This is a genomic window from Streptomyces silaceus, from assembly GCF_001419745.1.
GTDB lineage: Bacteria > Actinomycetota > Actinomycetes > Streptomycetales > Streptomycetaceae > Streptomyces > Streptomyces silaceus.
The window spans coordinates 1-57671 of the sequence record NZ_LIRJ01000184.1 but is presented as its reverse complement, the minus strand read 5'-3'; the positions used below and the strand labels follow the sequence as shown (position 1 = coordinate 57671).

Annotated in this window: 48 protein-coding genes, 1 tRNA gene and 6 pseudogenes (1 of these 55 running past the window's edge); 33 read left to right on the top strand and 22 right to left on the bottom strand. The window is 67.8% G+C overall.

Annotated features, from left to right (window positions below; all coding sequences use genetic code 11):
- Together bagA and bagB are read left to right on the top strand one after the other, a co-directional pair.
- Nucleotides 1-971: the 3' portion of an ATPase BagA gene (gene bagA / locus AOK22_RS18485; protein ID WP_055699772.1), read on the top strand. 10 nt of this gene lie to the left of the window's left edge; the window shows 971 of its 981 coding nt (coding positions 11-981); its start codon lies beyond the left edge, outside the window; its stop codon occupies nt 969-971.
- The gene (bagB, locus tag AOK22_RS18480; RefSeq protein WP_055699771.1) at nt 968-2359 is read left to right on the top strand and encodes an ATPase BagB; all 1392 of its coding nucleotides are present in this window, start codon (nt 968-970) and stop codon (nt 2357-2359) included. Before bagA ends, bagB begins: the two co-directional genes overlap by 4 nt.
- 27 nt (nt 2360-2386) lie before the next feature.
- Here the strand turns inward: bagB and AOK22_RS18475 are convergent, their stop codons facing one another.
- Entirely contained in the window at nt 2387-2731 is a 345-nt protein-coding gene (locus tag AOK22_RS18475) for a WhiB family transcriptional regulator (protein WP_030782081.1), read from the bottom strand.
- Between the two features lie 384 nt (nt 2732-3115).
- Here AOK22_RS18475 and AOK22_RS18470 point away from each other — a divergent pair, with 384 nt between their 5' ends.
- Nucleotides 3116-5401 carry a transglycosylase domain-containing protein gene (locus tag AOK22_RS18470; protein WP_055699770.1) on the top strand — a complete coding sequence of 762 codons (2286 nt, stop codon included), beginning with the start codon at nt 3116-3118 and terminating at the stop codon, nt 5399-5401.
- Between the two features lie 130 nt (nt 5402-5531).
- Here the strand turns inward: AOK22_RS18470 and AOK22_RS18465 are convergent, their stop codons facing one another.
- On the bottom strand, nt 5532-5996 hold the full coding sequence (locus AOK22_RS18465) for a GatB/YqeY domain-containing protein (protein WP_055699769.1): 465 nt from the start codon (nt 5994-5996) through the stop codon (nt 5532-5534).
- 117 nt (nt 5997-6113) lie between these two features.
- Between AOK22_RS18465 and AOK22_RS18460 the strand changes: the two genes are divergently transcribed.
- The 4 genes from AOK22_RS18460 to AOK22_RS18445 all read left to right on the top strand — a co-directional run bounded on the left by AOK22_RS18460 (nt 6114) and on the right by AOK22_RS18445 (nt 9836).
- Nucleotides 6114-7040 (top strand): metallophosphoesterase, encoded by a 927-nt coding sequence (locus AOK22_RS18460; protein ID WP_055699768.1) that lies wholly within the window; start codon nt 6114-6116, stop codon nt 7038-7040.
- A 68-nt stretch (nt 7041-7108) separates the two neighbouring features.
- Nucleotides 7109-7837 (top strand): Pr6Pr family membrane protein, encoded by a 729-nt coding sequence (locus AOK22_RS18455; protein WP_055699767.1) that lies wholly within the window; start codon nt 7109-7111, stop codon nt 7835-7837.
- A gap of 54 nt (nt 7838-7891) precedes the next feature.
- Nucleotides 7892-7965, top strand: a tRNA-Pro gene (locus tag AOK22_RS18450).
- A gap of 377 nt (nt 7966-8342) precedes the next feature.
- Entirely contained in the window at nt 8343-9836 is a 1494-nt protein-coding gene (locus AOK22_RS18445) for a PE-PGRS family protein (RefSeq protein WP_244164870.1), read from the top strand.
- On the opposite strand, the gene AOK22_RS18440 is transcribed toward AOK22_RS18445, so the two are convergent.
- The 4 genes from AOK22_RS18440 to AOK22_RS18430 form a co-directional block, all read right to left on the bottom strand.
- Nucleotides 9766-10608 carry a hypothetical protein gene (locus AOK22_RS18440; protein WP_055699765.1) on the bottom strand — a complete coding sequence of 281 codons (843 nt, stop codon included), beginning with the start codon at nt 10606-10608 and terminating at the stop codon, nt 9766-9768. The two genes, AOK22_RS18445 and AOK22_RS18440, sit on opposite strands and share 71 nt — an antisense overlap.
- A gap of 158 nt (nt 10609-10766) precedes the next feature.
- Nucleotides 10767-12296: a LacI family DNA-binding transcriptional regulator gene (locus tag AOK22_RS18435; protein WP_055699764.1), complete on the bottom strand. Its 1530-nt coding sequence runs from the start codon at nt 12294-12296 to the stop codon at nt 10767-10769.
- A gap of 48 nt (nt 12297-12344) precedes the next feature.
- On the bottom strand, nt 12345-12725 hold the full coding sequence (locus AOK22_RS42825) for a helix-turn-helix domain-containing protein (RefSeq protein WP_079036659.1): 381 nt from the start codon (nt 12723-12725) through the stop codon (nt 12345-12347).
- A gap of 74 nt (nt 12726-12799) precedes the next feature.
- The gene (locus tag AOK22_RS18430; protein WP_425264044.1) at nt 12800-13015 is read right to left on the bottom strand and encodes a helix-turn-helix domain-containing protein; all 216 of its coding nucleotides are present in this window, start codon (nt 13013-13015) and stop codon (nt 12800-12802) included.
- Between the two features lie 529 nt (nt 13016-13544).
- On the opposite strand from AOK22_RS18430, the pseudogene AOK22_RS42820 reads away from it, so the two are divergent.
- A pseudogene (locus tag AOK22_RS42820) lies at nt 13545-13889 on the top strand (hypothetical protein); the annotation flags it as partial.
- On the opposite strand, the pseudogene AOK22_RS18425 reads toward AOK22_RS42820, so the two are convergent.
- The 3 genes and pseudogenes from AOK22_RS18425 to AOK22_RS18415 form a co-directional block, all read right to left on the bottom strand.
- Nucleotides 13866-14414: pseudogene (locus tag AOK22_RS18425) on the bottom strand (methionine adenosyltransferase); the annotation flags it as partial. The pseudogenes AOK22_RS42820 and AOK22_RS18425 overlap by 24 nt on opposite strands.
- Before the next feature lie 130 nt (nt 14415-14544).
- Complete coding sequence (locus tag AOK22_RS18420; protein WP_055699762.1) at nt 14545-15438, bottom strand: aminoglycoside phosphotransferase family protein; 894 nt, start codon at nt 15436-15438, stop codon at nt 14545-14547.
- 62 nt (nt 15439-15500) lie between these two features.
- On the bottom strand, nt 15501-15698 hold the full coding sequence (locus AOK22_RS18415; RefSeq protein ID WP_055699761.1) for a hypothetical protein: 198 nt from the start codon (nt 15696-15698) through the stop codon (nt 15501-15503).
- A gap of 211 nt (nt 15699-15909) precedes the next feature.
- Here AOK22_RS18415 and AOK22_RS18410 point away from each other — a divergent pair, with 211 nt between their 5' ends.
- Both AOK22_RS18410 and AOK22_RS18405 read left to right on the top strand, forming a co-directional pair.
- Nucleotides 15910-16950, top strand: a complete 1041-nt coding sequence (locus tag AOK22_RS18410) for an AAA family ATPase (RefSeq protein WP_055699760.1) — start codon at nt 15910-15912, stop codon at nt 16948-16950.
- The gene (locus tag AOK22_RS18405; protein ID WP_055699759.1) at nt 16947-17507 is read left to right on the top strand and encodes a phosphotransferase-like protein; all 561 of its coding nucleotides are present in this window, start codon (nt 16947-16949) and stop codon (nt 17505-17507) included. Before AOK22_RS18410 ends, AOK22_RS18405 begins: the two co-directional genes overlap by 4 nt.
- Nucleotides 17508-17543: 36 nt before the next feature.
- Here the strand turns inward: AOK22_RS18405 and AOK22_RS18400 are convergent, their stop codons facing one another.
- Together AOK22_RS18400 and AOK22_RS18395 are read right to left on the bottom strand one after the other, a co-directional pair.
- Complete coding sequence (locus AOK22_RS18400) at nt 17544-18401, bottom strand: NAD(P)-dependent oxidoreductase (RefSeq protein ID WP_055699758.1); 858 nt, start codon at nt 18399-18401, stop codon at nt 17544-17546.
- Complete coding sequence (locus tag AOK22_RS18395; protein WP_055699778.1) at nt 18398-19072, bottom strand: HAD family hydrolase; 675 nt, start codon at nt 19070-19072, stop codon at nt 18398-18400. The genes AOK22_RS18400 and AOK22_RS18395 overlap by 4 nt, the downstream gene beginning before the upstream one ends.
- A gap of 207 nt (nt 19073-19279) precedes the next feature.
- Here AOK22_RS18395 and AOK22_RS18390 point away from each other — a divergent pair, with 207 nt between their 5' ends.
- Nucleotides 19280-20713 carry a DNA phosphorothioation-associated putative methyltransferase gene (locus tag AOK22_RS18390; protein WP_055699757.1) on the top strand — a complete coding sequence of 478 codons (1434 nt, stop codon included), beginning with the start codon at nt 19280-19282 and terminating at the stop codon, nt 20711-20713.
- Between the two features lie 6 nt (nt 20714-20719).
- Here AOK22_RS18390 and dndA read toward each other — a convergent pair whose 3' ends face one another.
- Nucleotides 20720-21865, bottom strand: coding sequence for a cysteine desulfurase DndA (gene dndA / locus AOK22_RS18385; protein WP_055699777.1), 1146 nt, complete (start codon nt 21863-21865; stop codon nt 20720-20722).
- A gap of 75 nt (nt 21866-21940) precedes the next feature.
- Between dndA and dndB the strand changes: the two genes are divergently transcribed.
- From dndB to AOK22_RS18345, 8 genes are all read left to right on the top strand, one after another.
- Nucleotides 21941-23071, top strand: a complete 1131-nt coding sequence (dndB, locus tag AOK22_RS18380) for a DNA sulfur modification protein DndB (RefSeq protein ID WP_055699756.1) — start codon at nt 21941-21943, stop codon at nt 23069-23071.
- Nucleotides 23068-24576, top strand: a complete 1509-nt coding sequence (dndC, locus tag AOK22_RS18375; protein WP_055699755.1) for a DNA phosphorothioation system sulfurtransferase DndC — start codon at nt 23068-23070, stop codon at nt 24574-24576. Before dndB ends, dndC begins: the two co-directional genes overlap by 4 nt.
- Complete coding sequence (gene dndD, locus AOK22_RS18370) at nt 24563-26554, top strand: DNA sulfur modification protein DndD (protein ID WP_055699754.1); 1992 nt, start codon at nt 24563-24565, stop codon at nt 26552-26554. Before dndC ends, dndD begins: the two co-directional genes overlap by 14 nt.
- The gene (gene dndE / locus AOK22_RS18365; protein ID WP_055699753.1) at nt 26544-26924 is read left to right on the top strand and encodes a DNA sulfur modification protein DndE; all 381 of its coding nucleotides are present in this window, start codon (nt 26544-26546) and stop codon (nt 26922-26924) included. Before dndD ends, dndE begins: the two co-directional genes overlap by 11 nt.
- A gap of 297 nt (nt 26925-27221) precedes the next feature.
- Nucleotides 27222-27692: a hypothetical protein gene (locus tag AOK22_RS18360; RefSeq protein ID WP_055699752.1), complete on the top strand. Its 471-nt coding sequence runs from the start codon at nt 27222-27224 to the stop codon at nt 27690-27692.
- Nucleotides 27665-28087 (top strand): GIY-YIG nuclease family protein, encoded by a 423-nt coding sequence (locus AOK22_RS43870; protein ID WP_341845583.1) that lies wholly within the window; start codon nt 27665-27667, stop codon nt 28085-28087. Before AOK22_RS18360 ends, AOK22_RS43870 begins: the two co-directional genes overlap by 28 nt.
- Complete coding sequence (locus tag AOK22_RS18350; protein ID WP_244164865.1) at nt 28087-29817, top strand: ATP-binding protein; 1731 nt, start codon at nt 28087-28089, stop codon at nt 29815-29817. Before AOK22_RS43870 ends, AOK22_RS18350 begins: the two co-directional genes overlap by 1 nt.
- 169 nt (nt 29818-29986) lie before the next feature.
- Nucleotides 29987-32167, top strand: a complete 2181-nt coding sequence (locus AOK22_RS18345) for a ParB N-terminal domain-containing protein (RefSeq protein ID WP_055699749.1) — start codon at nt 29987-29989, stop codon at nt 32165-32167.
- Between the two features lie 1318 nt (nt 32168-33485).
- Here the strand turns inward: AOK22_RS18345 and AOK22_RS18340 are convergent.
- A pseudogene (locus tag AOK22_RS18340) lies at nt 33486-33875 on the bottom strand (transposase family protein); the annotation flags it as partial.
- Between the two features lie 219 nt (nt 33876-34094).
- On the opposite strand from AOK22_RS18340, the gene AOK22_RS18335 reads away from it, so the two are divergent.
- Both AOK22_RS18335 and AOK22_RS18330 read left to right on the top strand, forming a co-directional pair.
- Nucleotides 34095-34436: an MGMT family protein gene (locus AOK22_RS18335; protein WP_055699748.1), complete on the top strand. Its 342-nt coding sequence runs from the start codon at nt 34095-34097 to the stop codon at nt 34434-34436.
- Between the two features lie 248 nt (nt 34437-34684).
- Complete coding sequence (locus AOK22_RS18330) at nt 34685-36946, top strand: nSTAND3 domain-containing NTPase (protein ID WP_055699747.1); 2262 nt, start codon at nt 34685-34687, stop codon at nt 36944-36946.
- Nucleotides 36947-37540: 594 nt separating this feature from the next.
- On the opposite strand, the pseudogene AOK22_RS44005 reads toward AOK22_RS18330, so the two are convergent.
- A pseudogene (locus AOK22_RS44005) lies at nt 37541-37657 on the bottom strand (DUF7701 domain-containing protein); the annotation flags it as partial.
- Between the two features lie 412 nt (nt 37658-38069).
- On the opposite strand from AOK22_RS44005, the gene AOK22_RS18325 reads away from it, so the two are divergent.
- Complete coding sequence (locus AOK22_RS18325) at nt 38070-38375, top strand: hypothetical protein (RefSeq protein ID WP_055699746.1); 306 nt, start codon at nt 38070-38072, stop codon at nt 38373-38375.
- A gap of 206 nt (nt 38376-38581) precedes the next feature.
- Here the strand turns inward: AOK22_RS18325 and AOK22_RS18320 are convergent, their stop codons facing one another.
- From AOK22_RS18320 to AOK22_RS18305, 4 genes are all read right to left on the bottom strand, one after another.
- Nucleotides 38582-41272 (bottom strand): hypothetical protein, encoded by a 2691-nt coding sequence (locus AOK22_RS18320; protein WP_055699745.1) that lies wholly within the window; start codon nt 41270-41272, stop codon nt 38582-38584.
- A 176-nt stretch (nt 41273-41448) separates the two neighbouring features.
- The gene (locus tag AOK22_RS18315; protein ID WP_079036656.1) at nt 41449-42570 is read right to left on the bottom strand and encodes a fatty acid desaturase family protein; all 1122 of its coding nucleotides are present in this window, start codon (nt 42568-42570) and stop codon (nt 41449-41451) included.
- 81 nt (nt 42571-42651) lie between these two features.
- Entirely contained in the window at nt 42652-43779 is a 1128-nt protein-coding gene (locus AOK22_RS18310; protein WP_079036655.1) for a ferredoxin reductase, read from the bottom strand.
- Nucleotides 43780-44073: 294 nt separating this feature from the next.
- Nucleotides 44074-44517, bottom strand: a complete 444-nt coding sequence (locus AOK22_RS18305) for a DUF5994 family protein (protein ID WP_063795291.1) — start codon at nt 44515-44517, stop codon at nt 44074-44076.
- A gap of 571 nt (nt 44518-45088) precedes the next feature.
- On the opposite strand from AOK22_RS18305, the gene AOK22_RS18300 reads away from it, so the two are divergent.
- Both AOK22_RS18300 and AOK22_RS39840 read left to right on the top strand, forming a co-directional pair.
- Nucleotides 45089-45532, top strand: coding sequence for a DUF5994 family protein (locus AOK22_RS18300; protein ID WP_141753754.1), 444 nt, complete (start codon nt 45089-45091; stop codon nt 45530-45532).
- 43 nt (nt 45533-45575) lie between these two features.
- A pseudogene (locus AOK22_RS39840) lies at nt 45576-46115 on the top strand (DUF5994 family protein); the annotation flags it as partial.
- Here AOK22_RS39840 and AOK22_RS39835 read toward each other — a convergent pair.
- Nucleotides 46076-46402, bottom strand: a pseudogene (locus tag AOK22_RS39835) (pyridoxamine 5'-phosphate oxidase family protein); the annotation flags it as partial. The pseudogenes AOK22_RS39840 and AOK22_RS39835 overlap by 40 nt on opposite strands.
- 165 nt (nt 46403-46567) lie before the next feature.
- On the opposite strand from AOK22_RS39835, the gene AOK22_RS18290 reads away from it, so the two are divergent.
- Nucleotides 46568-47212 carry an isochorismatase family protein gene (locus AOK22_RS18290; protein WP_055699742.1) on the top strand — a complete coding sequence of 215 codons (645 nt, stop codon included), beginning with the start codon at nt 46568-46570 and terminating at the stop codon, nt 47210-47212.
- A gap of 38 nt (nt 47213-47250) precedes the next feature.
- On the opposite strand, the gene AOK22_RS18285 is transcribed toward AOK22_RS18290, so the two are convergent.
- Both AOK22_RS18285 and AOK22_RS18280 read right to left on the bottom strand, forming a co-directional pair.
- Entirely contained in the window at nt 47251-47706 is a 456-nt protein-coding gene (locus AOK22_RS18285; RefSeq protein ID WP_055699741.1) for a Rieske (2Fe-2S) protein, read from the bottom strand.
- A 40-nt stretch (nt 47707-47746) separates the two neighbouring features.
- Nucleotides 47747-49900 carry a S9 family peptidase gene (locus AOK22_RS18280; RefSeq protein WP_055699740.1) on the bottom strand — a complete coding sequence of 718 codons (2154 nt, stop codon included), beginning with the start codon at nt 49898-49900 and terminating at the stop codon, nt 47747-47749.
- Nucleotides 49901-49964: 64 nt separating this feature from the next.
- On the opposite strand from AOK22_RS18280, the gene AOK22_RS18275 reads away from it, so the two are divergent.
- The 6 genes from AOK22_RS18275 to ung all read left to right on the top strand — a co-directional run bounded on the left by AOK22_RS18275 (nt 49965) and on the right by ung (nt 55389).
- The gene (locus tag AOK22_RS18275) at nt 49965-50753 is read left to right on the top strand and encodes a HipA family kinase (protein ID WP_055699739.1); all 789 of its coding nucleotides are present in this window, start codon (nt 49965-49967) and stop codon (nt 50751-50753) included.
- Nucleotides 50750-51148: a DUF3037 domain-containing protein gene (locus tag AOK22_RS18270; protein WP_055699738.1), complete on the top strand. Its 399-nt coding sequence runs from the start codon at nt 50750-50752 to the stop codon at nt 51146-51148. The genes AOK22_RS18275 and AOK22_RS18270 overlap by 4 nt, the downstream gene beginning before the upstream one ends.
- 171 nt (nt 51149-51319) lie before the next feature.
- Nucleotides 51320-52081, top strand: coding sequence for a 3-oxoacyl-ACP reductase FabG (gene fabG / locus AOK22_RS18265; protein ID WP_055699737.1), 762 nt, complete (start codon nt 51320-51322; stop codon nt 52079-52081).
- A 17-nt stretch (nt 52082-52098) separates the two neighbouring features.
- Nucleotides 52099-52854 (top strand): SDR family oxidoreductase, encoded by a 756-nt coding sequence (locus AOK22_RS18260; RefSeq protein WP_055699736.1) that lies wholly within the window; start codon nt 52099-52101, stop codon nt 52852-52854.
- A 185-nt stretch (nt 52855-53039) separates the two neighbouring features.
- On the top strand, nt 53040-54614 hold the full coding sequence (locus AOK22_RS18255; protein ID WP_055699735.1) for an ABC transporter substrate-binding protein: 1575 nt from the start codon (nt 53040-53042) through the stop codon (nt 54612-54614).
- Between the two features lie 91 nt (nt 54615-54705).
- The gene (ung, locus tag AOK22_RS18250; protein WP_055699734.1) at nt 54706-55389 is read left to right on the top strand and encodes a uracil-DNA glycosylase; all 684 of its coding nucleotides are present in this window, start codon (nt 54706-54708) and stop codon (nt 55387-55389) included.
- A gap of 30 nt (nt 55390-55419) precedes the next feature.
- Here the strand turns inward: ung and AOK22_RS18245 are convergent, their stop codons facing one another.
- The gene (locus tag AOK22_RS18245) at nt 55420-55863 is read right to left on the bottom strand and encodes a DUF3224 domain-containing protein (protein ID WP_055699733.1); all 444 of its coding nucleotides are present in this window, start codon (nt 55861-55863) and stop codon (nt 55420-55422) included.
- Nucleotides 55864-56052: 189 nt separating this feature from the next.
- On the opposite strand from AOK22_RS18245, the gene AOK22_RS18240 reads away from it, so the two are divergent.
- A complete protein-coding gene (locus tag AOK22_RS18240; protein WP_055699732.1) occupies nt 56053-57087 on the top strand; it encodes a helix-turn-helix transcriptional regulator in 1035 nt (344 codons plus the stop codon).
- A 96-nt stretch (nt 57088-57183) separates the two neighbouring features.
- Nucleotides 57184-57671, top strand: a 488-nt coding sequence (locus tag AOK22_RS18235) for a tetratricopeptide repeat protein (RefSeq protein ID WP_055699731.1), incomplete at its 3' end; no start/stop codon positions are given.

Sequence of the window (57671 nt, the reverse complement as noted above, 5' to 3'; positions counted from 1 at the left end):
TCCAGGTCGTCAGTGGCAAGGGCGGTACCGGCAAGACCACGGTGGCCGCGGCCCTCGCGCTCGCCCTCGCGACGGAGGGCAAGCGGACCCTCCTCGTCGAGGTCGAGGGCAGGCAGGGCATCGCGCAGCTCTTCGAGACCGAAGCGCTGCCCTATGAGGAGCGGAAGATCGCCGTCGCTCCCGGGGGCGGGGAGGTGTACGCCCTCGCGATCGACCCCGAGCTGGCCCTTCTCGACTACCTCCAGATGTTCTACAAGCTGGGAGGCGCCGGCCGGGCCCTGAAGAAGCTCGGCGCGATCGACTTCGCCACCACCATCGCGCCCGGTCTGCGGGACGTCCTGCTGACCGGCAAGGCGTGCGAGGCCGTGCGCCGCAAGGACAAGAGCGGGCGGTACGCGTACGACTGCGTGGTGATGGACGCGCCACCGACCGGCCGCATCACCCGCTTCCTGAACGTGAACGACGAAGTGGCCGGGCTCGCCAAGATCGGCCCGATACACAATCAGGCCCAGGCGGTGATGCGGGTCCTCAAGTCCCCCGAGACGGAGGTGCACCTGGTGACCCTGCTGGAGGAGATGCCCGTCCAGGAGACGGCGGACGGGATCGCCGAGCTGCGGGACGCGCGGCTGCCCGTGGGCCGGGTCATCGTGAACATGGTGCGCCCGGTCGTCCTCGACGAGGCCGAGCTGGAGCTGGGCCTGGACCGGACGCCGCGTACGGCCATCGCCAAGTCCCTGTCCGGCGCGGGCCTCGGCGGGGCACGCCGGGGCGGGGGCGCCGAGCGCCTCATCGACCCGCTCCTGGAGCAGGCCGCCGAGTACGCCGAGCGGTACGCCCTGGAGCGCGACCAGCGCGCCCTGCTCACGGAGTTCGGCCAGCCCCTGCACGAACTCCCGCTGCTGGCGGGCGGGATGGACCTCGCGGGCCTCTACGAGCTCGCCACGGCACTGCGGAAGCAAGGGATCGCATGACCCCGGAACCGGCAAGGACCCTGGACTCCGCCCCCGCGCTGGACGTCGACGCGCTGATCGACGACCCGAAGACCCGCATCGTGGTGTGCTGCGGCTCCGGAGGCGTCGGCAAGACGACCACGGCGGCCGCCATCGGGCTGCGCGCGGCCGAGCGGGGCCGCAAGGTCGTCGTCCTCACGATCGACCCGGCGCGCAGGCTCGCGCAGTCCATGGGCATCGACTCGCTCGACAACGTCCCGCGGCGCGTCAAGGACGTCGAGGGCGACGGCGAGCTGCACGCGATGATGCTCGACATGAAGCGCACCTTCGACGAGATCGTCGAGGCGCACGCCGACGCGGAGCGGGCCAGGGCCATCCTCGACAACCCCTTCTACCAGTCGCTCTCCGCGGGCTTCGCCGGCACGCAGGAGTACATGGCGATGGAGAAGCTGGGGCAGCTGCGGTCCCGGGACGAGTGGGACCTGATCGTCGTCGACACGCCGCCCTCGCGGTCCGCGCTCGACTTCCTCGACGCGCCCAAGCGCCTCGGCTCGTTCCTCGACGGCAAGTTGATCCGGCTGCTCATGGCACCGGCGAAGGTCGGCGGCCGGGCCGGGATGAAGTTCCTGAACGTGGGCATGTCGATGATGACGGGCGCCCTCGGCAAGCTGCTCGGCGGGCAGCTGCTGCGCGACGTACAGACGTTCGTGGCCGCGATGGACAGCATGTTCGGCGGCTTCCGTACGCGGGCCGACGCGACGTACCGGCTGCTCCAGGCGCCCGGCACGGCGTTCCTCGTCGTGGCCTCGCCCGAGCGGGACGCGCTGCGGGAGGCCGCGTACTTCGTGGAGCGGCTGGCCGCGGACGACATGCCGCTCGCGGGTCTCGTCCTCAACCGCGTGCACGGCAGCGGCGCCGCTCAGCTGTCGGCCGAGCGGGCGCTTGCCGCGGCGGAAAATCTTGAGGAGAGCCGCATTGTGGATCAGGAGGGCGGGAAGGTTGGAGTTCGTAACTCCCCCGAGAATCCCTCTTCTTCAGAGACTCCCAGGCTTCCCGAGATTTCCCCCGAGACTTCCGGTGGCACCGGCGGTGCCACGCGTACTCCCGACGGTGCTGACCGTGAGTCGGACAGCGCCTCCGACACGTCGGACGGCGCCGCTCACACCCCGGACACCGCCGAGCTTCCCGACCCCCACGAGCCGGCTGCCGACCCGTCCGTCGAGCAGCTGACCGCGGGGCTGCTGCGTCTGCATGCGGAGCGCATGCAGCTCCTCGCGCGCGAACAGCGCACGCGCGATCGCTTCACCGCGCTCCACCCTGAGGTGGCCGTGGCCGAAGTGGCCGCGCTGCCGGGCGATGTGCACGACCTCGCGGGACTCCGGGCCATCGGGGACCGGCTGACGGGGTGACGGCTCGGGTCTGACGACCCCGGCCGGCTACCCGACCGCCGCGTAGCTCTCGTACGTCTCCTCGTCCTCCAAGTCCACGGGCAGCAGGCCCGCGCCACGCTCGTACTCGGAGCGCGCTGTCTCCAGGAGCCTGCGCCATGAGGTGACGGTGGGACGCCTGCGCAGCAGTGCGCGGCGCTCTCGCTCCGTCATGCCACCCCACACGCCGAACTCGACGCGATTGTCCAGCGCGTCGGCCAGGCACTCGGTCCGCACCGGACATCCGGTGCACACCGCCTTGGCCCTGTTCTGCGCTGCTCCTTGAACGAACAGTTCATCCGGATCGGTAGTGCGGCAGGCCGCCTGCGCACTCCAGTCGGTTACCCAGCCCATACCGGCGCCGTCCTCTCCCGAATCGAGGCTCCCCCACGGCGGCAGCGGCATATTCACCGCCGCCAGTTGAGGACGTTACGGAAGGTGGGCACAGCGCAACACCCCCTTCGGGCCCAATCTTGAATGGCCCGAACGGACTATGCGTAAGCGGCAGATCACCCGACGGAGTGAGCTGGCGACATGCGTGAGGATCCCGGCATATCGGGATAGTTCAGTTGAGTCACAACGGGCGCCAGGCGCCACATGAGGCGAATTCGGACATAAATCCGCCGGATTCGGGAACGACAGAGGGCTTGTTGCTCAACCGCACTGCTGTGACAGTTGGGAGCAGCTTAGGCCAAGGCATTAAGGCCTGTCCGGCGAATCAGAACGTAGGCTGCCCTCATGGGAAAGAAGCGCTCGGGCGGTGGTCTGTCACCAACTCAGCAGGCCGCGAAGTTCCTCGGAGTCAGCGTTCTGGCGGGTGCGGTGCTGGCAGGCATCGCCCTGCCCGCGGCCGGCGCGCTGGGCCTCGCGGCCAAGGGCTCGGTCGAGGGGTTCGACGAGATCCCCTCCAATCTGAAGCAGCCGCCGCTCAGTCAGCGCACCTCGATCCTGGACGCCGAGGGCGGTCAGATCGCCACGGTCTACTCGCGTGACCGCACGGTCGTCCCGCTCAAGGACATCTCGCCGTATATGCAGAAGGCGATCGTCGCGATCGAGGACGCCCGCTTCTACGAGCACGGCGCGGTCGACCTCAAGGGCATCCTGCGCGCCCTCAACCAGAACGCGCAGAGCGGCGGCGTCTCGCAGGGCGCCTCGACGCTCACGCAGCAGTACGTGAAGAACGTCTTCGTCGAGGAGGCCGGCGACGACCCGACGAAGGTCGCCGAGGCCACCCAGCAGACGCTCGGCCGCAAGATCCGCGAGCTGAAGTACGCGATCCAGGTCGAGGACAAGCTGGGCAAGAAGCGGATCCTCAAGAACTACCTGAACATCACGTACTTCGGTCAGCAGGCCTACGGCATCGAGGCGGCCTCCCAGCGCTACTTCTCCAAGCACGCCAAGGACCTGAAGGTCCAGGAGGCCGCGCTCCTCGCCGGCATCGTGCAGTCGCCCAGCCGGTACGACCCGGTCAACGACGCGGCCGAGGCCACCAAGCGGCGCAACGTGGTGCTCCAGCGCATGGCCGACACGCACGACATCTCGCAGCGGGAGGCCGACAAGGCCAAGAAGACCGACCTCGGCCTGAACGTGAGCCGCCCCAAGAACGGCTGCATCACCTCGGTCAACGGCGCCGGCTTCTTCTGCGACTACGTCCGCGAGGTGTTCCTCAACGACCCGGTCTTCGGCAAGACCAAGGAGGAGCGGGCCAAGGTCTGGAACCGCGGCGGCCTGAGGATCCGTACGACGCTCGACCCGCAGACGCAGGAGTCGGTGCAGGCGTCGATAAAGGATCACGTGAACAAGACCGACGACGTGGCGACCGCCGCCTCGATCGTCGAGCCGGGCACGGGCAAGATCCTCGGCATGGGCCAGTCGCGGCCCTACGGCTTCAAGAAGGACGAGACCACGATCAACCTCTCCGTGGACGACTCCATGGGCGGCGGCGCGGGCTACCAGCCCGGTTCGACGTTCAAGCCGATCGTCGCGGCGGCGGCCCTGGAGGGCGGCAAGTCGGCGGGGCAGAGCTACTCGTCCCCGTACGAGATGCCCTATCCCTCGCGGGTGTCCGCCTGCGACGGCAAGGAGTGGGTGAACTCGGGCGGTGACAAGCTCACCAACGAGAACGAGACCGAGGTCGGCCCCTACGGCATGCGCGAGGCGACCGCGAAGTCGGTCAACACCTACTACGTGCAGCTCATCGGCGACATCGGCATCTGCCCGGTGACGAAGCTCGCCGAGAAGATGGGCGTCCAGCGCGCCGACGGCAAGGAGATGATCCAGGCGCCGTCGATCGCCCTGGGCACCCAGGAGATGTCGCCGCTGACGATGGCGGGCGCGTACGCGACCTTCGCCTCGCGCGGCACGTACTGCACGCCGATCGCCATCGAGTCGATCACCACGCTCGGCGGCAAGTCGCTGCCGGTGCCGAAGTCGACGTGCTCGCGGGCGATGTCCCAGAAGACCGCCGACACCATCAACGCCCTGCTCAAGGGCGTGGTCGAGGACGGTACGGGCAAGCAGGCCGGGCTCGGCTCCCGCGCCAGCGCGGGCAAGACCGGTACGACCGACTACCGCTACGCCGCCTGGTTCGTGGGCTACACCCCGAACATGTCGGGCGCGGTCTGGGTCGGCGACCCGCAGCACAAGCGGCAGATGGTCGACATCACCATCGGCGGCGTCCCGTACGGCAAGGTCTTCGGTGGTGAGGTGCCGGGTCCGATCTGGCGCGACGCGATGAGCGGCGCGCTGGCGGGCAAGCCGGCGCCGGGCTTCAACACGGTCCGCCTCCCCGGCGACGACAAGGACAAGGACAAGGGCAGGGACCGCGGCCACGACGACGGCAAGCCGGGCGGCGGCAACGGCGGCGGGAACGGCGGCAGTGGTGACGGTGGCGTCATCGGCGGCGGCGACGGCGGCAGCCCCTGGCCGGACATCACGATCCCGCCGGACATGCTGGGCGGGAACGGCAACGGGCACGGCGGCGGCCACGGGAACGGCGGGATCGGCGGCGGCTGGCCGCGCTAGCGGAGGCCTTCCGGCCGCTGGGACATGAGTGAGGGCGCCCCCTGAGGCAGGGGGCGCCCTCATCTGCGTATGGCTTCCGCGGGCGGCTTCAGCGTGTGGCTTCCGCGTACGCGTACGACCGGGAAGGGGCTCAGCCCGCGAGGAGCTTCTTGACCGTGGCGGCGACGCGGCCGCCCTCGGCCTGGCCCGCGACCTTCGGGTTCACGATCTTCATGACCTGGCCCATGGCGCGCGGGCCCTCGGCGCCGGCGGCCCTGGCCTCCTCGACGGCCTGCGCGACGATCGTGTGGAGCTCGTCGTCGGAGAGCTGCTTGGGCAGGTACTCGGCGAGGACCTCGCCCTCCGCCTTCTCGCGCTCGGCCTGCTCGGGGCGGCCGCCCTGGGCGAACGCGTCGGCGGCCTCACGGCGCTTCTTGGCCTCACGCGTGATCACCTTCTGCACCTCGTCGTCGGAGAGCTCGCGCTTCTCCTTGCCCGCGACCTCCTCCTTCGTGATCGCGGCGAGGGTCATCCGGAGCGTCGAGGAGCGCAGCTCGTCGCGCCCCTTGATCGCGGCGTTGAGGTGTTCCTGCAGCTTCGACTTGAGCGTGGTCATGGGTTGATTGTGGCAGGTGCGGACGGGTTCCTGCCCGCCGATTTCCCTGGGGGTGCGCGCCCGTTGCCGTACTGCCCTGCGGATTTCGGGACTCCTGGGGTCTGACACGATGGAGAGATGCGCGCGCGATACGCAGTACCCCTGGGCATCACGGCGACGGCCGCGGCCGGCCTCGCCTACTCGGTGGGCTTCGAAGCCCGTTTCTTCCGGCTGAGGCGGGTCACGGTGCCCGTACTGCCGTCGGGGATGCGGCCGTTGCGGGTCCTCCAGGTCTCCGACATCCACATGGTGTCCGGGCAGCGCAAGAAGCAGCGATGGCTGCGCTCGCTCGCGGGCCTGCGCCCCGACTTCGTGATCAATACGGGTGACAACCTCTCCGACCCGGAGGGCGTGCCGGAGACGCTGGACGCGCTCGGGCCCCTGATGCAGTTCCCCGGGGCGTACGTCTTCGGCTCGAACGACTACTACGGCCCCAAGCCGCGCAACCCCGCCCGCTACCTGGTCGAGAAGGTCCAGGGCAGGCACGGCCTGAACGGCAACGCGCCCGCGGTCGGCGTCATCCACAACCCCTGGGAGGACCTGCGCGACGGGTTCGACGGGGCGGGCTGGGTGAACCTCACGAACACGCGCGGCTCGCTGAAGATCGAGGGCTACGAGATCGGGCTCACCGGCGTCGACGACCCGCACATCAAGCGCGACCGGTACGCGCACGTGGCGGGCGGCCCTGACGCCGCGGCCGACTTCTCCATGGGCATCGTGCACGCGCCGTACCTGCGCTCGCTGGACGCCTTCACGGCGGACGGCTATCCGCTGATCCTCGCCGGGCACACCCACGGCGGGCAGGTCTGCATCCCCTTCTACGGCGCCCTCGTCACCAACTGCGACCTGGACACGGACCGCGTGAAGGGCCTCTCCACGCACGAGGCCGAGGGCCGGACGTCCTTCATGCACGTGTCGGCGGGCTGCGGGGCCAACCGCTATACGCCGATGCGGTTCGCTTGCCCTCCGGAGGCGACCCTGCTGACGCTGACGGAACGGGTCTGACGGCGTCCCCGTAGGGCCCCGGTGACGCCCGGCGGGCGTCGGACAGGAACGGTGCCTACGGTGGGGGCATGATCGCGCCGATTCCCACCGGTATCCCCGCGGAAGCGGTCGTACCGCCCGTGCGCCGCCCCCTCGCGGCCGCCTTCCGCGCGCTGATCGCGCTCGCCGCCGTGACCGGGATCGTCATCGACCTGGTCATCGGCAGCCCGCTGCGCGTCCTCAGCTACTTCACGATCCAGAGCAATGTGCTGGTGGCGGTGGTGCTCGGGGTGTCCGCGTGGCGGGCCTGGCGGGGGCGGCCGCCGCTGCCGCCCTGGGTGACGGCCGGCACGCTGCTCTTCATCTCGATCACCGGGCTCGTCTACCACCTGGTCCTCGCGAACGACGCGAGCGGCTTCGCCATGACGGAGGACGCGGGGGCCACCTCGGGCTGGCACACCGTGTCCAACCAGCTCCTGCACACCGTGACGCCGGTCGCCGTGGCGCTCGACTGGCTGCTGCTCACCAGGCCGGGCGGTCTGCGCCCGCGCCACGCGGGGCTCTGGCTGCTCTATCCGCTGGCCTACCTGGCCTTCGCGCTGGCCCGCGGCGCCCTGATGTCCCCGGGCTCCACGGCCCGCTATCCGTACCCGTTCCTGGACGTCGACGCCCACGGCTACGCGGGGGTCCTCGGCAACGCGGTGATCTTCGGCCTGGCCTTCTACGCGCTGGCTCTCCTGGTCGTCGGCCTGGACCGCGTCCGCCCCTCCCCCGGGGCCGCGAAAACCGGATTTCGTCTCCGGCCGCCGGTCCGCTAAAGTAATCGATGTCGCCGCGACCCGCAGCAATGCAGGCCAGCGGACCAACGACATCGGGGTGTAGCGCAGCTTGGCAGCGCGCTTCGTTCGGGACGAAGAGGTCGTGGGTTCAAATCCCGCCACCCCGACAGCTGAAATACCAGGTCAGGCCCGGTACTGAGAGATCAGTACCGGGCCTGATTTGCGTTTCGACCCTGTTTTGGGAGCCATTTGGGAGCCAACTGGGTGTGATCTTCGGGAGTCGGCTCCCAGGTTGGCTCCCGAGCAGTGGCCTTCCGCCGCCTCCTAGCGCGATGTACGCCTCGCGCCCCGAGTGAGTCACTGCACGGCTTGTGCCAAGCAGACCTGAGACGGTACGACGATCGCTATGCACCCTTGGTCTCCGTTAAATGACCGGCAGCTCGTACTCCTCACCCGCATCGGAGGCGGAGCCGACCCCGTCACTTCTGACAGCCCCGAGCTCGCCGTCACGGCTCGCGCGCTCAGGGACCGGGGCTTGGTGACCATGCCCAGGAAGAAGGGGAGGTGGCAGGCGGAGATCACTGACGCGGGGCGCTTCTATCTGGAGCACGGTCACCATCCCGACCGTCCGGAACTGGCTCCACGCAAGCCTCGCGCGGCGGCGTCTGAAGCCGAGACGCCGGTTACCACTGGCCCTCAGCAGGATGCCGATCCTCCGGCAGCGACGAAGCCCGTATCGAAGCGTGCCGTGAAACCTCCGCGCCCGTCGCCGGTGGCTGTCGGGCCGGCGCTCATCGCGCAGGTGCAGAAGGCCGGACGATTCCTTCGGATCCCGGACCCCAGTGCCGAGGAACGGGCTCGGCATCGCAGGGCGTTCGACGCGGCGCGGCAGTGCGCTCCGGAGGGGTATCACCTCAAGTACAGCGGGCGGGCAAAGGGCGACTTCTTCCTCGGCCTGCTCCGGGTGACCGGCGAGGACGACACCGAGTGGAATCGAATCCGCCTGGCACGCAGTCGTGTGATCACCGACGTCGAGGACGTACTCGCCGCAGTCGCCAAGGACCACAGTGCCTTCGAGATCTCCGAGGAGGTCCTGCCGAGGGTGCTCGCGCTGATTCGGCTCCTCGCCGATCAGGCACTCGCGCGGTACGGCGAGATCGCAGTATCCAAGAAGCGCAGGCAGCCGAGGCCGCTGCTCACTGTCCACGGCAGGACGTACGAGGTCGCCTTCCGTGAGCGGCAGAAGCAGGTCCGCTACGTCCCCAAGCAGCCGGGCCGACGCACGTACGACTGGCAGCGGGTCACGCCGGCCCACAAGTCCGAGCCGTCCGGCGAACTGGAGCTGCTGGTCAGCGAGAACTCGGGCTACAGCTACGGCTGGAAGAAGGAATGGGCCGACACGGCGAAGAAGCCGTTGGAGGAGCAGATCGCTTCAATTTTCCGGGCGTTGAAGGCACGCGCGGAGGAGCAGGAGCGGGCCCGGCTGGAACGAGAGGCGGAGCAGCGGCGTCTGCGAGAGGAGCGCGAGCGCCAGGAGGCCGAGCGCCGGCGACTGGCGGCGGAGCGGGAGGAGCGCGAGCGGCGGGAGTGGGAGGCCGCCGTAAGTACGGCTTCAGTCAAGGCGGTTCACGCCGTACGGGCCGAGCGCTTCGGCATGGCCCTTGAGCAGTGGCAGGCCGCAGGTGAGATCCGGGCGTTCTGCGCCGCGCTGGATGAAGTCGCCGCCGCGTCGGAAGACGCCCTCGAAGCTGAGAGGCTGCGCGAGTGGTCGGCGTGGGGGAACGCGGAGGCCGATCAGCTCGACCCCACGACGAACGGCAAGGGCCTGGCCACCCGCGACTTCAACGTGGAGCCGACGAAAGAGCAGCTGCGGCCGTTCCTCGACGGCTGGCGGCCGGACCGGCCGGAGAAGGAACCTCCGGCTCAGCCAACGCCTCCGAAGCCGGAGCCAGACCCGTGGCGCGGCGTCATCGACGCACATCGGGATCAAGGGTGGCGATATGGACGCCAAGGTCGCGCTCAATGGTGGAGGCGATGACGCCATGGCCTCGGTCGCGTAGGGCCTTGACCGCCTTCTCGACGAGCTCCCCGAGCCGGATGACCTCGGCGCGCAGGGCGACCAACTCGTCGTAGCGGTCGGCCTTGTCTTCGCCGCACCACGCTCGGACGGTTCGCAGGACAGCTGCCTCCGCGTCCAGCTTCCGGTCGTCCCGCCGACTGTAGGAGTACCAGGAGGACTGGGCACGCTCCTGCTCGATGCCCTGTTGCTTGCGGTCCACCTCCGGAAGGATCTCGTCGGCGAGGCGGCCGGCGACCAGGCGGGCGACGCGCTCGGTGATCGGCCACCCGGCCAGGCACATGCCGTGGCGGTTCTCGTAGACCATGGCGTCGCCGCGGAGTTCAGCTGCGTCCAGGCCGATGAGCGGTGCCGTCTCATCAAGGCGGCTCAGCTCCAGGACCCCGGCGTCGGCCACCGTTCGGCGCAGGCGGATCCTGTTCTTCGGACGGACGAAGCCGAGGATCATGCGGGCGGCCTCGAAATCCGTGCTGCCCCGGACGTGACGAGACGCCTCGGCCAGTGCCGACTCCGCAGCGTCATCCGCGCGGAACGTATCAACATCCGCCCACGATGCTACGAGAGAGCCGGAACTGACCCACTCCTGCAGGCCAGCAGCATCACCTTCGAGGAACCGCACGTGGACCCAGCCAGTCCTGCCGGAGCTGCCCACGCGTACGACCTCCACCTGGCGGACCTCGCTACCCAGATCCTTCGGCCTCGCGCGGTACGCCCAGTGCTCGCCAATCTCCATGTACCTATTGAGCCAGGTCTGCTGACCCTCTCACCGGGCGTTTGCCATAACCTCCGGAGCGAGGTGACTTCCAGGAGGTTGACGCTGCTCCCGCAAGGCGTCGCCAGAGACGGCTGTGCCTCCGGCGGTGACCGCCGGAGGCACAGCCGTATTCACCGCTAGGACTCCACGGGCTGACGTGATTCCCTGCGCGCACGTAGGACATCGCCGAGTACGCGCACCGGTGACGTGGGGCTCATCGCCAAGCGGGCGTCGAGTGCCGTCTCCCACTGCTCGGTCAATCCGAGCATGAGGCGCGTGCGCATCCCGGGGGTGACGTGGGCATAGCGCGCCGAAACGGAGCCGTCGATGTGGCCCATGCGGTCGTCCATGAGGACCTTCTCGGTACCGAGATCCTCCATCACCGTTCGGTGGGTGTGGCGGAGGCCGTGGGGTGTGAGGCCCTTGGCGATCGGGAGCCAGCAGGCGTCCGCCCGGTCGCTGGCGCCACGCCCTCGGGATGGGACGCCGGGCCACGGCTCGCCGAGGAGCGGTACGGGGCGGGCTTCCTGCGGTGCCTTCTTCGGGTACCAGCCGGAGACCGCCGGGGTGAACAGCCAGGTGGCGAAGCCGTTTCGGCGCCAGTGGGCTGCGTGCTGCGATACGGCGCCGCCGCGCACGAACCCCAGGTCTGTGATGGCCTGTTCCACCCTGACCCGCTTGGCTTCGGTGACGCGATCGGGGTGGTTGAGGACGTTGGATACCGTGCCGGTGGAGACTTCGGCTCGGCGGGCGACGTCGACGAGTTTCGCGCCGTGGTGGCCGCCGGTGCGGGCCGTGCCCTGGCCCCGGAAGACGTAGGTCTTGCCGTGGCACGGGCAGGGTTTCGGCTTCGTGCGGGCGACGTGGTTGGAGACCAGGGCCGACAGCCAGTCTGTCGCGTCGATGGTGCGGTAACTGTCGTCCTTGGGCGGGCAGCGCACCAGCTCGCCGGTGTCGAGTTCGTACAGTTGCCACTCGACGCGGACGGCCCCCGGGCGAGCAAACTCCGTCTCCAGGCCCACGATTTCGCCCCAGCGCATGCCGGTGTACCCCTTGAGGACGACGGCGACGAACTCGTCATCACGGCCGGAGAGCAGCGCGGCGCGCTCCGCGGTGAGCAGGATTCCGAGTGGGTCGGTGACGACCTTCTCCGGGCCGCGGTCGCGGGAGCGGCCGGCGCGCTTGCCGCGTCCGCGTCGTCTGGCAGCCGGGTTGGACGTGATCAGACCCTCGTCGATCGCGTCCTCGAAGATCAGGTGGAGCGTCGAGCGCCAGGTTTTGACGCTGGAGGCCGCATAGACGGCCTTCTCCTTCTTCTCCCACAGGTCGACGTCCGTGCGCAGGATGCCGGCGAGCGCCTTGTCCTCGAAGTCGGGGAGCAGGTGCTCCTCAATGTGGCGCTTGTAGTTCTGCATGGTCGAGGCGGCCAGGTCCTGGGCCTCGTACCAGCGGTTCGCGTACTCGCCGAAGGTCTCCTGGCCGAGTGCCGGGTCGCGCCAGTCGCCGCGCCGGTACTTGTTCTCGGCCTCGCTCGCGGCACGCTGAGCCTCCCCCTTGGTGGCGAACCGGATCGCCCTGCCGGTGTCGTCGACCACCGTGAGGTGCTTGCCGGGCGCGGTCTTGTACCGGCCGCGCCAGTAGTTTCCGCGCTTCTCCGCGAAACCCAACTTCCGTCTTCCTCCCCTGTTCTCGGCTTGTGGCTGAGCGCGGGCGCGCTACGCGACGGTCTCGCACTGGGTCCGGCGCGGCGGTCGGGCCCGCAGACGCCTTGTCGTCGGAGCCGTAGTCGGCCCAGGAGGCTGGGCGGCACGCGTTCGTGCAGCGGGAGGTCTTGTTGCCCCTGGACTGGCCGACGCGCTGCTGACGGATCGCTTCGGGCGTTCTTCGTGGAGGCGCACGATCTCGGCGAGGTGTGTGACGGTGAAGCGGTAGGCGCGGCCGACGCGGGTGTGCGGGATGAGTCCGCGTCGGGCCCGGTCCTTGACCCACCAGGCGGAACAACCGAGAGCTTCGGCGATTTCCTCGGGGCGGTAGAGACGGGGCAATGGAGCTGCGCCCTCGGTGCCGGGAAGGCGTCGCGCAAGGGCAGGGGGTATGTCGGAGTGGCGCAAGAAGGGCGGGTCCTCACTGGGTGGGAGCGTGCTCTGTCAGCGGCGCTGGGCGGGCCTCGTCACGTGGCGGTCGGCCTCTGCAGCAGCACGAGAGGCGAGACGAGGAGGGCTTTGGCAATCACGACGAGGTCGTCGGCATCACAGCGTCGTTGGGCGCGTTCGATGCGGGACAGCATGGTGTTAGACATCGGGTGGCCGAGGGCGGTCACTCGGCCGGCCAACTGCCGTTGTGACAAGCCTCGTTCGGTCTGGAGGATTTCAATAGTGCGGGCCACCTGTATTCCAGCGGGTCCGACTTCCAATGAGCGTGGGGGCATGACTCCAATTGAAAGGTCCAATCGCCGGTTTTGGTAACCGGCGATCGTCGGCTATGTTGCGCTCGCGCGGTTCGCCGCGAAGTGGTTCCTGTGGGACCGGGAACGGCGCGGAGCGGCGCATCAATCAGGGCTCTGACGTGGGATGTTGTGTTGTAGCTTCCCTGTCGACGGCGCGTCAATGGCTTGCCGATGTGACGCTTCTGGCTCTGCGGTCCCGGCAACTATTTGGTCAACAGCGGATCGTGCCTTATGGTTTTCCTCCCGCCCACCACCCAGCCCCATTTCTCGCAGCCTTTCTGCCGTGAGAGATTGCGCCGGATAGGGCTGGACTTGCGCAACGGGGGTGTGGCTATGTTGACGACACCCCCGGAAGCGCAATCGCTTCCCGGCGCGCGTCCGCGCCAACGTGTCCCGCTCGAATCTCGCCCCGACCGACGGTGAGCCGTGCTGCCCACGCACAGGCCACCGAGTGAGGACCGCCCCGCACTTGGCACGAATCCGCACCATCAAGCCCGAAGCCTTCGTCTCCGAGTCCTTGGCCGCCGTCTCCCTGACCGCCGAGCGCACCTTCCTCGGCCTGCTCACCCAGGCCGACGACCAGGGCCGCCACCGTGGCCACGCCGCGATCATCGCCGGACAGTTGTGGGTCCTGCGCCCGGAGCACACCCCGTCCGATGTCGAAACGGACCTCGCGCAGCTCGCCGACGCCGGGCTGATCTGCCGCTACAAGGCGCCGGATCACAAGCGATACCTGCACATCGTCACCTGGGGCCTCCATCAGAGGATCAACCGGCCCAGCAAGAGCCGCCTCCCTGCATGCCCGCATCACGAGGGTCTCGAAAATGTTCTCCGGTGCCCAACCGGTACCCAGCGACGTGTCGTTGGACAGCCGCACCCGCCGCTCCCGAAGGTCCTCGATCGACCGCGGGTTGAACCAACGTGTCCGGTCGGGCGCCTCGTCGCCGGTCAGGACGGCACCCGGGCTCGAATTGCTGGTGATGTTGAAGACGATGTCGAGGTGGTCCGAGATCTCGGGAAGCCGCTCGTCGAAGAACGCCCGCACCTCGGCCTCCACGATCTCCTCGACAGGAATCCGCTCTCCGCCGCACATGGGCGCGGCACGGCCGTTGACGAGCACCCTGACCGGGGCGGTCATACGGCCGGCGCCGTACCGGACCTCGCTCGCGCCGCCGAGGAGGGCGAGCTTGTCGAAGTTGTGGTGCAGCACGGCGCCGAAGCGCTCGACCGTGTGGTGGCTGTAGGCACGGGAAAGCCGCTCGGCGAGGTGGTCGGCCAGGGTGTCCGGGTGGCCGAGGCCCTTCCTTTCAACGATGGTCGTCGCATCCGGTCGGGCCATGGCAGTGTCGATGACGAGGTGACTGTTGCCGATGGTCGTGCTGGTACGAGGCATGACGAACTCCCTTTTGGTGTGCACGAAGGGTGGATGAGTGCAGGCGTCGACGCGCCGATGAGCAAGGAGCGAGGATTCAGCGCGGGACGCCGGCGGCGCGCATAACTGATACGGCCCCGGCCAGTGAGGCGTAGGCAACTGGGGCGTGTTCCTCAGCGGCAAGTCGGTGGACATCGCTCGCCGCGATGAGGTCGATGTCGTGAGAGCGACGGCGATCAAGCCAGAGCAGCAGGCGCCAGGCCAGCACAGGACCGCTGAACGGCAGCCGGGTCATGAGATCGATCGGGGCACGGCCAGGTTTCACGCCCCCGTACAGCAGGTCACGTACAAGGTGGAACACCACGCTGGCGTAGTCGACGACGGCGGGCCCGCGGGCACTGGCCTCCCAGTCGACGACGCTTAGCTGGTGGCCGTCGATCAAGAGGTGCTCGGGCTTGAGATCACCATGGAGGTAGACGACGGGATGGGACTCAAGCGGTTGGAGGGCCTCGGCCAGCGCTGCCCACCACGGCCGTTCCCGGCAGCGTGGGGAAAGCTGGTCGAGCAGGAATTGGGGCTGCGTCGAAGGGCTCCCTCGTTCACTGCTCCAGCCGGAGCCGGGCGTGAGATCGAGCGATGACTGGTGAAGCCTGTCCCTTAGGCGAATGACGTGATCGATGTACTCCTCGATCACCCGGTCCGTGCGCACGCCACACGGCACGCCCGGCAGCACGCGGAACACCGACCAAGATCCAGCGTCACACCTGCCCGTGGCCAGGACTTCCGGCACCGAAAGACCACAGTGAGCAGCACGCCGAACCGTGTCCGCCTCACGGTGGCGCCGGCCCTCAGGATCAACGCCCAGGTAGACCTTCCGCAGAGAGCCACCATCGACTGCCCGCTGCGTCATGGCGTACGGCTTGGCGATCGCACGGCCGAACGGACCGTACAGAAGCTCGGCTTCACGTACCGTCGCGTCGCCATCGAGCACAAGTTGCCTCCTTTCCGTGGCGTCATTCCAAGGGCTGGATGGGTGCGGAGTCGTCGGCGGGTTCACAGCCTCAGCCCCGACAGCAGGCCGGCGACCGACGCCGTCACGTCCTTCACGAACGGGCCGACGTTGTGGGTCCCGGCGAGGTACAGGCCGAAAACCACGCACACCGCGGCGTGGCCTGCCTTGAGCCCGCCTCCTCGGCACGAGAAGGCGATCACGATGCCGAGGATCAGCAGGACAGCAACATCGACAGCCACTGCGAACCCCCTTCGATCTCGGACGATTACTGGAGACCGAGGCGGGTACTGGGACGACCGCGTCGGTGTGACCATGACAGCGGTCTGGGAGCGCTCGGAGTATCACGAGCTGTTGCCGGACCTGCTCATCAGCGGTTCATGGTCGGTAGGTCTGACTTTTCAACATCCGCTTACACACGCGCTCATGAGAGGCTGACCTAGGCTCCGGATCATGACCAGGGATGGGCAGGCGGTAGGCGCAGTGGGGAAGAGTCGCCCGGGTTGGCGCCCGGACAAGTTGAGGCAGCAACGCGAAGCCCACGGCCTGACTCTTGAAGGTGCGGGCGAGCAGCTGCGCGAGGTGGCCAGGGCCGCGGGGCTCGCGGTGCCGGCCGCCAACTTCCAGACGCTGTGGCAGCACGAGCAGGGCGAGATATATCCCGGGCCGCACTACCGCCGCGCGTACTGCCTGCTGTACCGCGCGACCGAGCCCGAGCTCGGCTTCCGCAACGCTCTGCCCGACGAGGCCAGGAAGCTCAAGTTCACCGCGTCGAGCGAGCCGCACAACGGAGCCCATGTCCTTGCAGTGGAGCGTGCGTTGCTCCAACTCGCGCCCGGCACGGAGGACTCTGACGGGCAGGGCATGCAGCAGCGCATCCTCGACGCCTGGAAACGTCGCCACACAGGCGGCGACCCCAACAAGCCGACCCTGCTGATGGTCGGTGGCTACGCCGGCAGCGGGAAATCGGAGTTCGCCCGTTTCATATCCCAGCTCACCGGGTGGCCCGTCCTCGACAAGGACCCGATCACACGCCCCCTCGTCGAGCGCCTCCTCATGGAGATGGGCAGCGAGCCCAACGACCGGCACACCGATCTCTACCGGGAGAAGGTCCGCCCGCTGGAGTACCAGTGCCTCCTGGAGACTGCGTACGCGAACATCGACTGCGCGATCAGCACCGTACTCAGCGCACCCTTTATCAGCGAAGCCACCGACCCTCGTTGGATGCGGCGCCTGATCAACCGCTGCGAAGCGCGTGGCGTCACCGTGGCCGTCGTCTGGATCCAGTGCGACCTCGACACGATGCACGAGTACATCAGCTTCCGGTCCGCCGCCCGCGACAGCTGGAAACTCCAGAACTGGGACTCGTACGCCGCCGGGGTCGATCTCGAACTTCGGCCCGTTGTACCGCACTTGGTCGTCGACAACCGGCTCGGCGCCGCGATCTCACTCACGGACCAGGTGCGCCAGGTCTTCGGGACGGTGTTCCAATGAGGCGGGGCATCCTGCTGTACGGGCCGCCGACGGCGGGCAAGGACACGATCACCACGGCACTCACCGAACTCGACGCGCGGTATGCGCCGTTCACCCGACTGAAAGTCGGAAGCGGGAAGACCCACGGCTACCGAATGGGCACACCGGAGCAGCTGGCCGCCCTGGAGGCGGGTGGCGACGTCATCTACCGCAACGAGCGCTACGGCAATACCTACGTCGTCGACCGGCCTGGCCTCGACCAAGCCATGGAGGGCGGCAGCATCCCCGTCGTCCACCTCGGACAGATGGCAGGGATGGAGCAGGTGACCGCCCTCCATCCGGCGCAGTGGGTGCGCGTTCTGCTTTGGTGCTCCAAGGAGACCACTGCCCGGCGCTCACCTCAGCGGGGCGACACCGACACGGCGGCTCGGCTGACCGCGTGGGACGCCACTCAGGCCGATCTCGCAGCTCATCCGCGGGCGAAGTGGGAGCTGCGCGTCGACACGGAAGAGACGGCACCTGATGAAGCCGCGAAGAGGATCGATGCGATCGTTCGCGCGTCGTCACCTCGCTCTTGACGGCCAGGAGGTCATCGACGCCGCGGACGCGACCACTCAACTCGGATTGTCCAGGTCACCTTGTGCCCGCAAAGCTTCCAGCGCGTCGGCGATGTCTAGGCGCTCGTCTCGGTTGTCGTCCCATCGCGCGAGCGTCGCAGCAGCGGCGTGCATGAGAGAGTCCGGAAGCCCAGCGTCGGCGAGCAGGGCCGCTGCGTCCTCAAGTTCCGGGCCCCAACGCCAGGCTCGGGCTGCGGTCTTGGGGATGTAGTCGGTCTCTACGAGGTAGCTGCGGGTGCGCTTGGCTGCGATCCCCAGCAGTTCGTCCGCGACGCCGTACGCTTCGGCTGCCCCGTATGCCACGGCGGCAAGCACGCGGGAAACCTTCTGGTAGCTGGAATACGCGAGCTTGAGCGCGGAGGCTTTGCCGATGCTGTCGCCCAAGACGTGGGGCCGCACATCGGTGCCGGCGAAGAGTTCGGCGATCCGGTCGGCCTGCTGACTGGAACCGGACAGATAGAGCGTCGCGTACTTGCCGCCCACCGGAGGCGATCCGACCACGGCAGCATCGATGACCGGCATTGGGGCCAGGTAGTCGGCGATGCGCTGTATGCGCGACGGCGACACGGCGTTCGCTTCAACATAGATCGTGCCGACACCGGCCGTGCCGAGCTCGGCAACCTGGGCAGCAGTCTCCTCCGCGGCGGCGGGAGGGCATAGCGAGAGCAGCACATCGGAGCGGGAGAGGAGCTCGGGCAGTGCCTCACGTTCGAGGCCCGCCCGCTCGGCCCGGCGGCGGGTTGTGTCGCTGCGTCCGTCGGGGCACCACAACACGATGTGGCCGCGGGCGCGCAGCTGGGCGCCGAAGGCGGATCCCATGCTGCCGGGGTGCAGCAGCCCGATGGTGTCCGTCATGTCGTGGTCCTCGTGTGGTCGGCGGAGTGTAGAAGCAGCAGGTCGATGGCGGCGCGTGCATGCGGCACCATGTGGTCCGGCCCGGGATCGTCCAGTGGCCAGGAGCGGCCGTTGCCGATCCAGATGGTTTGCAGCCCTGCTGAGCGTGCGCCGCCAATGTCGTTGACCGGGTTGTCGCCGACCATCCATCCGCCGTCGCCCAGCACGGTGCCGCAGCGGGCCGCCGCTAGGGCGAAGTGCCGGGTGTGCGGTTTGCGCGCGTCGGCCTCTTCGGAGACGAAGAGGCCATCCACGTGCTCGGAGATACCGGTGGCCTGCAGCTTGGCACGCTGGATGTCTGCCGCGCCGTTGGTCGCCACGCCCACTCGCCAGCCGGACGCACGCAGCTCGTCCAAGCCGTCGAGGACCTCCGTCGGGCACGACACCATGGCCGCGATGTCGGCGCAATACGCGCGCCACAACTCCGCCGTCGACATAGGCAGACGGTACCGGATGCGGATCGCGCCGAAGGTAGACGGATAGGCCCGCTCGACCACCTTGCCTAGGACGTCCACCTGTTCCTCGTCCTCCAGACCGTACCGTGAGGTGAACTCGGCGGCCCAGTCGGAGACCGTCCCCTGCCGATCCACGAGGGTGTTGTCCAGGTCGAAGAGAACCAAAAGGGGATGCACGTCCCGCACCCTAATGGTCAGTTCTGTAATCCGCCGTCGCTTACAGACGGTCTGGGGTCTCTCTTCCGCTGTGCCAGTAGAGGCGAAGGCTCGGAGTATCCGGGACAGGCTCGAAGCTTCAGCGCTGATTTCGGCTCACCGCGCCCCTATAGCCACGGGACTCCGCCATACTCCGGCTGGAAGGCACAGGCATCGAGGGGTAGTCGCATGTCCCAGGATCTCGAGAGCAAGCGGTGGCTCACCGCCATCAAGCGAGGCAGCCTGTCCGTCCCCGCCCGCCAAGCGCTACTCGACCGGCAGATCCTTCCCGGCGACGCCGTCTTCGACTATGGATGCGGGCGCGGAGAGGATGTCCACGCCTTGCGGAACATGGGGTGCGATGCCACAGGCTGGGATCCCTTCTATAAGCCTGACGTGCAACTGAAGCCAGCCCCTGTTGTCCTCATTACCTACGTCTTGAATGTCATTGAGGACCCTGCCGAGCGGCAGCGCACCCTTCAACGTGCCTGGAAACTCACAGACAGGGTACTGATCGTCTCCGCACGCCTGACATGGGAAAAGTCAAAGGTCAACGGTCAGGAGTTCGGTGACGGGCTGCTGACCCGGCGGAAGACGTTCCAACACCTGTATGGCACTAACGAGCTGCGGACCTATGTCGAAGAGATCACCGGCGTCCGGGCCGTATCCGCCTCGCCAGGGATCATCTATGCGTTCAAAACCGACAGCGACCGGCTGAATTACCTCGCACGCCGGATCGTCACCGACGAGCAGTGGCTGGCCTCCAGCGACACCACCACGGCAGTAGCTGCGCTCATGGACCATGTAGAGCGCCGTGGACGGCCTCCACGACTGGAGGAGATGCCCCTGCACACCGCCCAGCTGCTAGCGCACTTGCGCCCATCGGAGGTACACCGCCTAGTCCGCGAGTCCGCCGACGCAGCCAAGGTGGAAGAGGGCGCCAAGCGCACCACCCTCAACACGCTGCTGTTCCTCGCTGTCGAACTCTTCAACGGCCGAGGCCCATTCACCAGTCTGCCGCTGACTGTGCAGCTGGACATCCGGGCGTTCTTCTCTTCATACAAGGAGGCGTGCCGACGAGCCGACCGGCTGCTGCTCAAGCTGCGGGAAGATGCCTACATCCGCGGAGCTATGAACGCCTCCGCCGTCGGAAAGCTGACCCCGACCGCGCTTTACGTCCACCGCAGAGCCGTGGAAAGAATGCCAACCGTGCTACGCCTGTACGAACACTGCGCGTCGATCGCAGCTGGCCGACCACAGGCGTGGACCGTGGTCAAGCTCTTCCATCGGGGCCGTGCCGTCAGCTGGCTGGACTATCCCGAGTTCGACCGTGACCCGCACCCACGCCTACTGACTTCCTACCAGGTGGATCTGGAAACCTTTGAGACCTCCCATCATTCATATGAACACCGCGACAATCGGCCGCTGCTGCACCGCAAGCACGAGTTCCTTCACCCGGACGACCCGGATGCGCCCAAATTCCAGCGCTTGACCGAATCCGAGGTCAAGGCCGACTTGTACGCACACCCGCACCTGATTGGCACAGAGAAGGGCTGGGAGAGCGAACTGATGCGGTGCGGGCGGGCTCTACGCGGGCACCGCCTCGTCCGGGCTCGCGGCTAAGCTCTCTCAGACCCGAGGCCGAAGCTTCCCAACACCGTAAGCCAGCTCCGTGACGTCCAGGCTCTCTGCTTGTTCCGGGTACCAGGAGAATCGCAGCCCGTTCTTAGCCACCGAGTCAGGCAGCTCCATCGCGGTGAGTACATGGCTCGGGGTGTACGAGGCGCTCGTGCAGGCAGATCCGGTCGCGACCGCAACCAGGTCCTTGAGCGTGACGAGGAACGCTTCCGAGTCCACGTCTTCGAACGAGAGGTTAAGGATGTGCGGGACAACGTGATCCTGGTCACCGTTCAGATGGAAGCTCACGGGAGCCAACCCTTCGAGGAGCCTCGAACGCACGTCAAGCGCGGCGGCCTGCCACTGAGCGTGCTCTTTCTCGAAGATCTTGGCGGCCTCTGCCAACCCCATGATCAAAGGTACGGGGAGCGTGCCAGGCCGCAGGCCGCGTTCCTGCCCACCGCCAAACATGATCGGCTCCAGGGGAGGTCGCTCGTCGTCCATGTTCTCCCGGCGTCGAGTAACCAGCGCTCCGACACCTTTGGGCGCGCCGATCTTGTGGCCACTGATGCTGATCATGTCGATCGGCGCCATCAGGTCCCCAGGAACTTTGCCGTATCCCTGAGCCGCGTCCACGTGCAGGTAGGTCATAGTGGAATGGAGCTCGTGTGCGAGATCGGCAACCGGCTGGATGACGCCAGTCTCGTTGTTCACGTGCATCACCGACACCAGGAGGGTGTCTGGCCGCAACCGCTCCATAACCGCCTCAACCGTGATCCTGCCTGAGGGGCCAGGCTGGAGGAAGTCCACTTCGAACCCCCGGCCCGCCAGGTGCTCTAGCGGCTCGAGAACCGCCTTGTGCTCGATGGCGGAGGAAATGATGTGGCGCCGCCCAGTCCGCGCGCCATAGGAAGCAAGCCCCAGCAGAGCGATGTTGTTGCTCTCCGTAGCGCCACTCGTGAAGATCAGCTCGTCGGGCTCCGCCGCTACGGTCCCGGCCAGGTAATCCCGGGCGCGTTCTACCGCCCGCTTGGCACGGAGACCGTACTCGTGACGACTACCCGCGTTGCCGAACTCGGCCGTCATCCAGTGCAGGACGACATCGGCCACCCGCTGGTCCACGCGCGTCGTCGCCGCCGCGTCCAGGTACGTCACCATGGAACCCATCCACCTTCAAGCGTCATTTCTGCATGCCACGTACGTCATTTACCTGACGTACGATAGCGTTGCCAGGTGGGATCTTCTGTCGCTTCTGAACCTGTCGAACCGCCGACGTCTGCCGGTTTCGAGTACGTGTTTCCGGCCATCCGGGGCATCCAGGCAGGACGCGAGTTCTATGTGTCCATGTGTCCGCTGCGCCTCATCCCTAAGATCTTTCTCTTTGACGAGGACGAGTTGGCCCCCGAGGTGCGTGCGCAGCGGACCTTGAACAAGGGGCGACTGCCGGCGCTGACCCGCTACATCGTCGACAACCCCGCCGACTACGTCTTCAGTGCACTCACCGCTTCTGTCGACGGCGACATCCGATTCGAGGGCATCACGGACAGCGGTGTAGGGATGCGCGCCGGCCAGATCTGCATCTCGATGGCTGCCCGCTTCCTGATCAACGACGGTCAACACCGGCGTGCCGCCATTGAGCAGGCACTGAAGGAGAACCCCGACCTCGGCGAGGAGACGATCGCCGTGGTGTTCTTCCACGATGTCGGGCTCGCCCGCTGCCAGCAGATGTTCGCTGATCTGAACCGACACGCCGTGCGGCCACCCCGATCCATCGGCGTGCTGTACGACCACCGTGATGATCTGTCGACCACCGTGCGACTCCTGGCGATGCGTGCCCCGATGTTCAAGGGGCACGTAGACATGGAGAACAGCACCTTGTCCCAGCGCTCACGCAAGCTGTTCACTCTGAGCTCCATCTACTACGCCACTCAGTCCCTGCTGCAGGACTTGAAGATCAGCAAGAACCAGTCCCAGGAGCTGGCGGAGGCGTACTGGGGCGCGATCGACTCAGTGATCCCAGAGTGGGGGGCGGTGCGCCGCCGCGAGATGTCGGCATCGGAGATGCGCAGCGACTTCCTTCACAGCCATGGCATCGCCCTGCATGCGCTGGGTCGCATCGGCAACACGTTGCTGCGAAAGTCGCTTTCGCCACAAAGCTGGAACCCCGTCCTCAAGCCGCTGTCCACGGTGGACTGGTCGCGCTCCAACACAGACTGGGAGGGGCGGGCGCTCGTGGGCGGGCGCGTGTCCAAAAGCCGGCAGAACTTGACCTTGACCGTGAACTACCTGCGGCAGCACCTCAAGCTGGAACTCAATGCTGAGGAGCAGCGGGTGGAAGACGCCTATCTGCGAGGAGAGTCATGAGCACCCCCAACTCGACAAGGACCTTCCAGGACAGGCCCCTGGCAGAGGTCGTCGAGGAGCTGACGGAGGAAATCCGCGAACTCTATGTTGCCGACGAGGTGCCTTGGGTGATCGGGTATAGCGGCGGCAAAGACTCCACCGCGGTTCTCCAGCTGGTGTGGCTCGCGCTCAAGGACTTGCCCGCCGACCGGCGCACCAAGCCGGTCCACGTGATCAGCACGGACACCTTGGTGGAAAATCCAGTTGTCGCCGCCTGGGTTGGCCAATCGCTGGACACTATGCGCTCTGCTGCGCAGGAGCAGCAGCTCCCGATCGAGTCGCACAAACTGACCCCGGACGTCAAGGACACCTTCTGGGTCAGCCTGATCGGTAAGGGGTACCCTGCGCCCCGTCCAAGGTTCCGCTGGTGCACTGAGCGGTTGAAGATCAAGCCATCGAACGCCTTCATTCGCCGTGTCGTGCGCCGCCACGGGGAGACGATCCTCGTGCTGGGAATCCGCAAGGCCGAAAGCCAAGCTCGGGCTCGGGCGATGGCCCGTCATGAGAAGCGTCGCGTCCGCGACCGTCTCTCGCCCAACGGTAACCTCCCCAACTCCCTGGTTTACAGCCCGATCGAGGACTGGTCGACCGAGGAAGTGTGGGCGTTCTTGATGCAGTACCCCAACCCCTGGGGCCACGACAACAAGGACCTGCTGACGATGTACCAGGGCGCGTCCGATGATTCCGAGTGCCCGCTGGTCGTCGACGACACCACGCCCTCGTGTGGTGACAGCCGGTTCGGCTGCTGGACGTGCACGCTGGTCGAGCAGGACAAGTCGATGACTGCCATGATCCGCAACGACGACGAGAAGGAGTGGATGCGGCCACTGCTCAAGCTCCGCAACGAACTCGACGACGTCAACAACGAGAGCCAGACGCGGGACTTCCGCCGGATGAACGGCAGTGTCCAGCTGTTCGGCGACCGAGACCGAACCATTCCCGGGCCATACAAGCAGTCCGCTCGCGAGGACTGGCTGCGTAAGCTCCTCAGCGCACAGAATAAAGTCCGCAACCACAAGAAGGCTCCGGAGCATGTGCGCGGCATCGAACTGATCTCGATGAAGGAGTTGCACGAGATCCGCCGGATCTGGGTGTTCGACAAGCACGAGGTCGAGGACTCTCTGCCGGGTATCTACGAGGAGGTAACCGGCGAGAAGTTCCCTGGCCTGCCTCTGGACGAGCAGCTCGTACTGGGAGCGGAGGAGATCGGGCTACTGAAGGAAGCCTGTGAGGATGACCCAATCCACTTCTCGATGACGCGCGAACTCCTGGCGATCGAGCGGCAGTACCGGACGATGACCCGACGTGCCGGCCTGTTCGAGTCTTTGGAAAAGGCCATCAAGAAGGGCTACTACGAGGACGCGGACGACGCGCTGCAGTTCGCTAAGAAGCTGAAGGAACTGCGCGAAAGTGACCCGACCCAGCTGTCGCTGAACGAAGAGACCACTACTGATGCACCTGCATAGCCTCACGCTCCAAGACTTCGGCGCCTACCAGGGGCGGCAGCACCTTGACCTTCGAGTCAAACCCAAGCGTCCGATCATTTTGATCGGCGGTCTGAACGGCTGCGGCAAGACGACTCTGCTCGACGCAATCCAGCTCGTGTTGTACGGGCCTCGGGCCCGGTGCAGTGGACGCGGTAACCGCGCGTACGACACCTACTTGCGCGAAAGCATCAACCGAGCCGCCGACTCCGCACAAGGTTCTGCGCTGCGACTGGAATTCTCGATCACCGCGGAGGGCCGGAACCGCACCTACGAGGTCGACCGAACTTGGGCCCTCAATGGCAAGAGCGTACGGGAGAACCTGGCTGTCACCATCGATGGCCGGTATGACGCCACTATCAGCGAGAACTGGGCTGAGCACGTCGAAGAAATCCTACCCCTTGAGGTCGCCTCGCTCTTCTTCTTCGACGGCGAAAAGGTCGAGCAGCTGGCAGACCCCGAACGAGCAGCGGACGTGATCGAATCCGCCGTCCATTCGCTGCTCGGCGTAAGGGCTGTTGAGCAACTGCGCACCGACTTGCTGGTTCTCCAGCGCCGACAGCGGCTGTCAGTGGAGGACCAAGGGGCCCTTGAACAGCTCCATGAACTAAGAGCCCAGAAGCAGGCAGCCTCCACGGAGATTCCCGCCCGGAAGGCGGAACTGGAGCAGGCCACCGAGCGCTACAACGAGGCAAAGGCGGAACTCACCAAGATAGAGCGAAAGTTCCAACGCGCAGGTGGGCGCCTGTATGAGGAGCGCCGTGCACTTGAGACGGCCAAGGCAAGTACTGCGGACCGTCTGGCGCAAACGCAAAAGGCCCTGCGCGGTATGGCTGAAGGCGCGCTTCCCCTGGCGCTGCTTCGCGATCAACTTGCCATGTTGCGAGAGCAGGCAGTCCGCGAGCAGGAAGCGTATGAAGCCCGACAGGTCGTTGGAATCCTCGAATCACGAGATGCATGGCTAATCGACCAGCTACCCGACAGCGTGCCCGCTGCCACCCGCACCGCGCTGAAGAAGAAACTGACGGTCGAGAGGAAGAAGCGCGCCTCAGCCGCCGACCTCGACTTGGACCTGGACCTGCCCCGCAACCTCACGCAGAAGCTGTCCGCACTGGACGAGGTCTTGCGAGCCGACGAGGCTCGCGCTGCCGAGCTCTTGCAAAATGCTGACAAGACTTCGCACGAGTTGCAGCAGGCCGAACGTCAACTGGCCGCTGTCCCGGACGAGCGCAAGATCAAGACTCTTATTGAAGAGCTCCAGGCCGCTAGGGATGAGGTGGCCGTCACCCGTGCTGCCGTCGAACAAGCCTCCCTGCTGATCGCTGATGCCCAGGCCCGCCATGAACGGCTTAAGGCCGACTTCGAGCGCGCACGAGAGAAGCAGGCACTGCCACTAGTCCGCGAGGAGGAGCTCAAGCGGATCGGCACCTACGCGGAGAAGGCTCGGGCGACCCTGGAACGCTTCGGCTCAGCGCTCCTACGCAAGCACATCAGCAGTCTGGAGGTGGCTGTCCTGCGCAGCTTCCAGACCCTGATGCGCAAGAGCGGGCTGATCAAGGACCTGCGGATCGACACGGACAAGTTCACGATCGCGCTGGCCAACCAGGACGAGGAGACTGTGGATCCCGCCCGGCTCAGCGCTGGTGAGCGGCAGCTATTGGCCATCTCACTGCTGTGGGGACTGGCAAAGGTGGCCGGCAACCGGCTCCCTACCGTCATCGACACGCCACTGGGGCGCCTGGACAGCCGCCACCGCGAACACCTAGTCGACCGGTACTTCCCGTACGCCGGGCGACAGGTCCTCCTGCTGTCCACAGACGAGGAGATCGACGAGAACCTTCTGGACAGGCTGCGGCCGTCTATCGCCCAGAGCTACGTCCTCGTGCACGACGACACCACGTTCACCACCCGCGTCGGAAAGGGATACTGGTGGACTGAGGGGGCCCTTCATGCCGTATGAGATCACCATCCGGCTCTCCCAAGCCGCCAAAGACCAGCTGGCCTGGCTCAAGCGCCACACCGGGCTGACCCAGTGGAACGAACTGTGCCGCTGGGCGCTCGCACTGTCGCTGCGCGACCCATCCACCCCGCTCGTGCGGGACATCAGCACCGACTCCAACGTGGAGATCGCCTGGAAGACCTTCGCCGGACCCCACGGCGACGTCTACCTAGCCCTGCTGAAGCAGCGGTGCGCGATGGACGGCGCGGAGCCCACGGAGACCGCTGTGAGCAAGACCCTGATGGTCCACCTGCATCGCGGTATCGGCTACCTCGCTGGACGCCAGGACCTGCGTTCCATCCAGCACCTCATCGCCATCACCACCGAGTAGACAACGATCCGTTGAGGCCCGCCTCCGCTGTGCTTGAGAGGCGGGCCTTGGCATGCCCGCGAGGCGGCCGGACCGACGAACCGTCAAAAACCTTTCGCAGAGGCGCAACAACTGAGTCCTCCACCCGACCTCTATAGATGAGGGGCCAAAAGCCTTGCGAAGAGCCGGACTTCGGCAGAACACCCACGCCGGCCAGTCGCACCTAGTACGCTGAAGCTACAACCGCATAACACCGCTTCACCTTTCGGACGTGTGCCACCGCATGGGGCCCACCACCAGACACCCGGAGCGAAACGTATGATCAGCCACCCCGTCGCCGGGGCGGTCAGCGCGCTGCAGAAGCAGGCGTTGGCCAGCAGCGACACGTACGAACTCGACCGCATCGACCGTGCACTCGACGAGCTCCTGCGCAACCCGACGGACGCCTCTACTCCCGCGCCGTACCGCGCGAGGTCGGCCATGGGGCATGCCTACGAGGCGCTCAAGCGCCGCCGGGCCATCGCCCAACTCGTCCCGCTCGACCCCGACCGCGTCGACTACGGCGGGACCGACTCCAGACTCCTGGTCGCCGAGATCATCGCGTGGCTGAGTACCGAGCCGAACCTGGCCGATGGAGAACGCCTCCTGCTCAACGATCTAGCACGCGGACACGACGCCGCCTCCATGGCCGACCGCCACGCAGTGCCGCTGCTGCGGATGCGCGAGCGCATCAGCCGGACCCGGCGCCACGCACGAACTCTGTGGCACGCCGCGGAGGCCGCGGCGTGACCCCAATTCCCGTAAGGCTCAGCCCATTACTCGTGCGCACCCTCATACCACCGCATCGGATCGGCACGTACGTCCTGTACACGGCGGATGGCCGCCCAACTTACGTCGGTCGCAGCGACACGGATATCCGCCGCCGTCTCCTGCGGCACTGCACAGACCGCCGCGCCGACTACTTCACCTACGACGTACACCCCAGTGCGACCAGCGCATACATGGTGGAGTGCGCGCTGTTCCACCTTCTCACCCCTGACGCCTCCAACCGTATTCACCCTGCACGGCCCGAGGGCCACTCCATCCCCTGCACCTTCTGCCTGCCCCAGCAGCAGGCCACCCTCCGAGACCGCATCCACGCCGTCCCCGAGCACGTGCGACCCACTACGACGAAGGACCGATGATGAATTCGCCTCTGTTCCTCGCCCCGGACGACCAACGCGCAGATCTCATCCAGGTCGACCGCGCGTTGGACTCCATGCGCGATGCCGGCTTCGACCTCACCGCAGCCATCGGCGAGCCGCTAGACAACTCCCTCGAAGCCGAGGCCACTCTGCTGCGCGTACGGACGATCTTCGGCCGCGGCAAGAAGACGATCGACAGCATCCTCATTGCCGACAATGGCATTGGCATCGAACCCACGAAGATGCACCACGTGCTCTCGATGGGGTACAGCAGCCGCTACGGCGAGCGCAGGGGGCTGGGACGTTTTGGTGTCGGACTCAAACTCGCCGGGCTCAGCCTCGGTGAGCGTATCGACATCTACAGCAAGCAGACCGGCGACCCGAAGATCTACCACAGTTACATCGATCTCCAGGAGATCCGCGAGGGCAAGCAGCACTACATCACCACCGACGAGGTTCAAGATTGGCCTGCCGAGGCGGTCAAGCTGATGACTGGCCGCGACGAGACACCGTTCTCATCCGGCACGCTCGTCGTCTTCGGCAAGATCGACCGGCTCTCCAGCGGTGGGACCTACGGCACCTCCCTTGAGCAGAAAATCGCCGAGCTCCGCAAGTTCATCGCCCGCGCCTACCGGACCTACATCGACACCGGCCGGACCTTCGAGCTGGATGGCAAGGTCATCACGCTGCACGATCCGTTGTTCCTGCGCGACAACCCGAGGATCATCTCCCGCTACAAGCCGCTCGACCCGCGCGGGGAGCTGATCGAAGAGACCGACCTGAAGATCAACGGACACAAGGTGCACGTCGCGGTCGCCGTCGTGCCCCGAGAGTTCCGCCCCTACTCAGGCGCCGGCGGTGACACGGACCACAACGGTCACGACATCTCCGAGTTCCAGATCAACGCCGACAACACGGCCAAGATCAGTATTCTGCGCAATGGTCGGGAGATCTACTACGACATTGTCCCCCGGCTACTCGAAGGCGGACGCAACGACAAGGTCCTGCGCTACGTCGCGATCGAGGTCAGCTTTCCCGCACAACTGGACGAGTACTTCCAGGTCCGCAACGTCAAGCGCGGGGCAGAGCCAGTCAGCAAACTGCGCAACGACCTTCGCGAGTGGCTCAAGGCACCTGTGAAGCAGGCACTGAAAAGGGTCCGCGCGGATTGGAAGGAGGCCGAGACCCGCAAGCGTCTCGAAGAGGGCGAGCACACCGAGACGATGGACACCGCAGCTCGCGTCTTCCCAAACTTCCCGAGAGGGATCGCCGGCCGCGGTGCGACTCCGGACGACGAGGAGAAGGTCGTCCAGCAAGCCGCGATCGATCTGGGCCTGGACAGCGAGGAAGACGCTGAGAAGATCGAGCGTATCCGCGAGCAGATCCGCACAAAGCCCATCACCCTCATGGGCGCCTCGTGGCCCGGCAAGGAACTACTGGTCATCGACCACCTCAACGGCAAGGCCGCGGTCAAGTTCAACCTCCGCCATGCTCTCTTCGACCAGGTGTACATGCCCCTCAAGAAGCTCGCCGATGAGGGCACGCAGAACCTGGACCCCGAAGAGATCACCGACCTCGCACGAAGGGCGCAGACAGCCCTCGACCACTTGCTCATCGCCTACGCGCATGCAGAAGCCATGTACGAAGACCCCGATCGGTTCGACGACCTCCGGACCTACTGGGGCATGTTCACCGAGGCGCTCCTCCGGGACGCCTTCAAGGACCAGTAAGGCGCGCCTTGGGCGGGGTGCCCCGTACCCCGCCCGACTGCACCAGGCGCCGCCGGGCTGCGACGCCCCCGTGACGTCCCTTCATATTCGGCACTTCTAGTTCGTCTTGCGCCATGTACCACCAGCTTCCGCCGCGACGCGGTGGAACCGTCTTGAGAGGCAACCAAGGATGTTTGGCTCAGGTTCCAAGCTCACGTTCCGCGATTTCGTGCAGGGAACGTGGGGGAGCTTCGATACTCCCGCCGGCCGGGTCGACTACATCATGACCAAGGCCAGGCTGGGCGGAGACGCCGACGCACCGGAGCGACAGCTCACCAAGAGCCTCGCGCCCGTTCGCGAGGTCATGGACGCCGGGGACCTGGACTTCAACCAGCTGCTGCAACGCGATCTCGACGACCACCGAGTCGCAGGCAAGCTGATTCCGTATCTGTTCAAACAGCAGATGACCGGACCCGCCTTCTTCCCTCCGATCGTCGCCGTGCTTCTACCCTTCCGAGCCAAGAAACCGACAACCTTCCCGGCGCTCAGCGCTCCGATTCCGGTCAACCACGATGAGGCCCCCTGGCAGGAGGAACAGGCAGGCAATGCCTTTCGTATCCACCGCCTCCTCGATGCCGACGGCAACCTGCACCCGGCGAACCTGGGCAAGCTGTGGTGGAACCAGTCCGAGTCGAGCTTGGTCGTCCTCGACGGACAGCACCGCGCCATGGGGCTGCTGGCGGTGGAGCGCACTCTGTCCCGCACCTGGCAGGGTGCTGGAATGCAGTTCCGCCCCTTCTACGAGCACCACGTCGAGCAACTGCTACGCGAACACCAAGTCACCGAGGCGGACCTGGCGAAGATCGAGGTTCCCGTGACTGTGTGCTGGTTCCCGAACGAAACCGGGGAGTCGTCGCGTCCACACGAGGCGGCACGCAAGCTCTTCGTTGACGTCAACAAGGAGGCGCGGCCGCCGAGCGAGTCGCGGATCATCCTGCTGTCCGACGGCAAGCTCTCCAACGTGCTCACCCGAAGCCTCCTGAGTGCCTTGCGCGGTCGGACCGAGAACCATCTCCCGCTCTACGCGGTGGAGTACGACAACCCCGAGATTAACGGCAGCCGTCCTGCGCGCTGGTCGGTTATGACGAACATTCACCTGTTCAAGATGGTCGTCAAGCGGTGTATCTTCGGCCCGCCCAAGTACCTGACCAATCTCGGGCAGCCGTTCGGCGGCAGGGAGAAGCTAGAGGACCGTGACAGCTTCATGCGCGAGCAGCTCGACCTCGTCAGCCTTCTGCCGCCCGATTTCAGCGATGGCGGGCGCCAATACACCGTTACGGGCATCGGCGAGACCGAATTCCCGCTGGGCCGCGCGGAGGAAATGGTCGGCAGGTTCATGGACTCCTGGGGAGAAGCAATCTTGACGCTTCTCTCCAAGACCGAGCCCTATAAGGCTCATGCCGCCGGCCTCGCAACCTTTAAGGAGAGCTGGGATACAACCCATAACCACTCCGCCCTCGCGCACGACGCCCTTTTCGGCGGCGTAGGAATTTACTGGACCCTGCGCGATAGCTACGACGAGTACCAGCGGAGGCGCTCCGACACGAAAGGGAAGATGCCGGTCAAGACAGACGTAATCCGGGCATGGGAGGCGCTGAAGGAGAAGGAAGCTGAGTTCGAGGAGCACCGGGCCCGTGCATACCTCAACTCGACGACCCCCCTTTCCATCAAGCGCTCCAAGGCCGCGTTCGGAGTCTTCAACACCCATGCCTGCCAGCTCGGGATGCTCATGACCCTGGCTTCGCTATGGGAAATGCGCAAGAACCAGCCGGGTGGAGCTGAGCTCAAGGACCTCCCCGCCTTCGCAGCGTCTCTCGTCAGCGCTTGGAATGCATACTTCGAGCTTGACCGCGGTAAGGCCCGCGACCGCCGCAACGCCTTCAGTAAAGATGCGAGCAATTCGATAAACCAGATCGTTAACATGGACACACCCAATGCGGTGTACTTCCGGTACTTCTGGTTGCAGGCCCTCGCCATCCCCTCGGCCTGGCAGCACATCGCTCCTTGGCTGATCGACCGCACGGCCTTCGACGACGGTCTGAGCCAGGCCCGTCGCCTCTACCTGGACCTGTGTACCAAGCAGCAGTCGAACGCGCTCAAGGTCAGTCAGCCGGCTCTCGGCCCGGGCAAGAGAGAGGAGAAGGCAGCAGAGCTGGCCACCAACGCACTCAAGAAGGCGCTCCGCACTTGGTTTGAAGTGTCCGACGAGGAGTTCGAAGCGTGGCGATCCGCCCATCCCGGTCGGTCCATCCAGGCAGAGCTGGACCTGGACGATGCATTCAGCGCGGACGAGGATCCCGACCGCGAGTAACCCATCCAGCTTAGGTGGCCGGCCTGGGCTGGGACGCACTGTAACGCCACAGATGGCAGCGCGGTGACAGCCCCACCCATGCCGCCCACCGTGCGCGCTCCTCCGATAACGGCAGCACCGCGGTTGGCCTCTTTTCGCGAGTTAACCAGCGGGGGAGAGGGAAATCGGTCCGTGCTCAGCCAACCTGACCGCCCATGGGGTCCACGAGCCCCTCCCACCCCAAAAAAACACGGCTACGGCAAATCAGCGGAATATCGAAGCCGGACTAGGCTTCCGTCTAGAATCTCCCACACCTCCTTGAACGTCGCGCAGCGCGCTAGGACATCGTCGCCAGCGTGCTCCAATCTGTGAGACCGAGTCGTAGCTAGAAACATGCGACTGGGGCGCGTGGGCGAACCTGCCCCGGCCTCTATTCTTGAATAGCGGGCAGAACCCATGTGCAGCAGAAACGGGCAACCGGCAATCCGGTCCGTGGCCGCAAAGACTGCACATTCAACGTGCATGGGAGGATCCAGCGTCAGGCGACTTCTGATCACTACTGGGCCACCGATCACCGCTCGCCAGTACCGGAGAGGTTCACCACACAGACCGCATAGCCCGTCGCGGATACATTCCAGGCGCCGAGCTCCGTCGACCTCGGTGAAATCCGGACGACCATCGATCCGGATCACTGTTACATAAGTGATCGGATAGCCCCTATGATCACGGGGGCGGCTAGCAAGCCATGACGGCAACGGGGCGTTCATCCTCTTCTCAATCGGACTATCTGATCCCAAAGACAGAACTCCAATACACTTGATCTGGACCATTCCGTTCGGAACACGTCGGGGATTTCCAATGCGAACGACCGCACGGACACCTGGAGGGTCTTCAAGTTAAGCCAACCCCGGCCACCAACCGGGCTTTTTCCGAACACCTCTACGTTGACATGACATCGATCAAGGTATCCACTGGTTCGCGTCTGCTGTGAGCGATCCCCCTCCCGGACTTAGTTACAGCTCCAGTTCCACCAATCGAAGCACCAAAATCCCGGAGGCAATCGGAGAAGTAATTTCCCCATATCACTGATTTCTTCTGGTAGAGGTTTTGCAGTGTGGGACCGTTGGGAGTGGTTCGGGGTCGGACGCAACGGACTGCCCAAGGGCTCAACCTGCAGGTACGCTCTGGACGCCCGGCATGACGCGGCCAAGCAGACGAGGGGGAAGCGTGGATCATCTCTTCGTCGTTGCAGGCCGGTTGGCAACACCGATCTCACCGACCGGGCTAGCCGCGGAAGGGCTCCTCGAACGACAGCGCCTACCGGAGTGGGTGAGCCTTTTCAGCGTTGCTTCTCCAGAGTGAGGACGGCTTTGGTGATGACGCTCATGCGGTTGGGGCTGATGCGGGATCTGCGGAAGATCTGCCAGGACTTCAGCCGTGCCATGCCTCGTTCGACAGGTGCCCGGGCCGTGGACAGGGCCCGGTTCTCGGTCCGCTCAGTGAGGGTGAGTTCACCGCCTGGCGGGCGGCGTTTGGCGGTGGTGGCCCAGTCGCCCGCACCGATGTAGGCCATGTCGGCGAGGATCGGGACGGCTTGGCGCGCGCAGATCCGGAGGATCTGGTGGGTGCGGGCGGCGGTCAGATCGTGGGTCCGGCCAGGCAATGCCGGCTACAGCCACAGAATCTCGCCGGCTGGGTCCGTGACGACCTGCACGTTCACCCCGTGCCGCTACTCGTCGCCGTCGGCCTACTGCCGGACGGGACAAGACTGCATCTGACTCCGAGACACGGCGCACCGCAATCCGTCCGCGAGGCCATCCTCGCCTGGGTGGGGATGGCAGCCTTGCGACAGCTACTTGGAACAACAACTCGGCCAAATCCCTGACTTGGCACGCGGATGACAAGCACTACACGCCAACAGGGCTGGCCAACCACATCTTCAGGATGTGTGACGGGCCGGACACCGGACGGGATACAGGGCACGACCTGGTGGGACGTCGACATCGACAACGTCCCGAACACGGTCGATCCCGACGAATGGGCGGCATTGGAAGGGGCCAGCCTCGCAGACCTGGCCCAGCAACTCAGCAGCGTGCGCAAGGATTGGACGAGCCTCCACACCCTGCTGGGCACCATCCCGCCTGGACGGTGGACGACTTACGGCGACGTGGCATCCGTTACAGGCAGCCACGCCGTTCCGGTCGGCACCCACCTGGCCACCTGTAATCGATGCCCCAACGCCTGGCGGGCCCTCACCGCGGCTGGGCGCGTCAGCGCTGGCTTCCGGTGAAGCGACCCGACACGCATGGACACACCCATGGCGGTCCTGGCAGCCGAGGGCGTCCGCTTCGATGGCGAAGCCGCCGTTCCGGAAGCCCGCCTGCCGCTGGAGGCACTCCAGCGCCCACCCGACAGCTGACCGCTTCCATCGAACGTCGCCCTGCAGAGAATCCGGAGGAAAGACCCGCCCCGTCGCCGGAACCCGGACCGCTGCGGGAGAATGAAGGCCGGTAGCGGCACTGACGGAGCGAACACGACGTGGATTCCTTCGAGTTGGGGCGGTTGACAGACCATGACTTCGAGGTGGTCTGCCGTGATCTGTTCAGTGATGTTCTCGGTATACCGCTGGAAATCTTCCCGCGCGGCCGGGACCGTGGCATCGACCTGCGGCACGCCGCCCCCGCCGGGACGACCATCGTGCAGTGCAAGCACTGGCCGCGCGCGACCCAGAAGACGCTGATCGGACGCCTGATCAAGGATGAACTGCCCAAGGTCCGCGCACTTGCACCTGACCGTTACATCGTCGCCACGACGGTCGGCCTGACCGTCGACGGCAAGGAAGAACTCCGCGACGCCTTCGCCCCTCACGTACACAGCACTGGCGACCTGTACGGCTTGGACGAGATCGTCGCCGAACTACTACTCCGCCCCAACCTGGTCCGACGGCACTTCCGACTCTGGCTGAGCAGCACCGCCGTCCTTCAGACCGTGCTGAACCAGGATCAGTACCTGCGCTCATCATGGCTGCAGAAGCGGCTGCGACAAGTCGCCGACACGTTTGTCCCGCACGAGGGCTTCGAACGGGCCAAGCAGCTTCTGGACACCCAGCAGGTCTGCGTCATCGTCGGCATCCCTGGGGTGGGCAAGACGACAGTGGCTCTGATGCTCGCGGCCTGGCTGGTGGGCAACGGCTACGAGGTCCACGAGATCTCCCAGGACGTCGATGAGATCGGCACCCTGTGGCGCGACGGGACCCGGCAAGTTTTCCTTTACGACGACTTCCTGGGTCGTACAACCCTGGACGCACCGTTCAACAAGAACGAGGACAACCGCCTCCAGTCAGTGATCCGCGAGATCCAGGAAACCCCCGGCAAAGCACTGGTGATGACGACCCGCGACTACATACTGGAGCACGCTCGTCTCCGGCACGACCGGCTGACGGCGCAGGATGTGTCTGACGCGATCAGCGTGATCCAGCTGACCGACCTGAGTCTACGCGTACGAGGCCAGATCCTTTACAACCATGTTCACCATTCGCCGCTAACGCAAGAGATGAAGCGCCGGTTTGCCGATCCGGAGGTCTGGCCCATGGTGATCGAGCATAGGAACTTCAATCCTCGTCTGGTAGAGGAAACTCTCCGGCTATCCGCACGCAAGGGTCAGGACGTCGCCGCAGCGATGCTGGAAAACCTGGACAACCCTCGCCGTGTCTGGGAACGCATCGTGGAGAACGAGCTGACTGACGAGGCTGTCCACCTGCTCGAGGTGCTGTTCACGTTTGGGTCCGCTGGTCTGGACAGCCTTGAGGCATCCTGGCAGATCTACCGCAAGGAAATGGATCAGTCAGCGGACGGCCGGACGTTCCGCAGGGCTCTTCAGGTGCTGGACGGGACCATGGTTTCGGTCGAGCGGGGCCAGGTAGCGTTCCACAACCCCTCGATCGAGGACTATGTCCGCTTCCATCTCGACGCAGGACGGACCCGCTTGGCGGATCTACTCAAGGCACTTATCTACGAGGAACAGGTACATCGACTCATCGACGCAGCTGATTTAGCCGACGGGGCGGGCATCCTGGCTTGGCTGCGGGAGCATGAGTCGGCCGTGGCAGCCATCATCATGGAGTTGGAAGGCCCAGAGACCAGTTTGTCCGATGAGGACGAAAGCCAGTCGACCCACCTGCAGTGGGTTCTGGAGACGGCTGGCTTGCTGAACTCCTCGACACTTGCCGCGTACGTAATGAGCGAGACACTCCCCCCGTTCACTTACTACGAGTACTTCTCCCACTTGGAGAGTCTGGCCGATTCTCTCAGCGCCAGCCGATTGGTACCGGAGGAATACGCCGAACGCTTCCGGAAGAAAGTGGCTGAAAGTATTCGCAGCGAGGTCGAGATAAGCGTCGAGGCTGGCGACTGGTATCAGTCCATCGCGTTGTACGAGTGGCTACGCCAGACGCCCTCCCGAGCAATCCGTGAACCGGTGACCGAGGGCCTGGTCCAGTGCGCCCTGAAGGAGCTGCGCCGACTCGCCGCGCTGCCGGAGCGCGAGCCGCATGTTAGGGACCTGGAACCGTGGAAGGAGCTGGTGGATTTCCTCACGGAGCACGGCGCCAAGGACGAGCTACCGGAAGAGTTCGCCACCGTGTACAGCAGAGTTGAGCGCTTGATCGCGCTTCAGGAAGCGGAGCGGAGTGAGCGGATTCAAACACACCAGGTCCAGCAGGATCAGCCCAAGCGTACTAACGCCACACGTGATCATGCGGTGGTCGCAGCGCTGATGCGCAAGCTTGACGACACGCAATAGCCTCTTCCAGTTGGGCGTATAACTAGTCGGCGGAGGTGAAGCTCGGGCCCAGGGCGCCGACAGGCTGCCTGTCAATGCGGGTCAGAGCGAACGAGCTGCTGCGACAGCCCTACGCGCAGAGCCAGGGATTCCATGGAACCCAATACGCCGCGACGAGCGGAGTCTCCGGCCCATGCCACATGTCCCGCTGGGAGCCAACCCGCCCCCCAAGCCCCTTCGACACCATCCGAGACCATCACCCCCCCAACGCTCTGACCAGACAGAACACCAAACCACCCGATGCCGACCTCACCCGAACCTCATTCAAGACGAAGAGGTCGTGGGTTCAAATCCCACCGTCCCGACAGAGAAGTACCAGGTCAAGAGCCTGATCCTCACTGAGGATCAGGCTCTTCTTGCGTCTCTGGTGATCGTTTGGGAGAAATCCGGGAGAAGATCTTGGTCGGGGTCTCCCGGGCGAACCCGAGACCCACCTCGCAGCCTGTCCCATATGCGACATCTCGATACTGCGCGTCTGGGTATCCGCAGCCCTGAAACCAGCACGACGCACGGCACGAGTGCCATGCACCGCCCGGTCTTGGTTAAGACGTGGCGCTAACGACCCGCGCTACCGTCCATGCTTCGAGCAGCCGCTCGGATCGCTCTCGCGTACGGGACATCAAACGCCCGAGTCTTTGGATCAAGTTCCCGGAAGGGCACCAATGCCTCATGTGTATCGTCGACAGGAGCAAGTGCGCCCCAACGAACGCCCCCGAACTTGCCCTACGCCGGCACCAGGGGCTGCCCGACACGGATGCATGGCAAGGCGACCCAGCGATGGCCAGTCGACTCCCCGCAACCTCCTATGCAACATCGCGTCCAGTGCAGCGACCGGTGACCGACGGCACATGACCAGCCGGGCATCGAGTGCGAGGAGGCAGCGTCCGCGTTCGTCGTGCGTCCAAGCTGGGCGACCGACGCCGACGCACCGAGGGCGCTGTACGACGATCCGCCGACCGCACCCAACTTCCCGGACGGGGGAGCAAGATGAACGGGGGTTGCGCGGATTACCCCCGCCTGCCACATGGTTGGCGCGGCCCGTCGCAGTGGCGAGCCCTACCCGCCTCGCAGGAGTGATGCTGCCGTGTCCGCGCTCTTCGACAAGTTCCTGATTCCGACTGCAGTCGGCCTGGTAGTCACCGGTCTCGCCGCCGCAGCCGGCTGGCTCTACCGGCGTCGCCGGACCACCCCGACAGCTCCCCGCGTGCTGCGCCGCTTCAGTCTGCTGGGCACCACCGGCGCCGACGGCACCCCTCTGTACTACGAAACCACCCGCGCCCCCGGCAGCGTCGTCATCCGCCGAGTCGGCAGCCTGTCCCAACGCTTCGAGCTCACCGATGTCCCGCTCGGCGACGGCACATACGCCGCCGAACCCCTCGACCACCTGTAGGACGACCAGAGCACGGAGTGTGTGTGACCGCGAGCGCCCTCGGGCAGGGCCGCCCACTTTCATCGCACGCGACTAGGTTCACAACCACAGCCAGCCGAAACGGCTGTGCTCGCAGTCGAACGACTGGGCTGAATGACGGCGGACAGAACTACTGTCTCGTGCATTCCAATTGAGGCGTCCGGCAGCTTTCGAGCCGCACCGACTGGTTACGGCGTTCCGGTGGCCGACCGTGACGCGAGCAGAGCGCGTCGGTCGATGACCATGCTGCGCCAGCGTTGGCGTACTGTCCGCTGCTCGTCGAGCCACCGTGCGCGGGAGGGACTGTCGAGCGGGAGGTCGGCCATGAAGTGGGCGATGTCGACGTAGTAGGCGTAGTAGCCCTCACGGGTCATCTCACGGAGTCGACTGATGCTGGACGCGACGCCCGCCTGGCCGTCGCGGATGGCGTGATGGAAGGCGCGTGCCAACTCGAGCTTGGCCTGGACGAAGAGCAGCCCCGACGTACTGATCTCTGCGGCCAGTACCTGCGCCCTGTCCTCGGCTCCCATATCCGTGCCAGCGTCGCGCAGGAGGGCTGCGATCCGTACGTCCAGGGTCGCAGCGCGCAGGTCGACCCGGGACAGGAGGTTTTCAGCGAGGTCGATCTCATCATCGGTGGTGGGGTCGGTCGCGAAGGCGAGGGTGAAGGCCCGCATGGCCTGTGACATGGCCGCCTCCCCGTTCTTGCCGTGTTCCTCGCCTTCCGCGCGGGCTGCCCCAAAAGCTTCTGCAGCCGAGGCCATGTCGCCCTGTACCCATCGCACGTCGCCGACGACGCGGTGGTGCCGGCCCGCCCAGCCCAAGTGTTCGGCCGCCTGAAGAGCGGTCGGGAAGTCGCCGGCGAGTCGGGAGAGATGGGCGAGCCCACGGCGGGCATTCGCTGCGAGACGTCCGCCACCTGCGGCGACCACCTGCATCCCCTGGCGGGATCCCTCGGTGTGCCCGAGGTCGCGCTGCGCCTTGGCCCGGTAGTAGATGGCGACCTCGTGCAATTCCACGGGCAGCAGCCCGGTGTCAGCCACTGCGACCAGGCGCTCCACTGTGCGGGCGCGGTTCTCGTGCTGCCTGCGGGCGAGCGCACTGAGCAACTCCACCAGCACGTCAGCGGATGTGGCTGTGACGCCCTCCGCTTCGGAGCCGGCGGCCAAGTCCAGCGGCTCCCATACGGAGTCGCCGATGTAGGTCCAGGCGGCCTCGATGAGCCAGCCGAGGTCGAGACGGTAGTCACGGGCGATCGCCAGTCCCTGGCGCAAGCAGCCCACGAGCAGTAGGCGATCGCGGTCCGAGCCGCTGCTCCACTGCTCTCCAAGAACGGCGAGGGCCCGGACGGCGGCCTGCTGCCAGTCGGCCGGAGACCATCGGTCGTCGGTCTGGTCGTCGGCGCCCCGGATCGTCGCGCGGATGAGGGCGTGCAGGTAGAAGGGCCACAGGCCGTAGGGCGTCTCTCGTACGAAGGGACGCTCGACGAGCCGCAGCGCCGGCGCTTCTTGGGGGAGCCCCGCAGCCCGGGTGGCCAGGGCGACGTCGAAGGAGGAAAAGAGGCTGGCGGAGCGCAAGACGTGGCGCTCGGGGGCGGTGAGGTCGGAGAGAGTACGGGCAATCAGCGCGGGGAAGTCGTGGTCGAAGTCGGTCGGCTGTGGGGTATGCCCGTTGCGTCGGAGTTCCAGGAACCTCATCACGGAGAGGTCCAGGTACAACGGCAGGCCGTGCGAGCGCTGTCCGATCACCCTTCGAATGGCATCGCCGATCAAGGGGTGGCCGTTTACGGAGAGGCGGCGGGCGAGGTAGTCGTCGCAATCCTCGAAGGAGAAGTCGCCGATCAGCATCTGCCGTTCACGGCCGGGGGCGGGGAACTCCGCACGGGTCTGGGGAATGTCGTGAGCAACCAGGCCGGGCCAGGCGGCGGGTCCGGTGAAGTCGAGCTGGCCCTGAAGGGCTTCGTCGGCCCACTGCAGGCGGGAGCGGCCGGTGATGACGAAGAAGGCATTCGGCATCAGCCACACCAGGCGCTGCAGGAGGCGTTCAAAGTCCCGGTGGGTGCGGTCCCCGATCTCCTCGAAGGCATCCATCAAGACCACTGGAGTGACCTTCTTCGCGGTGGGTAGCCGGGCAAGCTCCCAGGCAAGCAGGTGCGGGTAGTAGGACAGGGAGTCCAGATCCGGTTCGCTCTCCAGGAGATCAGCCAGGCGTACGCAGCCAGCGAGCGCCCGCACGGTCTGCCGACGCTCGCGCAGCGCTCCGACGAGCGCCCCGGTCACCTGCCCGATCGCAGAGCCCACCGTGCCCGGCAGCATTAGGGCCTGGGCGACATCGGCGAGCGCGGACTGCATCTGCTGCGGCAACGCCTTGCCGAACCGGGCGGTCAGGCCGCCGCGGTTGAGGAAGTCCTCCAGCGGATCCCCTGGATGCTGATGCTCCCAGTAACGGCGTAACGCCACGTCGAAGGCAGGCAGAGGCCGGCCGATCGCGGCCAGCGCGAGGCGCACGCTGAGCACGACCTTCTCGAAGTCGGGATTCGCGGAGCGCGCGAGATCGATTCGTACGGGCAGGATCCGCGCTCCGCCCCATGCGGGGGCACTCCACTGGGCGGGGCGCTGCCCCGGTTCGGCAAGGGACGCCTCGAACTTGCGCGACAACGTGGACTTCCCGATGCCACCGATCCCATGGAAGACCACCACGTTGTCTCGGGCGGCCTCCAGGTCATCCGGAGCGAAGGCAGGACTGTTGACATGCCGCAGATGCTCGGCGAGCGCGGCGACCACGAACCCCCACTGCGCCTGCCGGTTCGTGAACGCCTCCGCAGCCCCAAGCGTGCGGTCGTTCGTACTGAACAGCGCGCGCAGATCCCGACCTGCCACACCAACCCCCACCAATGATCACCTGGCCGCCAACCTATGCCCGCCCCAATCCTGTTGAGGCAGCATTCCTGAAGACGGCCGCGCCCGCACCAGTGCGTACTGCCACCAGGCATGAGCGGGGCAGGGCCACCAGTAGACAGCCAGGCAGGTCGTGGGTCGAATCCCGCCGGGCTTCGTTACGGCAGGGCGTTGCGTAGGACTCGGGTCCACATTGATGTGTATTGGTGCCACAGCGGGCCGGTGACGTAGGGGAGGTCGTGGCGGGCGCAGATCTTTCGCACCTCGGGGGCCAGTTGGGCGTAGCGGTTGCTGGGGAGGTCGGGGAAGAGGTGGTGCTCGATCTGGTGGCTGAGGTTGCCGGTGAGGAGGTGCAGGAGCGGGCCTCCCGTGATGTTCGCCGAGCCCTGGATCTGGCGCAGGTACCACTCCCCGCGGCTCTCGCCGTCGAGCCGTTCCTCGGTGAAGGTCTGCACGTCGTCGGGGAAATGGCCGCAGAAGATGACCGTGTGCGCCCAGACGTTGCGGGCGACGCCCGCGGTGATGTTGCCGAGGAGGCAGGGCAGGGCGGAGGGGCCGGCAAGGAGCGGGAAGAGGACGTAGTCCTTGGCCGCCTGGCGAACCGCCTTGCGCGCCAGCCCGGTTGCGTCCCTCAGGAAGGCACGCACGCTCTTGCGGCCCGACGGCACCGCGTCGGCCTCCAGGTCGTACAGGGCTATGCCCCACTCGAAGACCGGCGCGAGCAGGGCCGTGTACAGCGGCTGGAGCAGGTGGTGCGGGCGCCAGGGCTGGTCCGGGCTCATGCGCAGGATCGTGTAGCCGAGGTCGCGGTCACGGCCGACGACGTTGGTGTAGGTGTGGTGCAGGTGGTTGTGGGTGCGTTTCCAGGCGTCGGCCGGGGTGACGAAGTCCCACTCCCAGGTGGTCGAGTGGATCGCCGGGTCGCCCAGCCAGTCCCACTGGCCGTGCAGGATGTTGTGGCCCAGCTCCATGTTCTCCAGCGTCTTGGCGAGCGCCAGCAGGGTGGTGCCCGCCACCCAGGCGGGCGGGAACAGGGAGACGGCGAGCGCCAGGCGGCCGCCGGCCTCGCAGCCGCGCTGCACGGCGATCACCGTACGGATGTAGTGGGCGTCGTCCGGTCCGCGGGCCGCCACGATCTCGGCGCGGAGCCGGTCCAGTTCCCGGCCCAGTTGCTCGGCCCTGTCGGTGTCCCGTGCCACGGGCGGCGGCGTTCCCTCGGACCCGGTGACGGCCCCGGGGACGGTCGCGGCGACCGCCCCGGTGACGGTCGCCGCAGGCATCAACGGGGGTGCGGGTGTGGGTTCCGGCGTAGGTACGGGCGTGGGAAGAGGCATGGGAGTCTCCTCGCAGAGCTCTGGTTCTCACAGGTCGAGGACGAGCGGACCCGCGGCACCGTTGACGCAGGTCTGGATCAACTCACCGGGTTCCCCCCGTAGGTCACCGGTCCGCAGATCGCGCACGCGGCCGTCGAGGAGCGGGACGAGGCAGCCGAGGCACAGGCCGCGCCGGCACCCGTGGGGCATGGGCACCCCCGCCGATTCACCGACCGCGAGGAGAGGGGCCGCTGCCGCCGCGTCCGCCTCCACGCCGCTGCGGTCGAACCGCACCCGGCCGCCGGTGGCGTCGGCACCCGGCGCCCGCAGGGGCGCCAGGTGGAAGCGCTCCACCCGCAGCCGTTCCCGCACCCCCGCGGCGGCCCACTGCCTCTCGGCCGTGTCGAGGAGTCCGGCCGGGCCGCACACCCAGGCCTCCCGACGGCGCCAGTCCGGGCAGAGTCCGACGATCCGGTCCGCGGTGAGCCGTCCCTCCGTACGCGTATGCGTCACGCGCACGCTCAGCCATGGCAACCGGCGCTCCAGCACGGCCAGTTCGGCACGGAAGAGACACTCGGCCGGTGACGGCGCGCTGTGCAGGAGCAGTGTGTCCGGGGCGGCACCGCCGTGCCGTGCGAGCGTGCGCAGCATCCCCATGACGGGCGTGAGACCACTGCCCGCCGTCACGAAGAGGAGCCGTTCGGGCAGCGGCAGCGGCAGTACGAACTCCCCCCGCGCCGGGCCGAGCCGGAGCAGGGCTCCGGGTGCGGTCCCGTGGACCAGGTGCGGGGAGACCCGGCCGTCGGGGCGGGCCTTCACGGTGATGGTGATCTCGTCCCCGGGTCCGTCTCCGGGTGGCGAAGTGATCGAGTACGTACGCCAGTGCCGTACACCGTCGATCTCGACTCCGAGCGGCAGATACTGTCCGGCCCGGTGGCCGTGCCAGCCCCTGCCCGGCCGGATCGCCAGCGTGGCCGCACCGGGCGCCTCCCGTCGCACGGCGCTCACCCGGCCCGCGGGATGCCGCGCCGACCACAGCGGATCGATCAGGCCGAGGTAGTCGTCCGGCGAGAGCGGGCTGGTCAGCCAGGACACGGCCGCCAGTACGGCCCGCACGCCGGGCCTCGACGCTCCGGGCCGCGACACTCCGGGCAACAGCGATGGGCGCACGGACATACGGGTGTCCCTCCCCTCGGCCCTCTGATCCCCTGGTCCCGGGACCTCTCACGGTCCCCGGACCCCGGGCCCTCTCACGGTCGACTGGACCGCTCACGCCGAGCGAAACACACCGCGCACCGGACCACATCCCCGCACGGCACGCTTTGCGCCGCCGCCGGCACGGCCCCGGTCAGGCGGGACGCGCCGGTGCCCAGCGTGCGGCGCCGCCGACGCGGCCGAGAACGGCCTGATGACGGCGACGGGCCCGACCCGCGACGTCCGCTCCCGGTGACGCCCGTCGCGGGGCCGCTCTCAGGACCGCGCCCGAGGGACCGCCACGGAGGACGCCGGCACCCCGACGCTCCCCTCTTCCGCCGCCCTCTCCATGATCGGCCCCGCGGCCTCCTCTGGCGTGTCCGGCGGCACGACGAGCAGGTCCCAGCGCCCGCGGCCGGGGGCGAGGAGGACGACGGTGTGCACGGCCGCGGCCGTCAGGGTCCTGCGCAGCCGGACGACCTGGCCGGCGACGAGCGTCCGGCCCGGGGTCGACGACCAGTCCGCGCCGTTGAGCATGACGCTGGTGATGTGCCCCCAGGTACGGGGCAACCCGGCGAGCAGCCCGGGGAGTTCGGCGAGCAGATCGTACGAGCGCGGCCACCAGGCCCCGTCGATGGCGCGGGGCCCGTCGTCGTGGGGTGCCAGGCGCAGGCGTGGCCGGGGCGGGGAGGGAAGCGTGGTGTGCGGTGTGCGGGTCATGGGATGTGGCTCCTGCCTGCTGCCGTGCTCGAACGGGGGCATGGGGGTGGGCGGATGGTTCGCGGGTCGGTTCGTGGAGGCCGTCGCACGCGGCGGAGGCGGCGGCACCGGACCGGGCACGGGCGTGTCGACGCACCGGTGCGCCCGCGCCGGCGGGGCATCGAACTCCCCTACAGCGAAGCGGAGTTGCCGCCGCTGGCCCGGCGCCTGGGCCGGGACGGCCTCCGGCGGAGGTTCGGGGAGGTGCGGGTGGGAGAGGTCCGGGACATGGACGGGCTCCTCGACCGGATGGCGAACGGCGCGGCCGGGGTCCTGGGCTGCCCTTGCGCGGACGGACGGCGAGGGAGGAGTGCTCCGAAAGGTCGGGCACCGGCATACGGACGCCCTCGCCCCCTTCACCGTACTCCTGCCGGGCGGAGAAGGACCGGGACGTATGCTGGAGCCGCCGGACGCTTCTCGTACGCCGACTCCGCTCGGCGTCGCCTCCGGCGCACCACGACACCGGGTCGCACCGCCTGCGGCCCGAAGAGGGGCGTGCGTCGTGAACGCACCCATCGATCACCGCGGTTCAGTGGATTCAGCCGATCCGGGGCGACCCGCCGACTACCCGCCGGCCAGGCTCTCCCTGCGCCCGCCGACCTTCCCCCCGGGTCCGGTGTGCGGAGCCTGGTGGCCCCGCACCGACGACCTCGCCGCCGAACTGGCCTCGCTCACCGATGTGTTCGACGCGTCCCACGGCCTCGTGACACGGATCGCGTCGCACCACGGAAGCTGGCCGCACGAGCCGCGCGTCCTCTCCGTGACGGGGCACACGGTCTCGGCCCGGTGGTACGCCTCCGGCCTCGACCCGCACACGATCCGGCTCTTCTCCTGCGGGGCCCGCCGCTGGGACCTGCTCGTCGTCCCGCCGCGCAGCGAGGCCGGAGCGGCCGCCCGGCTGATGACGGCGGCGGCCGACCCCGCCCTCCACCTCACCGGAACGGCCCTGATGGCGACCGAGGACGCGTCCGGGTGACCGTGGGGGCCGCCGCCGGAGTACGCTCGACAGTACCGAGAGCATTTCCTCGACCGGCTTCCACGCCGGCATCCCTCTCGGTTCCATACGCCGGGACGGGCACCACCGCCCCGGGGACGGGTCGACACCATGACGGTGCTCACCGCACGACCCCCGCCGCCCCCACCGACCGCCGCGCCTTCCGCTCACCCGCCGCCGCGCCTGTCCCTCAAGCCTCCGGGACCGGCCTCCGGGCTGCTCGACGGCGCCTGGTGGCCGCGCTCCCGTGACCTCTTCCGTGAACTTCCCGCGCTGACCGACCTGCTGGACCCGCTGTGGGGCCGCATCACGCGCGTCACGGTCAACCCGACGCACTGGCCGGTGGTGCCGCGCAAGGTGCCCGTCAACGGCCATGTGGTCAAGGTCGGCTGGTACAAGGAAGAGCAGGACCCGCACCAACTCCTGCTGCTCTCCTACCACGTCGGACGCTGGGACCTGCTGATCATCCCTCCGGAGACCGGCGCGGCAGCCGCCGCACGGCTCATGAGCGCCGCCTGCGATCCCCGGATCGTCCGTACGGGCAGCGCTCTCCTCGCCGACGAACTCGACCGTGCCCGACAGTTCGACGCCGCGCAGCTCGCCGTACTCCTCCCCGGCGTCGACCACCACGGCGATCCTGCCGTCCTTGCGCAGGTCCGCCCAGCGCTTGCTGCGAGTGATCGAGTACAGCCACAGCGAGGTGCCGTCCCAGGCGAACCAGAGCGTGCTGGCGTGCGGGGCGCCGTCGGGGGAGACGGTCGCCACCCGGCAGGTGCGCTCCGCGGCGAGGAACGCGTCGAGCTCGTCCGGCGTCATCATGATCCTGCGGCCACGGCGCTGCGTGACGGCCATGTGTCCTCCCGAGTGGTGTCCCGCCAGGCATGTCTGACTGTGCGTCAGGAAAGAATGAGGGCTCTTCCTTCGTGACGCAATGGCCGTTAGCCTCGCGCGGATTCCGGGCGCGAGAGGGCGGCAGCCGGCCGGCCGGTGTCCCGGGCGTCCGCGACAGGGAGAGCCATGCCGTCGTCCGAACAGCTCAGGGAACTCCTCGACCCCGCCACCACCGTCCTCATGACCGTCGAGTGCCAGCAGGGTGTCGTCGGCACCGAGAGCGCGCTGCCCGAACTCGCCAAGGAGGCGCGGGCGTCGGGCGCCCTCGCCAATGTCGCGCGGCTGGTGTCCGCGGCGCACCACAGCGGTGTCCAGGTCCTGCACGCGGTGGCCGAGCGACGGCCCGACGGCCGCGGGGCCAACCACAACGCCCGGCTCTTCCGGGCCGCCGAACGGCTGCCCGTCCAGCAGCTCTCGGGCACCACCGCCGTACGGATCGCGCCGCCCGTCGAGGTGGCCGACGAGGACCTCGTCGTACGCCGCCTGCACGGCCTGTCACCGATCGCGGGCACCGACGTCGACCCCCTGCTGCGCAACCTCGGCTGCCGCACGCTGCTGGTCACCGGGGTCTCGGCCAACGTCGCCATCCCCAACGCGGTGTTCGACGCCGTGAACCTCGGCTACACCGCCGTCGTGCCCGCGGACGCCATCGCGGGAGTGCCCGCCGACTACACGCCCGTGGTGGTCCGCAACACCCTCGCGCTCGTCGCCACCATCACGACCACGAACGACGTGCTCGGCGCGTGGAAGCGGCCCGGCCGGGCCGGATAGCAGGTCCGGTACGCCGGTCGGGCCGCCTCGCGCCCCCGTCAGGCCAGCTTGATCGAGCCCCCCGTCACGGCGATCTCGGCCGCGGGCAGCGGCTGCGGCGCGGGGCCGCCCCGCACGCTGCCGTCGGCGATGTCGAACTTGCTCCCGTGACACGGGCAGTTGATGGTGCCGCCCTGGACGCCGGTCACCGCACACCCTTTGTGGGTGCAGCGGCTGGAGAACGCCTTGAACTCGCCCTTCGTGGGCTGGGTGACCACCACGCCCTCGTCCTTGAAGATCTTGCCGCCGCCCACGGGGATGTCCGACGTCTTGGCGAGCAGGGCTCCGGCGGCCCCGCCCGCCTCGGGGGCCGCTCCGGCGGATTCGCCGGAGTCCTCGTCGCCGTCGCCCCCGCCACCGCAGGCGGTGAGGGCGGCGGCGAGGCCCGCGGCACCGATCGTGGCCACGACGGTACGGCGGCAGGGTGCGGAGACCGTCTCATCAGAAGTCGTCATGACCGGAGATACGGGGCCGGGGCCCGCCGTGTTCAAACGCTCAATGACTTCCGTTCTGAAAGTCCAGGGACTTCCGCAGGAAGTCGAGTTCGAGCAGGAGGAGGTTCGCCGCCACCTCCTCCTGGGAGACCAGGTGGCTCGCGCCGGGCAGCGGCAGCACGGTGTGCGGGCGCCCCGCCGCCAGCAGCGCCGCGGACAAGCGCAGCATGTGCACGGGCAGGACGTTGTCGTCCGCGAGGCCGTGCACCAGCATCAGCGGCCGCGACAGGAGGTGCGCGTGCGCCACCAGGGAGCAGCGCTCGTACTGCTCGGGCTGGACGTCGGGATGCCCCAGATAGCGCTCCTTCCAGTGCGTGTCGTACAGGCGCAGGTCCGTCGGGGCGGCACCCGCCACCGCCGCGTGGAAGACGTCCGGGCGGTGCAGCACCGCGCCCGCCGCGAGGAAACCGCCGAAGGACCAGCCGCGGATGCCCACCCGCGAGAGGTCCAGGTCGGGACACTGCTCGGCGGCGGCGTGCAGCGCGTCCACCTGGTCGTCGAGCACGGGCGTCAACTGGTCGCCGTGCACGGCCCGCGCCCACTCCTCGCCGCGTCCCGGCGTGCCGCGCCCGTCCGTGACGAGCACCGCGTAGCCCTGCTCCGCGAACCACTGCGCCACGATCGTCCACCACGCGCGCGCGTGGACCACGAGTTGGAGTCCTGGACCCGCGTACGGGCACAGCAGCACCGGCAGCTTTCCCGAGCCGCTCGTGTGCCAGGACGGCAGATGGAGCGCGCCCCGCAACGCGCGCTCCCCGAGGGTGAGGTGGCGGGGCCGGGGCGTCACCACGGGCTCCTCGGCGAACACCGCGATCCGCCCGACGGGCTCGCCGCCCCGCAGCACGGTCACCGTCTGCCCCTCGGGCGTCCTGCTGTCGAGGACGACGGTGTCGCCGCCGACGGCGGCCGTGTGGATGCCGGGGCCCTCACTGATCCGGCGCAGCGTGCCGGTGCCGCGCTCCGGGGCGGGCTCGTCGTCCTGGTGGTCGAGGGACCAGACGTGGGTCTCCAGGGGGTCGTCCGACGCGGTGAACCACACCCGCTCGCCCACGGCGCCCAGGACCTCGCGCACCTGGAGGCCGCGCGGTGTCGTCGTGGCGCCGACGCCCAGGCCCCGCGTGTGACCGGGGACGCTCCGGTGCCGGACCACCCTGCCGCTCCCCAGGCGCAGGGGAGTGCCCGGCATCAGCTCCAGCCAGGCGGGGTCCCTCAGGTGCGCGACCCTCTCCGTCGCACCGGACTTCGGGTCCACCTCCAGGACGTACAGAGAACGCTGGTCGCGGGTCTGGAGCGTGATCAGGGGGCCGTGGGCGTCCCAGCGCACCGTGGGGACGTACTCCAGGGCGACATCGGTCCACTCTCCGGAGAGATGGTCCTCCTCGGGCACCCTCTCCGGAGTGAGCACCTTCGTACGGGTGCCGTCCAGGCGCAGGACGTGCAGTGACGTCTCGGCGTTGGCCGTGCCCGCCGCCGGATAACGGACCGCGCGCGGCGGCAGCTCGGGCCGCGCCGGGTCGGACAGCCACCAGCGCCGCACCCGCGAGGCGTCCACGCGCGCGACGATCAGCGCGTCGCTCGTCGGCGACCACCAGAACCCCCGCTGCCGGTCCATGGACTCGGCGGCCACGTGGTCGGCGAGACCGTAGGCGACCTCGTCGCCCTCGGGCTCCGCGAGCGCCCGGTCGCCCGTGCCGTCGGTGCCGACGACGCGCAGGGCGCCCCCGCTGACGTACGCGATGCGGGTCCCGTCCGGAGACGGGCGCGGGTCGACCACCGGACCCGCCGTGCGGATCCGGCGCGGCGCGCCGCCGTCCGTCGCCACCACCCACAGTGCGCCGCCCAGCGCGAACGCGACCACGCGCGCGTGGTGGTCGGTCGCGAAGGCCACCACTCCTTGCGACGACTCCCGCGCGCGTTCCCTGCGCACCCGCTCCGCCTCGGGCAGCGGACCCTCCGCGCCCAGGCCGAGCGGATCGACCAGCATGCGCTCGGCGCCGTTCTCGTGCACCCACAGCCTGCTCACCGGGTCGTCGCCCGCGGTGGAGCGGACGAACAGCACCCGCTCGCCGTCGGGGGAGACCACGAAGCCGCGCGGCACACCCAGCGAGAAGCGCCTGGTGCGCGCGAACTGCCGGGGAAGATCAAGGGAGTCCATGCCGGGCACTGTAGGCAGGCCCGCGGATGATCGAACAGCGCGGCAGCGGCAGTAATCTGGGGCCATGCTCAGCGAAGTCACCGCGGTCCGCTACGTCACGCCCCTGCGCGAGGGCGGCTCGCTGCCGGGGGTCGTCGAGGCCGACGACCACGGCGCGTACGGGACGTACGTCATCAAGTTCACCGGAGCGGGACAGGGCCGCAAGACGCTCGTCGCCGAGGTGATCTGCGGTGAACTCGCCCGCGAGCTCGGACTGCGCGTGCCGCGGCTCGTGGGGATGCGGCTCGACCCGGTGCTCGGCCTCGGCGAGCCCGACGAGCGCGTGCAGGCCCTGCTCAAGGCGAGCGGCGGCCTCAACCTTGGCATGGACTTCCTGTCGGGCGCCCTCGGCTTCGACCCGCTCGCCCACCACGTGGACCCCGCCGAGGCGGGGCGCGTCGTCTGGTTCGACGCCCTGATCAACAACGTGGACCGCTCCTGGCGCAACCCCAACCTGCTCATGGTCCGCGGCGACCTGTGGCTCATCGACCACGGTGCGAGCATGATCTGGCACCACAACTGGCGCACCGCCGAGACCGCCTCCGCCAAGCCGTACGACGCCTCGGACCACGTCCTCGCGCCGTACGGCCCCGACGTGGCCGGGGCGGCCGCCGGGCTCGCCCCCCTCGTCACCGAGGAACTGCTCACCGAGGTCACCGCGCGGGTGCCCGAGGAGTGGCTGGCGGACGAGCCGGGCTTCGCGGACGCGGACGAGGTGCGCCGCGCGTACGTGGCGGCGCTCCTCGCGCGCGTCAAGACCGTCCACGAGCGGATCACGCTGCCGGGGACCGAGCCGAAGGGCGCCACCAAGTGAGCGAGCAGACCGGGCCCGTCCGGGACGTCTTCGAGTACGCGCTGGTGCGCGTCGTGCCGCGCGTGGAGCGCGGCGAGCAGTTCAACGCGGGCGTCGTGCTCTACTGCCGGGCCAAGTCGTTCGTCGCCGCCCGCACCCACTTCGACGAGGGCAAGCTCCTCGCCCTGGACCCGGCGGCCGACGTGTCCGGCATCAGGGCCGCGCTCGGCGCCGTCGAGCGGATCTGCGCGGGCGGCGCGGCGGCGGGGCAGGCCGCGGACGACGACGCGGGGCGGCGCTTCCGCTGGCTCATCGCGCCGCGCTCCACCGTGCTCCAGCCCGGTCCGGTGCACACGGGCCTGACCGCGGATCCCGAGGCCGAGGTGAACCGCCTCCTCGACCTGCTGGTGCGGTGAGCGGCCCGGCGCGTCGGAGCGTCCCTGCGGGGTAAAGAATCACAGCTCTCCTGTGTGCCGTTGACACCCGGTGCCAGGGCTTCTAGCGTCTCGTCCAGCTGAAGGTACTAAGCGGTCGCTCACCATCGGGGCGTACCGTTGAGCCGCATCCCAAGGGCGAGGAGAACCAGCATGTCCACCACTGAGCAGCGCGTCGCTGTCGTGACCGGTGCCGCGCGAGGCATCGGCGCGGCGACCGCCGTACGGCTCGCCGCCGAGGGCCGTGCCGTGGCCGTCATCGACCTCGACGAGGCCGCCTGCAAGGACACCGTCGCGCAGATCACCGCGGCCGGTGGCAAGGCGATCGCCGTCGGCTGCGACGTGTCCGACGAGGCCCGGGTCGAGGCCGCGGTCGCCCGCATCGCCCAGGAGCTGGGCGCGCCGACGATCCTCGTCAACAACGCCGGCGTGCTCCGCGACAACCTGCTCTTCAAGATGAGCGCCGGCGACTGGGACACGGTCATGAACGTGCACCTGCGCGGCGCCTTCCTGATGTCCCGCGCCGTCCAGTCGCACATGGTCGAGGCGAACTTCGGCCGGATCGTCAACCTCTCCTCGTCCTCCGCGCTCGGCAACCGCGGCCAGGTCAACTACGCCGCCGCCAAGGCCGGCCTCCAGGGCTTCACCAAGACCCTCGCCAAGGAGCTCGGCAAGTTCGGCGTCACCGCCAACTCCGTCGCCCCCGGGTTCATCGTCACCGAGATGACCAAGGCCACCGCGGACCGCGTCGGCATGGACTTCGAGGAGTTCCAGGCCGCGGCCGCCACCCAGATCCCGGTGCAGCGCGTCGGCCGTCCCGAGGACATCGCCAACGCCATCGCCTTCTTCACGGGCGACGCCGCGGGCTTCGTCTCCGGCCAGGTCATGTACGTGGCCGGCGGCCCGCTCAACTGACCCGGAAGGCAAGGATCATGGCTGTGCAGGACAGTGGGAAGGCCGCGCTCGTCACGGGCGCGAGCCGCGGCATCGGATACGGCATCGCCGAGGCCCTGGTCGCCCGCGGCGACCGCGTCTGCATCACCGGACGCAACGAGGACGCCCTCAAGGAGGCCGTCGAGAAGCTCGGCTCCGACCGGGTCATCGGCGTCGCGGGCAAGGCCCACGACGAGGCGCACCAGGCGATCGCCGTCGAGCGCGCCATGGAGGCGTTCGGCCGCGTCGACTTCCTGGTCAACAACGCCGGTACGAATCCGGTGTTCGGGCCGATCGCCGAGCTCGACCTCAATGTGGCGCGCAAGGTGTTCGAGACCAACGTCATCTCGGCGCTCGGCTTCGCCCAGCAGACGTGGAAGGCCTGGCAGAGCGAGCACGGCGGCGCGATCGTGAACATCGCCTCCGTCGCGGGCGTCTCCGCGTCGCCGTTCATCGGGGCGTACGGGATGAGCAAGGCCGCCATGGTCAACCTCACCCTCCAGCTCGCGCACGAGTTCGCGCCGAAGGTCCGCGTGAACTCCATCGCGCCCGCGGTCGTCAAGACCAAGTTCGCCCAGGCGCTCTACGAGGGCCGCGAGGCGGAGGCGGCGGCCTCCTACCCGCTCGGGCGGCTCGGTGTGCCCGAGGACATCGGGGGCGCGGCCGCGTTCCTCACGTCCGCCCAGTCCGACTGGATCACCGGTCAGACACTCGTGGTCGATGGCGGCATCTTCCTCAATGCGGGCGTCGGCTGACGAAGCCCACGCAACCGCGGATTACGCCGTCAAAACCGACGTATAACCGCATCAAGTGCCCCGTCGGCATGCCGAGTTGGACCGGCGGGGCACTGCGATATGGTCTCCCGACCCCATGGCATGGCGGCCGATCGAGGAGCGTGCGCGTGTTCAGTGAAATTCCCCTTGTGAAGCGGAAGAGGGGTATGCGCCAAGTGGCGGCGCTCACGTCGATATCCCTGCTCGCGGGCTGCGGGGTGCTGTCCTCGGAAGGGTCGGACGAGGAGCAGCAGATCACCGTCGGCACGATGAGCGCGCCCAGCACCCTGGACCCGGCGAAGGCATGGGACAGTTCCTGGGAGCTCTACAGAAACGTTTTTCAAACGCTGCTCAGCTTCCCCTCGGGGGCCACCGAGCCCGAACCGGACGCCGCGGAGTCCTGCGAGTTCAGCGACTCCTCCAGCACGGTCTTCACCTGCAGGCTGCGCGAGGACCTGACGTTCTCCGACGGCGACGAGCTGAACGCCGCGGCGGTGAAGTACTCCTTCGACCGCATGCGGACCCTCGACGAGAAGGGGGTCGTCAAGGGCGGGCCCATGGGGCTGCTCGGCTCGCTCGACAAGGTCGAGACGAAGGGTGAGCGGACGGTCATCTTCCGCCTCAAGAAGTCCGACGCCACCTTCCCCTTCGTCCTCGCCACGCCCGCCATGTCGATCGTCGACCCCCAGGAGTACCCGGCGGACAAGCTCCGCGAGGGCGACGAGGTCACCGGCTCCGGCCCGTACACGCTCAACGCGTACACGCGCAACGAGAAGGCCGAGCTGGTCAAGAACGACCGGTACAAGGGGGCGGCCGACGTCAAGAACGACGGCGTCACCATCCGGTACTTCAAGAAGTCCTCGGCGATGGTCGAGGCGCTCAAGGCGAAGCAGATCGACGTGACCTTCCGCGGTCTCGCCTCCGAGGACATCATCGCCATGCAGGGCAAGGGCAGGCGCGAGCAGGACATCGAGCTCGTCGAGGGCGCGGGCACCGAGATCCGCTACCTGGTGTTCAACACCAAGGACCCCTGGGCGCGGAAGCTGCCGGTCCGGCGGGCCTTCGCGCAGCTCATCGACCGCGGGGCGATCGCCCACAAGATCTACAAGGACACCGTCGAGCCGCTGTACTCGATGGTCCCCAGGGGGCTCACCGGCCACGCCACCGGGTTCTTCGACGACTACGGAAACCCGAGTGTGGCCAAGGCCAGGAAGATCCTCGCCGACGCCGGCATCAACGGGCCGGTGCCGCTCACCCTCTGGTACACCTCCGACCGCTACGGTTCGGCGACCGCGCCGGAGTTCGCCGAGATCAAGCGGCAGCTGGAGGGCTCGGGCCTGTTCAGGATCACACTGAAGAGCCGCCCGTGGACCGAGTTCCAGGAGGGCTACAGCAACGGCGAGTACCCGGTCTTCGGACGCGGCTGGTTCCCCGACTTCCCCGACGCGGACAACTTCATCGCGCCGTTCGTCGGCCCCAAGAACGTGCTCAACACGCCGTACCCCTCCCGGGAGATCACCGACGAGGTGCTGCCGCGCGAGCGCAGGGAGACCGACCGGGGCGCGGTCATCGACCAGTTCGAGCGGGCGCAGGAGATCCTCGTCGACGACGTGCGGCTGCTGCCGCTGTGGCAGGGCAAGCAGTACATCATGTCCAGCGAGGAGATCGCGGGCGGCGAACGGGCCCTCGACCCGTCGGCGATCATGATGATGTGGGAGCTCCAGCGCAAGACGAGCTGGTAGCGCTTACGGTGCTCCGGGCGGGCCGGTCGATTGTCAGTGGGCGCCGGTAGGTTCTCCGGTGAGAAGTGACCGCACACCGGAGGTTGTTGACGTGACCGACATCGCCATGCTGCCCGCGTCCTGGCGCGGAGTCCTCGGCGAGGAGCTGCAGAAGCCCTACTTCAAGGAGCTCACCGAGTTCGTCGAGGAGGAGCGGGCGAAGGGACCTGTGTTCCCGCCGCGCGACGAGGTCTTCGCCGCCCTCGACGCGACGCCGTACGACCGGGTGAAGGTCCTGGTACTCGGCCAGGACCCGTACCACGGCGAGGGGCAGGGCCACGGCCTGTGCTTCTCCGTGCGCCCCGGTGTGAAGACCCCGCCCTCCCTGCGGAACATCTACAAGGAGATGAAGGAGGAGCTGGGCCACCCCGTGCCGGACAACGGCTACCTGATGCCGTGGGCCCAGCAGGGCGTCCTCCTGCTGAACGCGGTCCTGACGGTCCGCTCCGGCGAGGCCAACTCCCACAAGAACAAGGGATGGGAGAAGTTCACGGACGCGGTGATCCGCGCGGTGGCCGACCGCCCCGCCCCCGCCGTCTTCGTGCTGTGGGGGAACTACGCCCAGAAGAAGCTCCCGCTCATCGACGAGGAGCGGCACGTCGTGGTGAAGGGCGCGCATCCCTCGCCGCTGTCCGCCAAGAAGTTCTTCGGCTCGCACCCCTTCACGCAGATCAACGAAGCGGTGGCGGCGCAGGGGCACGAGCCGATCGACTGGCGGATCCCCGACATCGGCTGAGCCGACGGTGCCGGCCGGTGTGGCCGGCCGTCAGCCCCCAAGGGAGTAGTCGAGGGAGTACGGGGTGGAGGCCTGCCCCGTCCGTGCGGTGAAGGCGCCGGTTCCGGTGAGCCCCGCCAGCTCACCGGTGCCCGAGCCGGGCAGCACGGTGAAGGTGCACTCGATGGTGCCGTCGGCGGTGAAGGAGCCGCGCTGGTCGATCACGAACGACCCCGCGCGGCCGTCGAGGGTTCCGTCGACGAACTCGTGGCCGACGAAGGCGCCGACCGTCTCGGTCGTGTACGCGATGGAGTACTCGCAGGACGTGCCCTTCGCCTCGATGGCGCCGGCGTAGTCGTTGGCGACGGCGGCGTGTGTGATGCGCGCGCCGCCGTCCGCGCCCGCGACGGGGCTCTCGTCCCAGCGGGTGAAGGTGAAAGTGCCGGTGACGGTGGTGGCAGTGGCAGTGGCTGCGGATGCGGTGTGCGTGGGCATGGGTCTCCTCGGTGAGGTCGCCGCGGGGATCGCTGCGGGGGCTTGGGAACGGCTGATGAGGTGCCGCCCTCTTGTCGGGCGGGCCTCGTGGGGCTCGTGAGGCCCGCGCGGCCCTGTTCGGTGCCGCGAGGAAGACTCTGCCGGACGTACCTGACACCTTCTGTCAGGTACTGCGGCAGACTTGATCGCATGCGTGCCGACCGGCTCCTGGCCCTGCTTCTGCTGCTCCAGAACCGTGGGCGCATGACCGCGCCCGAACTCGCCGAGGAGCTGGAGGTCTCGGTCAGGACCGTCTACCGCGACGCCGAGGCGCTCGCCGCTTCCGGGGTGCCCGTCTACGCGGAGCGCGGTCCGGCGGGCGGCTTCCGGCTCCTCGACGGCTACCGCACGCGTCTGACGGGGCTCACCGACGACGAGGCCGACTCGCTCGCCCTCGCCGGAATGCCCGGGGCGGCGGCCGACCTGGGGCTCGGCGCGGAACTGGCCACGGCCCAGCTGAAGTTGGCGGCCGCGCTGCCCGCCGGTCTGGGGGAGCGGTCGCGGCGCATCCAGGACCGTTTCCACCTCGACGCGGCGGCGTGGTTCCGCACGGCCGACCCGGCGCCCCTGCTCGCGGTGGTCGCCGATGCGGTGTGGCGCCAGCGGGTGCTGTCGGCGCACTACCGGCGCTGGGGCGGGGACGTCCGGCGTGAGCTGCACCCTTTGGGGCTCGTCCTGAAGGCGGGCAACTGGTATCTGGTGGCGTCGGTCGCCGCCGGGGGCGGGGAAGGCGGTGGCCGTGGGGAGGCCGGCGGCGGCCGTGAGGACGACAGGGGCGGTACCGGCGGGGCGGTGCGGACGTATCGGGTGTCGAGGTTCCTGGCCGCGGCGGTGGCGGAGGAGGTGTGCGTCCGGCCCGACGGGTTCGATCTCGCGGTGTACTGGGAGGAGGCGTCGCGCGGTCTTGAGGCGCGCGTCCTGCGGGGGACGGCGCGGCTGAGGGTGTCCCCGGCGGGGCGTCGGCTGCTGCCCGCGCTGTTCGGGGCGCCGGGGGAGCGGGCCGTGGCCGGTGCGGAGGAGCCGGGTCCGGACGGCTGGACCGAGGTGGACCTGGAGGTGGAGGGGCTGCCGGTGGCGGTGACCGACATCCTCCGGCTCGGCCTGGAGGCGGAGGTGCTCGGACCGGCCGAACTCCGCGCCGAGGTGGCCAGGACCGTCACCGGGCTGGCCCAGCGGTATGCGTGAGCGCCCCGCGTCCGAACGTGCCTGACCGGGATTGTCAGTGGTGGCCGCTAGCGTCGTGAGAGATGGGGCGAAGGCCGCACGACCACGGAGGATCCGGTGACGGAGCAGCAGGAGCAGACGGCGGAGGACGCGATGATGACGCGGATCGGACAGGCGGTCATGCTGCATCACGGCGGGGACCGTGAGGAGGCGCAGGGGCGCTTCCTCGGCCTGTGGGGGGAGATCGGCGAGGACGGCGACCCGCTGCACCGCTGCACGCTCGCGCACTACATGGCGGACACGCAGGTGGACCCGTCGGACGAACTGGCGTGGGACCTGCGGGCGTTGTCCGCGGCGGACGAGCTCACGGACGAGCGGCTGACCGCGCACCACAAGTCGCTCGCGGTGCGCGGCTTCTACCCCTCGCTGCACCTCAACCTCGCGGCGGACTACGTGAAGCTGGGCCGCCCGGAAGCCGCGCGCAGCCATCTGCGCCGGGCCCGCGCGGCGGTGGGCTCCCTGGAGGACGACAGCTACGGCACGACCATCAAGTCGGCCATCGCGCGGATGGAGGAGGAGGTGGGGGAGGGGAGCGAGGAGGAGTG

Coding starts and splice junctions, on each gene's coding strand:
- AOK22_RS18390 (WP_055699757.1), top strand. CDS start 19,280: ATGTCCCAGGATCTCGAGAGCAAGCGGTGGCTCACCGCCATCAAGCGA.
- AOK22_RS18470 (WP_055699770.1), top strand. CDS start 3,116: ATGGGAAAGAAGCGCTCGGGCGGTGGTCTGTCACCAACTCAGCAGGCC.
- AOK22_RS18350 (WP_244164865.1), top strand. CDS start 28,087: ATGAATTCGCCTCTGTTCCTCGCCCCGGACGACCAACGCGCAGATCTC.
- AOK22_RS18475 (WP_030782081.1), bottom strand. CDS start 2,731: ATGGGCTGGGTAACCGACTGGAGTGCGCAGGCGGCCTGCCGCACTACC.
- AOK22_RS18445 (WP_244164870.1), top strand. CDS start 8,343: ATGCCCAGGAAGAAGGGGAGGTGGCAGGCGGAGATCACTGACGCGGGG.
- dndD (WP_055699754.1), top strand. CDS start 24,563: ATGCACCTGCATAGCCTCACGCTCCAAGACTTCGGCGCCTACCAGGGG.
- AOK22_RS18465 (WP_055699769.1), bottom strand. CDS start 5,996: ATGACCACGCTCAAGTCGAAGCTGCAGGAACACCTCAACGCCGCGATC.
- AOK22_RS18285 (WP_055699741.1), bottom strand. CDS start 47,706: ATGACGACTTCTGATGAGACGGTCTCCGCACCCTGCCGCCGTACCGTC.
- AOK22_RS18275 (WP_055699739.1), top strand. CDS start 49,965: ATGCTCAGCGAAGTCACCGCGGTCCGCTACGTCACGCCCCTGCGCGAG.
- AOK22_RS18290 (WP_055699742.1), top strand. CDS start 46,568: ATGCCGTCGTCCGAACAGCTCAGGGAACTCCTCGACCCCGCCACCACC.
- dndE (WP_055699753.1), top strand. CDS start 26,544: ATGCCGTATGAGATCACCATCCGGCTCTCCCAAGCCGCCAAAGACCAG.
- AOK22_RS18400 (WP_055699758.1), bottom strand. CDS start 18,401: ATGACGGACACCATCGGGCTGCTGCACCCCGGCAGCATGGGATCCGCC.
- AOK22_RS18455 (WP_055699767.1), top strand. CDS start 7,109: ATGATCGCGCCGATTCCCACCGGTATCCCCGCGGAAGCGGTCGTACCG.
- AOK22_RS18345 (WP_055699749.1), top strand. CDS start 29,987: ATGTTTGGCTCAGGTTCCAAGCTCACGTTCCGCGATTTCGTGCAGGGA.
- bagB (WP_055699771.1), top strand. CDS start 968: ATGACCCCGGAACCGGCAAGGACCCTGGACTCCGCCCCCGCGCTGGAC.
- AOK22_RS18305 (WP_063795291.1), bottom strand. CDS start 44,517: ATGACCCGCACACCGCACACCACGCTTCCCTCCCCGCCCCGGCCACGC.
- AOK22_RS18315 (WP_079036656.1), bottom strand. CDS start 42,570: ATGCCTGCGGCGACCGTCACCGGGGCGGTCGCCGCGACCGTCCCCGGG.
- AOK22_RS18410 (WP_055699760.1), top strand. CDS start 15,910: ATGACCAGGGATGGGCAGGCGGTAGGCGCAGTGGGGAAGAGTCGCCCG.
- fabG (WP_055699737.1), top strand. CDS start 51,320: ATGTCCACCACTGAGCAGCGCGTCGCTGTCGTGACCGGTGCCGCGCGA.
- AOK22_RS18260 (WP_055699736.1), top strand. CDS start 52,099: ATGGCTGTGCAGGACAGTGGGAAGGCCGCGCTCGTCACGGGCGCGAGC.
- AOK22_RS18405 (WP_055699759.1), top strand. CDS start 16,947: ATGAGGCGGGGCATCCTGCTGTACGGGCCGCCGACGGCGGGCAAGGAC.
- dndA (WP_055699777.1), bottom strand. CDS start 21,865: ATGGTGACGTACCTGGACGCGGCGGCGACGACGCGCGTGGACCAGCGG.
- AOK22_RS18360 (WP_055699752.1), top strand. CDS start 27,222: ATGATCAGCCACCCCGTCGCCGGGGCGGTCAGCGCGCTGCAGAAGCAG.
- AOK22_RS18280 (WP_055699740.1), bottom strand. CDS start 49,900: ATGGACTCCCTTGATCTTCCCCGGCAGTTCGCGCGCACCAGGCGCTTC.
- AOK22_RS18240 (WP_055699732.1), top strand. CDS start 56,053: ATGCGTGCCGACCGGCTCCTGGCCCTGCTTCTGCTGCTCCAGAACCGT.
- AOK22_RS18255 (WP_055699735.1), top strand. CDS start 53,040: ATGCGCCAAGTGGCGGCGCTCACGTCGATATCCCTGCTCGCGGGCTGC.
- dndC (WP_055699755.1), top strand. CDS start 23,068: ATGAGCACCCCCAACTCGACAAGGACCTTCCAGGACAGGCCCCTGGCA.
- AOK22_RS18310 (WP_079036655.1), bottom strand. CDS start 43,779: ATGTCCGTGCGCCCATCGCTGTTGCCCGGAGTGTCGCGGCCCGGAGCG.
- AOK22_RS18460 (WP_055699768.1), top strand. CDS start 6,114: ATGCGCGCGCGATACGCAGTACCCCTGGGCATCACGGCGACGGCCGCG.
- AOK22_RS18440 (WP_055699765.1), bottom strand. CDS start 10,608: ATGGAGATTGGCGAGCACTGGGCGTACCGCGCGAGGCCGAAGGATCTG.
- AOK22_RS18245 (WP_055699733.1), bottom strand. CDS start 55,863: ATGCCCACGCACACCGCATCCGCAGCCACTGCCACTGCCACCACCGTC.